Source organism: Nitrobacter sp. MLSD-S21, from assembly GCF_058809865.1.
Window position 1 is genome coordinate 199,871 of the sequence record NZ_JBXASZ010000001.1, and the last position, 54,549, is coordinate 254,419.

A 54,549-nucleotide genomic window follows, 5' to 3' on the forward strand; every position below is an offset into this window, starting at 1 on the left:
GGGGGGGGGGGGGGCCCCCCCCCCCGCGACGCTGACTTTCATGGCTGGCGGGGAAGTTGAGTCCTTCGAGGCGGCGAAGCCGTTTCTTGAAGCGATGGGCAAGAAGATCATCCATTGCGGCCGTGACGGAGCGGGACAGGCCGCCAAAATCTGCAACAACATGATCCTGGGTGTTTCAATGATCGCGGTGGGCGAGGCCTTCGTGCTTGCGGAAAAGCTCGGCCTGTCTCGCCAAGCGCTGTTCGATGTCGCCTCGACAGCGTCGGGCCAGTGCTGGTCGCTCACGAGCTACTGTCCGGTACCGGGGCTGGTTCCGACCTCGCCCGCGAATAACGACTACAAGCCGGGCTTCGCCTCGGCGATGATGCTCAAAGACCTGACGCTTGCGCAGGAGGCGGCGAAATCTACCGGTGCGGTGACGCCGCTTGGACAGCACGCGCAGGACATCTACAAGGCGTTCGATGCGGCCGGAAACGGGGGGGTCGATTTCTCCGGAATCATCCGGCATATCCGCGCCCTTGCGGAAAACATGGGTGGCCGATGACGATGTGAGGGTGACTTTCTAAAACTTCGAGAGCTCAGAGCTCGGGTCAAAAGCGGGGGAGACGTAAGCTGTGAACGAGGTCTGGAAGCAACCATCGGTCTCGCTCGAAGCCTACAGGCAAATGATCGGTCAGGAGATCGGCGCTTCGTCATGGCACCTGATCGACCAGAAGCGGATCGATCTCTATGCCGATGTGATCGAAGACCGTCAGTTTATCCACGTCGACCCCGAGCGGGCCAAGGAAACAGCGTTCGGCACGACCGTTGCGCATGGATTCCTGACCATGTCGCTGCTCAGCGTCATGTCGCATGAGGTGATTCCGCCGGTCGCCGGTGTGACCATGCGGGTGAACTATGGCTTTGACCGGCTCCGGTTCATATCGCCGGTCAAATCCGGATCGCGCGTCAGGGGCCGTTTCACGCTCACCGAGGCGACGCTTCGCAAGCCCGGCGAACTGCTGTCGCGCACGGCCGTCAGCGTCGAGATCGAGGGCGAGAAGCGGTTGGCGCTTGCCGCCGACTGGCTTGCTCTCCTGTACTTTTCCTGACGGCGCGGAACTAGGGCACATCTTTTTTCGATGCGTGACGTCCTCCAAACCCAAGCTGCGATTGTTGGCGCTGGTCCCGCCGGCCTGATGGCTGCGGAAGTTCTCGCGCGCGGGGGCGTGCGCGTGACCGTGTTCGACGCCATGCCGTCGGCGGGCCGCAAGTTTCTGATGGCGGGGCGCGGCGGCCTCAATCTGACGCACAGCGAGCCGCTGCCGCAATTCCTCGCGCGCTATGGCGCGGCCGTACCCTATCTCAAACCGGCCATCGACGCGTTCACGCCCGAGGCGCTGCGAAAATGGGCCGACGATCTCGGACAACCGACTTTCGTCGGATCAAGCGGACGTGTATTTCCGAAAGTGCTCAAAGCGTCTCCGCTGTTGCGTGCATGGCTTAAGCGGCTTGATGCTCTTGGCGTGACGCTGGAGCTGCGCCATCGCTGGATGGGCTGGGACCACGACGACCGCCTTAAGTTTTGGACGCCTGATGGCGAGCGCATGGTGGCAGCAGATGCGACGATCATGGCGCTTGGCGGCGCGAGTTGGCCGCGACTTGGCTCTGATGGCGCGTGGGTCGAACAGCTCGCGTCCAGAGGGATTGCCATGTCACTGCTGCGACCGGCCAACTGCGCGTTCACCGTGGCATGGAGCGGCATCTTCCGTGATCGCTTCGAAGGCCAACCGCTGAAGAACGTTGCGCTGTCGTTCGGTCCGCACACTGTGCGCGGCGAGGTGCTCATCACGCGTGACGGCATCGAGGGTGGAGGAATCTATGCCCTCTCGGCGATGCTGCGCGAACACATCAACGTTGCGGGGAACGCCGTTCTGCACATCAACCTCCGACCTGATGTACCGACGGATCGACTCGCCGTGCGGTTGAACGTGCCGCGCGGAAAACAGTCCATGTCTAACTGGCTGCGCAAAGCCGCTGGCCTTGCGCCGGTCGCAATCGGACTATTGCAGGAAGCGGCGATCGCTTCTGGACAGCAGTCGGGAACGATGCCGCCGCCAGCGCTTGCGGGGTTTATCCAGTCGGTTCCGATCACTCTGACGGACATCGCGCCGATCGCGCGCGCGATCTCCTCCGCTGGAGGAATTGTGTTCAGCGAGCTTGACGGCGACTACATGATCCGCAGGTTGCCGGGCGTGTTCGCCGCCGGGGAAATGCTGGACTGGGAAGCGCCGACCGGCGGCTATCTGCTCCAGGCCTCGTTCGCGACCGGTGCGGCAGCCGGGCGAGGTGTGCTGAAGTGGTTGCGGCATTAGTCTGGCTCTCAGGCTTCCTCGATCTCCTCGCGGAGCATTTCCAATTCGAGCCAGCGATCCTCAGCTAATTGCAACTCTGTCTGCGCCTTAGCCAGCGCGCCGGAAGCCTTGTCAAAGGCTGCGCGATCCTTCGCATAGAGGTCTGGATCGTCAAGGTGTTGCTGCTGCTTTGCGATCTCGGTTTGAAGTTTTGCGATGGATTTCGGCAGCGTCTCGAGCGCATGTTTCTCGTTGAAGCTGAGCCGTCGCTTGCCAGGGGCGGTGGCTGCAGGTGCGTTCTTCGCAGAACGCTCTGTTTCAGATGCCGGAGTGGATTTCGGCGCCTCGCGCTTCAGATCGGCGCCGCGCTGCGCTAGCATGTCAGTATAGCCGCCGGCGTATTCGACCCAGCGGCCATTGCCTTCGGGGACGATCACCGAGGTCACGACGCGATCCAGAAAGTCGCGGTCGTGACTGATGAGGATGACGGTGCCCTCATAGTCGCCGAGCATGTCCTCCAGCACGTCGAGCGTTTCCAGATCGAGATCGTTGGTCGGCTCGTCCAGCACCAGCAGGTTGGATGGCTTTGCCAGCGCGCGTGCCAGCATCAGGCGTCCGCGCTCCCCGCCGGACAACGCCTCAAGCGGAGTTCGCATCTGCTCCTGGGCGAACAGAAAATCCTTCATGTAGCTGACGACGTGCTTCGGCTTTCCACCAACCATGACGTGATCGCTGCGCCCCCCGGTCAGCGCCTCCATGAGCGTCGATTTCGGGTCGAGGCTTTCTCGGTGCTGGTCAAGCGTCGCCATTTCGAGATTGGCGCCGAGCCGGATCGTGCCGCCGTCTGGCGTCTCGGCTCCCGTGAGCATGTTGATCAGCGTGGTCTTGCCTGCGCCGTTGGGACCGACAATGCCGATGCGGTCGCCGCGCTGGATGCGGATTGAGAACTGATCGACGATCGTTCGCTCATAGGACTTCCCGATGCCCTTTGCCTCGATGACGAGCTTCCCGGACTTGTCGGCCTCGGCCGCGGCGAGGTTCGCGCTGCCGGCTGTGCCGCGATAATCGCGACGTTGCCGACGCAGTTCATGGAGACCAGCGAGCCGCTTGACGTTGCGCTTGCGACGGCCCGAGACCCCATAACGCAGCCAGTGTTCCTCGGCTACGATCTTGCGGTCGAGCTTGTGCTGGTCGCGCTCTTCTTCGGCCAGAACCTCGTCGCGCCATTCCTCGAAATTCGCGAAGCCTCGGTCGATCTGCCGGACCCGGCCGCGATCGAGCCATGCGGTGCTGCGCGAAAGATTGGCCAGGAAGCGCCGGTCATGGCTGATGAGAACCAGCGCGCCGCGCCGCGCGCCGAGTTCACCTTCCAGCCATTCGATGGTGGTGAGATCGAGATGGTTGGTCGGTTCATCAAGCAACAGGATGTCGGGCGAGGGCGCCAGCACGCGCGCCAGCGCAGCGCGCCGGCCTTCTCCACCGGAAAGATGCGCGGGATGCTCCGCGCCGGTGAGGCCGAGCTGTTCGACCAGATAGCGCGCTTGATAGGGATCGTCGCCGGGGCCCATCCCAGCCTCGACATAGGCGAGCGTGGTTTCAAAGCCGGAGAAATCCGGTTCCTGCGGCAAATAACGTACGGTGGCGCCGGGCTGCACGAAGCGGCTGCCGCCGTCAGACGCCATGAGGCCTGCCGCAATCTTCAAGAGTGTTGATTTGCCGGAGCCGTTACGACCGACCAAGCAAAGCCGTTCGGATTCCGATACCGTGAGTTCGACGCCGGACAGCAGCGGTGTGCCGCCAAATGTCAGCGCGATATCTTTTAGCTGAATCAGCGGCGGCGCCATCGTCTCAACCCTGCTGTGTCGCGCAGGTGCGCTGGATACGGCGGATGGCTTTGTCGAGCTCCGACAGGAATGCGGAGCGGTCGCGTGGCTGGAACGAGCGCGGGCCACCCGTCACTTCGCCGCTCGCGCGTAGGTCGGTCATCAGGTTGCGGACTGCGAGCGTCATCCCAATCGACTGCTCCGTGAATGGCTTTCCGTTCGGCGCGATCACGCTAGCGCCCGCCTTGACGCAGCGGCTCGCCAGCGGAATATCCGCGGTGATGACGATATCATTCTTGCCGGCGCGTTCTGCGATCCAGTCATCGGCAGCATCCATGCCCGGCCCGGCCGCAATTCGCTCGATCAAGGGGTCGTCAGGCACACGGATATACGTACCTGCGACCACGATGACAGGTACGCTGTGACGTACCGCGACGCGATAAATTTCGTCCTTCACCGGACACGCATCGGCGTCAACGTAGATGCGAATGGAGGTCAATGGCGGATCATCTGCTGCGCGGACATCATGGCAGCGCGTGTTACTCCATGTGAGGGAGGATTGCGAGCGGGCGAGCCAAAGCCTTCGATTGGCGCACAAGAGGGTGCATGCTGCCGTCAACGATATATCTGTGGTTGTACGAAATTGATTTTGCGACGCAATAGAGCGGGGAAGTTGTAAAATTGCGCTTGGCTTTTGATGTTTTCCTGTTTGCTCGGTCAAATCGTCCCGGCGATCCGAATGACCCTGACCTAGGAGTCTATGGGCGGTTGCGCTCGCGGTCTGCGCTGCTAAACTTCCGGAAAAATATTGTCTCGTAGGCCGCTCGAGTGGCCGCGGAAAGACGGATACATGGATGATGATATCCAGCGTTGCGTTGATACCGGATCGCGCGACAGCTTTCTGGGATTGGAAGCCGCGATGACCGCGGCGAGCGCTATCCGTTCTTCGCCGAGCGCCGATGCCGGCGTTTATGCTGCCCTCGATCTCGGCACCAACAATTGCCGGTTGCTGATCGCCTCTCCGACAGGCGGCAGTTTTCGCGTGATCGATTCGTTTTCGCGAATTGTCCGGCTAGGCGAAGGCATCTCATCGACCGGGCATATCAGCGAGGCGGCGATCGAGCGGACTATCGCCGCGCTCGCCATATGCCGCGACAAGATCCGCGTCAGGAAAGCGGGCCGCCTGCGGCTGATCGCGACAGAGGCGTGCAGGGCGGCGTCGAACGCCGAGAATTTTCGTACCCGCGTTGCTGCCGCCACGGGCATTCAGCTCGAGGTGATCGATCGGGAGACGGAAGCCGCACTTGCGGTAATCGGCTGCTCGCCGCTGGTTCATCCGAAAGCGAGCGGCGCGATCCTGTTCGACATCGGCGGCGGCTCGACGGAGCTCGTTCGCATAGAGCGCCGTCGCGAAGGCGACCTGCGCACCATGGCTTGGATGTCGCTTCCGGTTGGTGTCGTAACGCTAGCTGAGCGTTTTGGCGGGCACGACATAACGCCGCAATCTTACGCTTCCATGGTGAATGAGGTCACCGGCCATCTTGCGGTGTTTGCGGCTGCCCATGGCCGCGATCTCTACGGAATGCACCTTCTCGGCACCTCGGGCACGGTGACGACGCTTGGCGGTCTCCATCTCGGCCTGGCGCGCTACGATCGCCGCAAGGTTGACGGTATCTGGATGAACGATATCGAGGTGACCCAGGTCATCGCGCGGCTCTGCGGCATGGATTATGAAAAACGGGTGGCAAACGGCTGCATCGGGATTGAGCGTGCCGACCTGGTTCTGGCGGGCTGCGCCATCCTGGATGCCATTCGACGAGCCTTTCCTTTGCCGCGTCTGCGAGTAGCGGATCGTGGTCTGCGGGAGGGTATGCTGGTCGAAATGATGCGCGAAGATGGCGCACTCAACGGAGCTGACCACCAAAAGGATGTTTCTCCGGATTGCCGGGCGTGACCCGGTAATCTATCCCGAACAGCCCCTACCGATTTGAATTCGATGGGCCGAAATCGAGAGGGTCGTCTAGACACCCGAATTCCGGCATGATAGTTCCCGGCAGCGAAAGGCTGGGGATTATGCGTCGGCGGCTGGGGCGATTTCTTCCGATCGTCATGTTTGCGATGCTGGTGCAGATATTTGCACCCATTGCCGCATGCCTGGCATTCAGCACCGTCTCTGCCGCCCCGCTAGCGGGTGCGATATGTTCGCATGCCGCCGCGGATACGAGTTCTCCGCAACACCGTGAGACCGACCCTCAGCAGACACACGGCGTCTGCTGTACGTTGTGTGTGGTCCACGCCGCAACCCCACCTCCCGACTCGCAAGCGGCTGCTGTCAGCTTCGCACGTGACGCAACCGCCGTCGTCTGGCGCGGCTTGGGATTCGGGTTGCCGCCATTCGCGGTTGCCTCCCACGCGCAGGCGCGTGCTCCTCCGGCTATTTCCTGATTCAGCAAATCCGCACGATCGCCGTGACTGCGGCGGTGATCCGGTCTGTTTGATTAAATGCTCAGGGCGATCGCCCGCATCGGGAATATCCTATGTTTTGCTCTCGTTTCTTTTCGGGCGCTGGCGCGCTCGCATTGCATTCGGCGTTGCTCGCTGTTTGCAGCGATGCTGCCGCTCAGACTGCCGCCCAGACACTTCCGGGCATCACGGTCGAAGCCCCGCGCCGTGCCCAGGCCAGTCCGCGCAAAAAGCGGTCGGTCGCTCACCGCGACGCTCCGAGATCATCTCCCCGGCCGCAGCCGGCCGTCGTCGTAAGGCCGTCGCCAGTCTCCACAGATGCGCAACTTGCGATCCTTCATCAGGCGCCGACCGGACAGCCCCAGACAACGATCGGCCGCGATCTATTCGCCAACAGGCCCGCGTTCTCCGTGGCCGACGTGTTGCGCGACAGTCCCGGCATTTCCATCAAGCAAGGGAACGGTCCCAGGGACTTCGGCATCTCGATTCGCGGGTCGAACGCGCGCAACGGCTTCGCCATTCGCAATCTGGTGATCTTTGATGACGGCTTCCCGGTCACCCAGCCTGATGGACTGTCCCGCAGCGACCTGATCGATCCTCGCGCCTACGGGGCCATCGACGTCATTCGGGGGCCGTCGTCCGCACTCTACGGCAATTATGCGACCGGCGGTGCGCTGAACTTCAGGACCCGTCGCGGCGCCGACATCAACGGCGTCGAGTACGGCGTCGATGGCGGGAGCTACGGATACCTCAACAACTATCTGACTGCCGGCAAGAAAGTCGGAAACTTCGAAGGCTCTCTGTTCGCAAGTGACGCGCGTAGCGATGGTTTTCTGGGCAACAGTTGGTTCAACACTCAGACCGTGAATTTCCTGGGGACACTACAGGCGACGCCGGACGATCGTTTCACATTCAAGCTGATCAACAACACGCTGGATACGCGCCTCCCGATCCGGTCCTCACTCAATCAATTCTACATCAACCCCTTTCAGCGAGGCTGTGAAACGGCCGCAACGGCCGCTCCCGGCTGCGGCACGATTACGTTGTTCAATAACGGCTTCAACACAGCCAACGGGACCAGTCGCCAAACGGCCGAGCAGGCCAGGCTCGGCCGCGACGATCGCCGGACGATCGTGGGCGGACGCTGGGAGCATGATTTCGATAACCAGACCACCTGGCGCAACCAATTCGTGTTCGACGATCGCAATATCAACCAGCCGACCGGCGCCACGAGCGCGATCGGCGATTACCCATCCTATAACTTCATGAGCGACCTCGTCAGGCGGAGCGATCTCCTGGGAATGGATTCCACCAGCTACCTTGGCGCGTTTTACAACACCCTGAGTTGGTCGGGTGACACATACAATGTGGCGCCTGGAGGAACGCGCGGTCAGTTACAGTCGAACGTCACCGGAGAGCACACCAACTATGGTGTCCGTGCGCGCGAAGAACTGCGGCTCACCAACGCATGGACCGCTATTGCGGGGATCGGGTGGGAGACAACCCATTTAAACGGCGTCAATACAGCTTACACCTATACCGGGCCAACGGGTATTACGACCACGACCATCAGAAGCACGGATCGCCAATTCCAGAACACCGCGCCGGAATTCGCGCTTCAATACCGCGCGGACAAAGACTGGCTTCTCCGTGCGCGGGTCGCGACCGGCTATGGAACGCCACAGGTCGGCAACCTGTTCGTGCTGCCAAACGGTCAGAACGGCAACAATACGCAGCTCAATCCCCAAAGGAATCTCGGCTACGATCTCGGCTTTGACTGGACGCCGGACCCCACGGTCAGGGTAAGCGCGACAGGCTTCTACGAGTTTTTCCGCGACGAACTGGTCACGCAGGCAACGCCCCTCGGCTCGCCCAACTCAAGCTATACGTTCAACGCCCCGAAATCCGAGCACCGTGGCTTCGAACTCTTGGCGCAATGGCGTTTCCTGCCAAGTTGGCGTGTGACCACCGCCTATACCTATCTCGACCAGATCTACACGAGCTACACCGAGAATATCACCAATGGTGCCGTTTTCGGTTTCAATCGCGCGGGCAACAAGATTCCCGGTATTTCGCCGAACGAGCTGACGGCAAGGCTTTCCTACGACCAGCTCTCGGGCGCCCTGAAAGGCGTTGGCGCATTCGTTGAGTTTCAGTGGAGGGACGCATTCTATATGGACAATGCCAATCTCCTGAAAGCGCCCGGCTACGAACTCGTCAATCTCAATCTGCACTACGACACGCCCCTGCAATCCGAGTATCTTAACTCGCTTCATGCTTATTTCGAGGTGCGGAACGTCTTCGACAGGACATATGTAGCGTCCGCCAATAACATCGCGAACACGGTAACCGGAGCGGGCGTTCAAAACCCCGCGAGCGTTTTGGCTAACACCGGCGGCTCCATCTATGCCGGATCGCCACGCATGTTCATCGCCGGAATGAGATTTGCGTTTCGGTAGCAAAGGTGGGCTGACTATGATCAGAACAGCAATCGTCGCTGCGATCGCGATCCTCTGCCAGGGCGTGGCAAACGCGCAGATGAGCCATCACCACGTATCAGAGGCTGCCTGTGATACGACCGAACTGCGATGCGCGACCAAGGTTACGCCGGCATTCGCCCCAGACGGGACCTTGTGGCTGGCGTGGATGGCAGGTGGGCGCATACTGGTGGCGAGCTCCAAGGATCGTGGAAAAACCTTTTCAGCGCCAGTCGCGGTCGTTGATCGGCCGCTTGATCTCGATTGGGGACCTGATGCGCGTCCCAAGATGGTCGTTGACCAGCACAACCGGATCGCCATCGCCTTTTCGATTTTCAGGGACAAGAACTTCAACGGCGAGGTGCTGTACACACGCTCGGTTGATGGAGGTCACAGCTTTAGCAAGCCGGAATCCATTACATCGAACAAGGAAAGCCAACGCTTCGAGCAGCTCGCACTGGATGCCGACGGTTCGGTCTTCGTGGCCTGGCTCGACAAACGCAACCGGGCGCAAGCGCGCGCGGCCAATCAAACGTATAAGGGAGCGGCTTTGTTCTTCGCATGGTCGAAGGACGGCGGCGGGTCGTACACCGAGGCTCGCATGTTGAAGGACAGCACTTGCGAGTGCTGCCGGATATCCGTTGCGTTTGCGGGTTCTGGCCGGCCCGCCGTACTGTTTCGCAATATCTTCCCGGGCAGCGTTCGGGACCACGCGATCGTCACCCTCGGGGATCCAGCTACGCCGGGAGAGATCCATCGCGTCAGTCAAGACAACTGGAAGACCGAGGCGTGCCCGCACCAGGGGCCGAGCCTCGCCATTTCGCCGAAGGGAATCTATCACGCGGTCTGGTTCACCAGCGGCGAAGCTCGAAAGGGTTTGTTCTATGCGCGCTCGACGAACGGCGGACAGACGTTTTCCGAGCCCATGGCTCTTGGCAGGCCGGACCGGAGCGCGTCACGCCCCTACGTCTTAGCGAGCGCCTCTGGCACCGCGATTGTCTGGAAAGAGTTCGACGGCGAGAAGACAACCGTGAAGCTTATAAAGTCCGTCGATGATGGGGAAAACTGGTCGCAACCGCAGGTCGTTGCTGAGACAGTTGACGCGTCTGATCATCCTTTGCTTGTCGGGAATGGACGCGAGGTCTTCTTGTCCTGGATGACCAAGGCCGACGGCTACCACATCATGCCGATCGAGGGCGCGCCATGAAGCGTTACTTGTGGCTGTTCGTGTTTGCTCTGACACTTCTCTCGCACCCCCTCGCGGCGCACGATCAATTGCGCTCGTTCCAGCGCGGAAGCTGGCAAACCATTCTCGATGCGCATGCCGGCCGTCCAATGATGGTCAATTTCTGGGGCGTCACTTGCGGCCCTTGCAAGGTTGAGCTGCCGCTGCTCGGGAGTTTCGTCAGAAACAATCCGGGTGTCGACGTCGTAACGGTCAATGCCGATCTCGTTCCGAACCCGCGCGAAGCTGCACTCTCAATGCTGCATAAGGCCGGACTATCTTCGGTCGAGAACTGGACCTTCAGCGACGGTTTCGTCGAACGACTGCGTTATGAGATCGATCCCAGCTGGCAAGGCGACATCCCTCGAACGATGTTGATTGCGCGCGATGGCAAAGTCACGACGGTTGAGGGCATTGTCGATCTCGCCAAGATAAAGAAATGGTTCGGAAGCCAGATGATCGAAACAAGATGAGGGAGATCTGCGCTGAACTCTCAAGAAACCTGAGCGGGTGGCGGAAAGGTTGAGGGATTATGCGTCGGTGGCTGGGACGATTTCTTCCAATTGCCATGTTTGCGATGCTGGTGCAGACATTCACGCCAATCGCGTCGTCCCTGGCATTCAGCATAATCGCCGCCGATCCGCTGGCAGGTGCGATATGTTCGGTCGCTCCCGATGCGAGCTCTCAGCAAGACCGTGAGACCGACTCGCAGCAAACTCATAGCGCCTGCTGTGCATTGTATTGCGTCGTCCACGCCGCGACACCGCCCGCCGACCCCCAAGCCGTCGCCGTCAACATCGCGCGTGACGCAACCGCCGTTGTGTGGCGCGGTCTGGCCTTTGGGTTGCCGCCATTCGCGATCGACTCCCACGCGCAGGCGCGCGGTCCTCCTCACATCTCCTGAGCCAAAACAAACTGCACCAGAAGTGCTTCTGTTTTCCGTCTCGGAGAGAGAAAAGTCATGTCTATCCGTTTGTTCGTGCGCTGCTGTGCGGCGCGCGCAACGTCTGCTGTCGCGATTTCCTTTGTGGTCAATGGCGCCGCGGCGCAGGAACGGCCCGCGCCGCGAGGTGAGGGCGTCACGCTGCCGCCGATCACGGTGGTTACGAGCCAGGTTGCGAAGCGCAAACTGAAACGCACCGCAGCCAGGCCGGTGGCGCGGGCTATCGCAACGTCCAGCCAGCCCGCGCGCACCGATGCGCCGGCTGCCGCGGCGCTAGCGGAGAAGGGGACCGGTTTCGGCACCCGAACCGGCGACAGCGTCGGTAAGGGTTACGCGATGCCCTACGCCACCAGCGCCACCAAGATGAACGGGCGGGTGTTTGAGACGCCGTATTCAATCCAAACCGTTCCGAGCGACATTATCAGAGACCAGGCCGTGACGACGATCAGCGAAGCGCTGAAGAACGTCAGCGGAGTGCAGATCGACCGTCAAGGCGTTTACGACGGAATCACGCTGCGCGGCTTCGCACAGGGTTTTGATCGATGGATCTACCGGGATGGCGCGCCGTTCCGGAATTCCAGGTTCGACTTCGCGAATATCGATCGGGTCGAAGTGTTGAAGGGAACGGCGGGCGGCATCTACGGACGCATCGATCCCGGCGGCCTGATCAACATGATAACCAAAAAGCCGCTTGCGACGCCATATTACTCGATCCTGCAGGAAGTCAGCAATCTCGGCTATCGCACCGCCGCAGATGCTACCGGCCCGCTCACAAAGGACGGCTCGCTGCGCTATCGCGCCATCGCGGCGTTCGAGGATCGCGATTCGTTCCGTGATTTCGTTGACTCTCGGAACGTTCTGTTATCGCCGTCCATGAGTTGGGACGTGACGCCGACCACCGAGCTTTATGTGAACTACGAATACAGGCGCATGGAGCAGGTCTTCGACCTCGGCATTCCCGTATACAATAATGTGATCCCGGACGTTCCGCGCAGCCGCTTTTATGGACTGAAAGATCAGCCCCCTAGCGTAATCGAAACTCATCTGGTCGATGCGATCTTGACACAGAAGCTCGCCGAAGGCTGGACTGCGAAAGTACGCGGGACCTTCAACCATGACGTGACGCTGTCTTACGATTCCGAGCCGGGTGGATCGCTCGTGGCTCCCGGTTTCACCGACATTTATTATTCCAAGTTCGTCGGTGTTTCCGACAGCCATTTCGTCGAGGCGTCGATCACGGGCGACACCCAGATCACGCAAGACATCCGCAACCGCCTGTTCGCAAGCGCCGAGTCCTACCACAGCGAACAAAACTCGGGCCGCAACGGCACAACCGATCCAGCGATCGTTCGCCCGCTCAATATTCAGAACCCGGTCTACCAGAGCTGGCGGGAAGTCGCTGACCTTCCGCTGACGATCGGAGCGCCATCCTTTACGGAGTGGCGCGCTGTCAGCTTCCAGGACCAGGTGACCTTGTTCGACAGGCTGGATCTGATTGCCGGCGGCCGCTGGGACTGGAGCAATGCCGGTAGCGGATCATGTGCATTGAGCGGCGGCGCGACGGGCTGTCCGCCGTCCACGCCGATGGACGCCAAGGCGTTCGACGTCTTCAAGCCCCGCGCCGGCATTAACTTCCGGGTCACGCCGGAGGTCGCCCTGTTCACCAGCTATTCGGAATCGTTCGGTCCCATTGTCGGATTTGGGAGGCTTTTGGATGGCTCCTTGCCCGATCCGACTGAAGCCAGGCAATACGAGGCTGGCGCGAAGTTTCAAACGTCTGATGGCCGCCTCAACGCTACGGTGGCCACATACGATCTGACCAGAACCAACATCGTAACGCCCATACCGGGGAACCCGACTTTTGTTAATCAGATTGGCGAGGCACGCTCACGTGGCGTCGAGGTGGACGTCGCCGGACATCTGACGGAACGCCTTCAGGTGATGGCCAACTATGCCTACACCGATGCGCGCATCACCAAGGACACGACGCCCACCGGCGATCCGGGCAACGTCGGGCATAGACTGTACAACATCCCCCTTCACCAGGGCGGCATCTGGCTTCAGTACAGTCTGCCGTCGGGGTGGCGATTTGGCGCGGGCGCTTTCGCGGCAAACAACCGAGGGGGCAACAACGAGAACACGTTCAAGATCGGCGACTACATTCGTGTCGACACCAACGTATCCTATAGCTGGGATACCGGCTTCGGAAAGGCGACGGCGCAGTTCAACGTCACCAACCTGTTCGATGAAAGGTACTACGCAAGCGCCACGTATACGCCGGGAGTACTGCCTGCGCCGGGGCGCACCTTCATCGCCCGGTTGAGGTTCGAGCACTGAACGAGGACTCTGCGACCGGAGCGCGCGCCGGACCAGCGTGCGCGTTCGCCGCTCACAGATTGCCATGAATGGGTTCGCGATGCGCAGACGCTTCTGGGTGTTGGTCCATCGATACGTCGGCCTCTATCTTGCGTTCTTTCTCGTTATCGCCGGTACGACCGGAAGTCTTCTGGCTTTTTTAACGAGTTGAACGGCTGGCTTCAGCTCGATTTGATGCATGCCGAAGCCGATGGGCGCGACATGATCGATCCGTTCGAGTTGCGGGAGCGCGCGCTCCTGCACGCGCCGGGCGTCTTTATCGACAGTGTCGATCTGACACGAACGCCCGAGCATAGCTATGTGGCTTGGGTGCGCCACCGTGCCGAGCGAGAGCCGGATGACACGCCGTTCAGTGTTATCATTCTGGACCCCGTATTCAGGGCGGGAGCTGGCGCGCCGCATGCGGGGAAATTCCTGGCCGCCGACAGCCGAGGCGATCATGGAGTTCGTCTATGCCCTGCATTATCGATTGTTGCTGAACCAGATCGGAATCTGGCTATTCGGAATCGCGGCTCTGATATGGACGGCGGCTTGACGGAGATCAGGCAATGCTCGATCTTTTTCATTGGCAGTTCATCATGAGTGAAACAGGGTCAATGACATCGAAACTCTTCTGCGTTGCGGTCGCCTGTGCTTTGCTGGCAACCGCGAGAGCCGCCTCGGCGGAGGATTTCAAAGCAGGTGATATTGTGATTTCGCGCCCGTGGTCGCGAGCGACGCCGGCGGGAGCGCAAGTCGGCGCTGGCTATCTCGTCGTTGAAAACCGTGGGAGCTTGCCTGACCGCTTTCTCGGTGGCTCGGTGGAGGCTGCAACGGGTTTCGAGCTTCACGATATCGTGCTCGAGGGCGGCATCATGAAAATGCGTCAGCTGACGGGCATCGATCTGCCACCAGGAAGTTCCATTGAGGCAAAGCCGGGCGGACTTCACATCATGTTCGTGGGCCTCTTGCATCCGCTGGCTGCGGAAGAGAAGGTTCGAGGTGCCTTGCAGTTCGAGCACGCTGGTAGAATCGAGGTAAAATTCAAGGTAATCGGGATGGGAGCGCGGCCGCCGGGCGGCGGCGATTGAGGAAACTCATTTGGCAGGCTCGATAACTTTGATATCTCGAATTGTATAGGTCTTACCTTCGAGTTGGAATTCGACCTTGTCGCCCGGCTTCACGTGATCGCTCAATGTGCGCGGATCGACCTGGAACAGCATTTCCATCGCTGGCATTAAGCCCTCGATTTTTTGGTGGTTGATCGTCAGCGAGCCGGTCGCCGGATTGATCGCCGTCACAACTCCAACCCCTCGATAAAAGCCATTCGACGGTTCTTGAGCCTGAACCAGCAAGAGCTGTGTGTGCGGAACCCCGGCGACCGGATGGTCTCCAGGAAAGAAAGCTTCAACCCTCTCGAGATGGAGGGTCATCACCGTGGTCGCGGCTACGACTGCGCACCTGAAGATAAGTTTTCTCACGACATATTCCGTTCTCAGGCATGGGCGTCCGCGCACGCGCGTTCGCGGGCCACAGAGACTTACATGAGAAACGCCGGTTTGGGAAAGTGGCGGGTCCGCCGGTCGTCTCGCACCCTATCGCGTCCGCTTGATGTGAGGCGGTCGGGATTATACTGTCGTAAGGTTCCAAGATGGTATCGATTCAATCAGCGAGGAGATAATCATGCACCGTCGTGAATTCGTGGCTACCATGGGGACTGCGGCAGCAGTTTTATCGGCGGCGCAGGCCTTCGCCGTCCCCGCAAGTGCGGCGCCAGCCGAATCGATGCATCCCACGAAATACAAAGCTCTCGAGGAGGCGACCAATCATTGCGTCTCCAAGGGAGAGGCGTGCATGCGGCATTGCCTCGGCATGTTGAGCATGAAGGACACGAGCATGGCCGGTTGTACGAACGCGACCTATCAGATGATGGCCGCATGCGGCGCATTGCGGACGCTGGCAGCCGTCAACTCGTCCTACGTTCCCGCTCTTGCCAAGGTCATTGCGCAGGTGTGCGTGGACTGTCAGAAGGAATGCGAGAAATTTCCGGATGTGGCAGAATGCAAGGCGTGCGGCGACTCTTGCAAGACCTGCGCCGAGGAATGTCGCAAGATTTCCGCTTAACGTCTTCCAGCCTGTCGGCGCGCGGGAGGTTGTGCAAGTCCGGGCAGGATGGTTAGACATGGCGAAAGATACCACCGGCCGGCTGCACGTGACCGTCAAGACCGGCGGTAAACGAAAGCTGTCGTCCAAGCTCTGGCTGGAGCGGCAGCTCAACGATCCCTATGTGGCGCAGGCGAAGCGTGAAGGCTGGCGTTCCCGCGCGGCCTTCAAGCTGATCGAAATGGACGACAAGTATCATTTCCTGAAACCCGGGCTGGCGGTGGTCGATCTCGGCGCGGCGCCCGGCGGCTGGAGCCAGGTGGCTGCAAAGCGTGTCGGTGTCGCCGAAGGCAAAGGTAAAGTGATTGCCATCGATCTTTTGGAGATGCCGGAGATCGTCGGCGTGACGTTTGCCCGGCTCGATTTCCTTGACAACAGTGCCCCCGACAAGCTGCTCGCGATGATGGACGGGGGCGCGGATATTGTGCTTTCCGATATGGCCGCCAACACTACCGGCCATCGCAAGACGGACCAGCTCCGGATCGTAGGTCTCGTCGAGAGCGCGGCGGCATTTGCGGTCGACGTGCTGCGGCCCGGCGGGACGTTTATTGCAAAAGTCTTCCAGAGCGGGGCGGACGCCGGTCTGCTTTCGCAGCTCAAACGCGACTTTCATACGGTCCGGCATGTGAAGCCCGCTGCGAGCCGGCAGGATTCATCGGAACGCTATGTCGTGGCGACAGGCTTTCGCGGGCGGCCGCCTATGACGGCCGCTAATCGAGCTTAAAGCGGGTCAGAACCGCAAACCTGTTGTGCTTCAGCTCAGCTTCTGATCGCGGGCGGTAACTGTTTCGCGAGAGGTTTCCTCCTCAGCCTCGGATTCCCGGGTAGGATCGGAAATGACCACCATGCGCCGACCGGAAACCTGATGGCCGGAATCGGCGGGCATCCGCACGAAATAAAAAGTGGACATCGCTGAAAGCACGGAGACGACGAGAAATCCAGAGCCGAAATCGGCTGCTGTCAATTCCGTGCTGTGATGGTACAGCATCGTGGCTTCAACCGAGAACGCGCCGATGGCGACGCCCGTCGAAATCGCCAGTTGCTGACTGACGCTGGCGAGCGTGGTCGCGCGGCTCATTCGTTCCGGCTCGACGTCCGCATAGGCGAGGGCGTTGATCGCGGTAAACTGCAACGAGCGGAAGAAACCGCCGACGACCAGAATGATCATGATCAGCAGCAGCGGCGTCGTGATAGTGAACAGCGCGCAGGCGGCGAGGAAGACGGAACTGACGACCGCGTTGACAGTCATGATGTTGCGGAAGCCGAAGGCGCGGATGATGCGGGCGGCGAGTGTCTTCATGCCCATGGCGCCGACCGCCGATGAAAATGTCACGAGCCCAGAGCCGAACGGCGACAGGCCGAAGCCAACCTGCATCAGAAGCGGCAGCAGGAACGGTAGCGCGCCGACGCCGACGCGAAACAGGAACCCGCCATACATGCTGGCCCGGAACGTCGGCAGGCGCAGCAGAGTGAGATCCAGCACCGGGGAGTCGGTGCGTCTTGCGTGCATCATATAGGCCGCCATCGAGACCGACCCGACCCCGATCAACGCAGCTACAACCGTCCATGGCAGGAGGTTGAGACCGGCGACTGAAAGCCCGAAGGCGATGCCGCCGACCCCCACGCCCGCCAGCACCATTCCGTAAAGGTCGAAGCGTTCGGGATTGTCGCTGCGGATCGGGTCGATGTAGCGCTGCGCCATGAAGATACCGACCAGGCCGACCGGAATGTTGATCAGAAAAATCCAATGCCATGAGAAATAGGTGGTGATGAAGCCGCCCAGCGGCGGACCGATCACCGGCCCGATCAGGGCGGGCACCGTCACCCATGCCATCGCGTTGACGAGCGCGCTCTTGTCGATCGAACGCAGCAGCACCAGCCGGCCGACCGGCGTCATCATTGCACCGCCCAGCCCTTGCAGGGTCCGGGCGATCACAAAATCCGTCACCGATGAGGATAGCGCGCAGCCGATTGAGCCGATCATGAACACCACGATGGCCGCGCTGAAGACGGAGCGCGCACCGAACCGGTCCGCGGTCCAGCCGCTTGCCGGAATAAATACTGCCAGCGACAGAAGGTAGGACGTGATCGCGAGCTTCAGGGTCAGCGGGCTGGTGCCGATGTCGGCGGCGACCGCCGGCAGCGATGTCGCGATCACCGTCGAGTCCATGTTTTCCATGAACAGGGCGGCGGCGACGATCAGCGGAATTAACTGCTGTTTTTTCAATGACATAGCGGTTTATCTCGGGAGCCGTAACTACCGTAAACGGCACGATTTGGTAGGAATTTGCACCCGTTTCCGGGCAGAATCCGGGAAATTTCAAAGGCACGAGATAACGAACTCTAAGTGAAAGCAGCTCTTCGAGAGCATCGCGTTTTTGGATCAGTGTGTATCCCGACGCGAAAATAATGCTGTTGCGTTATGCCTTGCCTTTCATGTCCGACATCCACCACTACCAACTAAGTCACTTCCGAAAATCCTAAAAATTTTCGCGTGGATATATAGGAACAGTGCGCGTTGAGTTTCCCCCGTACGTGCATTGCGGTGATCGTTAGGTTGCGACTGTGTTGCGATTTGTAGCAGAGGGTGCAGCTTCGATATACCTGCGCACGACTGATACCCGTCCGAGGTCAGAATGTTAGATCGACGCCTTCTCTATGCAGCTCATAGAATTTCGCTTATGCACTTCGGCCCGGATGGCTCTCCGAAGGAGGTGCATGGCACCTGCTTTTTCGTGAAGTCAGACGCAGGACTATACGGTGTCACAAATAGGCATAATCTCGACCTCGCCTTCAAAGACCAGAAATATGTCGGCTACAAGTTGGAACACTTCAAGATAGCCGGTTTCGCGGATAACGACCATTATTATGAAGGCGCGCCGACTGAGCCCATTCGCTTTGTTTTCCCAATAAATCAGTTCGAGGACGTAGCCGTCTTCGACTTGACCAACAAGCAGATGCATTATCGTCGGAAACGTAAGCAGGGAGAGGACATCAACGTCACGTTGGGAGCCCCTTCTGTTTTTGCCATCGACGCTTCAATGCTTGCCCACACGGATGACTTGAAGCGTATGTCCGCTGGCGCTCCCATCTTTATGCCGAGCTACTCGCTTCTCTATGACAGAAGCAGCGAGCGTCCGGTGATGCGGGGCGGTATCGTTTCAAGCGATCCCGATAGCGATTATCTCACTGACGGTCAGGAGCCAGCACGTAGAGTTTTGTATCAGGCGCAGTCTGCCGAGGGAGCTTCCGGTGCCCCCGTCTTCGCCCTAATGGACACCGAAGGAGTGCTTTTGGGCATCAATGCCGGGCAGCTTCTCCTTCCAAGCACACTGCCCTCTGGATTTTCTTATTGCTTCAAGGCGGCTTGTATTTGGGAGTGTGTTGAAAAATTGAGGTGTCAGGATTTGTCGGACCGCGCGGTAGGCGACTGAGTTTGCCGTTCTCATTGAGTATACTCTAGCGAGACACGAGCGCGAGACGCGATCTGTGTCTCACATGGGTATCTTTACAATTATGAGACGTTGTGCAATGAAGGGTCTAGACCCTAACGAGACAAGGATATCCGCATGACCGTTTTCGGATACGCACGCGTCAGCACCGCCGATCAAGACCTAACCGTACAGCAAGACGCGTTGAAGGCTGCCGGGTGTGAGACGATACGCGCAGAGAAGGTGAGCGGCTCGACCACCAAAGGGCGCACAGAGCTTGCAGTCCTGCGCGACTTCATGAGGAATGGTGACACACTAGTCGTAACACGGATTGATCGACTAGCTCGTTCAATAGGAGACCTACAGGACATTGTACGTTCCTTAAAAGAGCAAGGCGTCGCTCTACGCGCAACAGAACAGCCGATCGACACCAGCACCGCAGCAGGAAAAGCGTTCTTGGATATGCTCGGTGTGTTTGCTGAGTTTGAGACAAACTTGCGTAGGGAGCGACAACTAGAGGGGATTGCTCAGGCGAAAGTACGAGGTGTGTACAAGGGCCGGAAGCCTACAGTTGATGTTGCTAAAGTTCGCGAGTTGCAAGCAGCAGGCATGGGACCAACTGCGATTGCAGAGAAGCTACAGATTGGGCGTGCATCTGTGTATCGCGTTCTGAATACACGAACAGCGAGGAGACATAACACAGACGCTAACTCCGGCAACCAGAAGCGGAGCGCGGCAGAAATTGAGCGAGACGCAAAACTTGGGCTGATAGATTGAGGCTGCCCGTCATGGGCCTCAGAAGCCCGCTGATGGTAGCTGAAAATTCGTTGAGAACTTTGCTCCGCATCAAGCGAAAACGCACCGGTAGGCTGCAGTGACCGCCGTGCCCTGCAACAAACCCGCTCCCTATTAGGAAGACCGCACTCCCCGGGAAGAATGCGCGCGTGTTCGAGCCTAGGATGAAAGCCGCCCATCTTTGCATCCCGGCAACGGCTCTGCAAATATTTGAGACTTCGCCGGAATTTCCTTAGCCGTCCTAGTAATGCCCATGGCTTAGCGCAGCTACCATGGGTTTAATTCCTTGGGATACTAAACCAGTTATCTAATCTCCTTTCATGACCGGCATATTTCCCTAGCAGGCCAGATAGAGGGTTTGCCATGTCAGTATCATCATCTTCATCCTCCCATCGAACCCCTGCATTGATTACATCGAACTTTGTTTTCGCGACGACATCCGTACCAACTTCCGTACGAAACTCATCCTCCATGATCTTTTCAAGTTCGCACTTTAATGCGTGATGAACGATGAAGCTGTCATGTATTGGTAGACAGACGTAACCGCTAGATAAGAAGCGCAGCATAATACGATTAGCGATTTTTGCGTCTCTGTTCTGCAAACGTAAGCCATACCCTGTATTGAAAAAGTGCGCGATCGGTTCGTGCCTTAGTCTGATGAGCTTCACAAGCTGCGACCATGACATGCCGAACTGCTGCCCATCAAAGTCCGGTGTCGCTCTCGTTCCCTTTGATGCATTCACTAGTTTATTGAATGCAATCTTTACAATGTGTCTAGGTACGTTGGGTTTGCCAATATCGTAAGGATCAACACCCGGATCGAGCTTCACACCAGCCTCTGCGTACAATAAAGCAGGGTGCATCCCCGAGTAATCGATCTCGACGATATGTTTTCCGTTGATTGTTATATGTGCACGGTATTCCTTAGGTATGGTCTGCCACCAACCTCCGTAGAAACGTCCGCCTTGGCCCCAATCGTTGTTGTTGAAAATTCTCCGTAGGCGCTTTGCAGTCAGATCAAGACGCGCTGGCTTATTTTCGTCCTTTCGATGCTTGCCGAGCATTCTTGCATTTAGGTCCCCCATTTGACTGTCCGGTATAAATAGATCGAGCCAATGCGATGCGAGTGCTGCATTGATCTGGTTGAGATCAGAACGCATTTTCCTCGTCGTACTATTGTCCCTATATTCAACGTCACCCTTGCCATCACGCAAAACGATGACTTCGCTCGCATCTGGACGATGGTTTAACTTTGCTAATGTCAACGCGCCCGGTCCAGTCAGTAAATCGATTAGCTTTTGCGTCGCGCGTATTCGAGTAACGCGACCAATTCCGGTGCGCGGATCATGAAATCCCTTGAGAACTTTCTCTGCATATTCAAGCGCGAGGAGACCACGAAGTACCGAGACGAGTGCGTCATATCTAAGGAACAGCGCATCATACCGCGTGCGTCTAGCAAAACTTCTCTTGCCAAGGGCTACTCCAACCGCAGAGATTGGGTCGGATTGCCAAGCAACGTACAAGTCAAGAATGAGAGCTCTTACTGTGTCACTGAACCGATTGGCGTTAGCTCGCGAGCGTGCCCGGCTCCGTTTCTCGAGCAAGCCAATCTCGCTCACCAGATCGGCGAGGCATACCCGCAGTTCCGGGTGATCGGACCATCGGTGCACGTCCAGCGGTCTGGATAGCACCCCGGGCCGCCTCTCAGGTCTTTCTGCGCTGCGTTGGCGTATTCGCGCGCGTATCTGTTTTTTTGCCATTCTTAGTGGAAACCTCGCGACGTCTCAGTTCGTTTTCTACAGCCCTCCGCACGAACTCTGTGCGGTCTTCTTCCGGCGCTAGGACGTCGGCTATGCGGTCAAACGTCCCATCAGCGAACCGGGCTTGCATGTCTTCGCTCCATCGTTTTTTGCGTCCCATCTCTGAAGTGCCGCTGCGAGTCTGAATTTATTTCTCATATGAGTTATTGACCAAATAAATCATACTAGTTATAGCCGATTCTCAGAGCAGGCTAATGCTGTAGCCATCCTAAGGCGCAACCGATGTTGAAACTCGTGAGGCGGCACGGCTCGCCGTACTGGTATTTACGCGGCACCGTCAGGGGCATCAGCGTGGACGAAAGCACTAAGATTGCTATCCGAGAGCGCAGGCTCGCGGAAGAGTACAAGACGACCAGAGAGAAAGACCTGCTCGAAGAGAGCATCCATGGTAAGCGCGTAACTGCGCTCTTCTCTCAGGCTGCACTTAGCTACATCGAAAACGGTGGCTGCAAGAGCTACCGATTAGCCGACATACTAGCGCACTTTGGTACAACGAAGCTGTCTAAGATAGGCGCAGAGGAAATTCATGCAGGTGCTAAGACTTTGTTCCCCGGAATGCAGCCAGCGTCTCGCCGTACGCACTACTATACACCGATGTCTGCGATCCTGTCGCACGCTGTGGCACTAGACTGGTGCAACAAGGTTACGTTCGAGTGGCCTGCCACGAACGATGGTGTAATACGCTGGCTCACTAAGGAGGAAGCGCACAGGTTCATAGATCAAGGGCGACACATAAAGCCTCTGCTCATGTTCCTGTTCTATACTGGTGCTCGTATCGGTGAGGCTATGGGTTTGCAGTTGCAGGACTTAGACCTAAAGCGCAGGCATGTGCAGTTCATTGATACGAAGAACGGTACGGACCGTGGCGTGCCTCTGCATCCGTTAGTGGTAGATGCTCTATATGAAATGCTATCAGCGCGACGGCTTAACGGCGGTGATGTATTCCGTCGAGTTGACGGCGCTGAGTATCCGAAGGACACGCGGCCTAGTGACAGGATCAAGACCGTGTTTAAGCGGGCCGGTAAGCGGGCCGGTATCGAGAAATTCAGGATACACGACACGCGCCACACATGGGCAACGTGGCACTATCAGAAGAACCGCGACCTCGGCGCGCTACAGCGGCTCGGTGGCTGGAAGACGCTTGATATGGTCATGCGGTACGCTCACACGAACGTTGACGAACTTAGCGATACCATCGACCGGCTTTAACAACACGGGAAAAATCCGGGAAATTAAAGCAGCAGTGTAAATAACCTTTGTGCCGCAATGACTTCTATCCGCTCTCCTTGTTTTCCATGAACAGGGCGGCGGCGACGATCAGCGGGATCAGGCGTTCTTTGTTCATGCAAGTGCTGAGGGCAAGCGGATGGGAGGCGGGCTGTAGCACCGATTTGGGCCGGCGCGCTATTGCGGAGCGGCCAAGCGTTCCTAAATCCTTGGTGTGTTTGGGAGGGCCAACGATGATCTATGTGCTCGCTGCCTTGCTGCCGCCGCTCGGACTGCTGTTCAACGGTCAGCCATTCTCGGCAATCCTGAACGTGGTCGTGATCGTGTTTTGCGTCATTTTCGGGTGGATTTTCCCCGTCCTTTTCCTGGTGCCGTCAGCGCACGCCGTGATTGCTGTCTACATGAAGCGGGAGGATCGCCGGCACCGTGAGGTGGTCGACGCGATCCGGGAGCATGGGCCGCCTCCGAACTATCCGCGTTGAACGGACGGGAAAAGCCCCTGCATGGCAGCCAGACGCTTTGATTCCCGGGATTGCCGTGCTATCGACCACCGCCAATCCATTCGATGGAACTTAATTCGTCGGCGACGCTAGGGCGTCGCCGACCGGCCATTCCATCCTGATGGGTTTCGCGGCGACCGCGCCGCCCAATGGAGTTGGCGATGGCGCTTGGAAACGGATTTCGGGATATCAAAGAAGCCTACACGTTCGACGACGTCCTGCTCAAACCCGGTGCGTCCGACATCCTGCCCTCCGAAGCCGATATCAGCTCCCGCGTTACCCGCGCCATTCCGCTCAACATCCCGATCATGGCCTCCGCCATGGATACCGTTACGGAGGCGCGCATGGCGATCGCGATGGCGCAGGCCGGAGGCCTGGGTGTCATCCATCGCAATTTCGATGCGGAAGGCCAGGCCGCGCAAGTGCGGCAGGTGAAGAAATTCGAGTCCGGCATGGTGGTCAATCCACTGACGATCGGTCCGGACGCGATGCTGTCCGACGCGCTGGCCCTGATGAGCGATCACGGCTTTTCAGGCATTCCGGTGACGACCGGCGGCAGCGGGGCCTCTCCGGGCAAGCTTGTCGGCATTCTCACCAACCGTGACGTCCGCTTCGCGACTGACCCGCGGCAGAAAGTTTCCGAACTGATGACGCACGAAAACCTCGTGACGGTGCGTGAGGGCGTCAGCGAGGAAGAAGCCAAGCGGATGTTGCACCAGCATCGCATCGAGAAACTACTGGTCGTCGACGAGCAGTACCGCTGCGTCGGTCTCATCACCGTCAAGGACATGGAAAAAGCGGTGGCGCATCCGCTGGCTAGCAAGGACGCGCAAGGCCGGCTGCGGGTCGCTGCGGCAACCACGGTCGGCGAAGGCGGTTTCGAACGCACCGAGCGACTGATCGATGCCGGCGTTGATCTGATCGTCGTGGACACCGCGCATGGTCACTCCAGCCGCGTGCTGGAAGCGGTCAACCGCATCAAGCGGCTGTCGAACGCTGTACAGGTCATCGCGGGCAACATCGCCACGACGGAAGGCGCGCAGGCGCTGATCGATTCCGGTGCCGACGCCATCAAGGTCGGCATCGGTCCGGGCTCGATTTGTACCACCCGTATCGTTGCCGGCGTCGGCGTGCCGCAACTCAGCGCCATCATGGATGCGGTCGAGGCGGCGAGTAAGGCCGACGTGCCGGTGATCGCCGACGGGGGCGTCAAGTATTCCGGCGATCTCGCCAAGGCGCTCGCCGCCGGTGCGGACATCGTCATGGTCGGCTCCCTGCTGGCGGGCACCGACGAAACGCCCGGCGAGGTGTACCTGTGGCAGGGTCGCTCCTATAAGGCCTATCGCGGCATGGGTTCGGTGGGAGCGATGTCGCGGGGATCAGCGGACCGCTATTTCCAGCAGGACATCAAGGATACGCTGAAGCTCGTTCCGGAAGGCATTGAGGGACAGGTGCCTTATAAGGGACCCGTCGGCAACGTCATGCACCAGCTTGCTGGCGGCCTGCGCGCGGCTATGGGGTATGTCGGCGCGCGCAACATCGCCGAATTTCATGGCAAGGCGCGTTTCGTCCGCATCACCGGCGCGGGCTTGCGCGAAAGCCACGTCCACGATGTCACGATCACGCGCGAAAGCCCGAACTATCCAGGCGGCAGCTAGCATCCTCAATCGAAAGTTTACGCGCAGCACTCGCAAAATGAAACGAACTCGCGCCTTGGTGAGGGTAAATCGCCCAAATTGAGCCGCACAGCGGCGCGAAAACGGGTTACTGTGTACTGCCGAGATTTCCTGCCCGGGGATAGCGCTTTCGTTGCGCCGTTTTCCGGAAATGACATTAACGGACCATCACAAGAGAATCTAAGAACATGGTCGATTGGACAGACGACAGAATTGGGGAGCTCTCAGATTCCGGTCTCAAAAACCTGCTGGCGAATGCAGAGCGGAAATCGGTCGATGATCTTGTCGCGCGATGCCAGGCGGAGCTCGAAAAACGAAATGCCCTGAAGCCGCGGAAGGCTGCAAAAGCGCGCACCGGTCTGAAGGATTTTGAGCACGAGATGTCGTCGCAGCTTGCTGCCATCGGCCGGCGAATGGCGGAGAAATACGATCTGTCGGAAGAAACCGCGAAGGCGAAGTCAGCCGGCGTCAAGGGCTTCCGGGCGCACAAGCTGGTTGGTGGCGATGGCTTGGCCAAGCTCGGTGGATTGCAGCGCGCGGGATTCGTCGCGGTCGATCGCTACATCTCCTATCGGCGCGGCAACGATATCGTCTCCCTCGGTGTGTTCCTGCCCAAGAATCAGGACATGTCGGAACACAAGTTCTTCGTGATCGCGCCGCAGGCGATGCTCGACGGTGGCGCGCCGGTTGATGCCATCCGCGACAACCACGGCCAGAAGCAGTCCGCCGACGGCGCGCTCATGTTCGATGATCTGGAAGCCGCCGCTGCTGCTTTCGACAAGGTTCTGGCCACGATTGCGGCCTGAGTTTATCCCGTCCTTGCCAAGTCGCGGCGCAATCCAGAGGCAACGAGATGTCTGTTCAAGCGGTGCTTTTGCCCGTTTTCGTGTTGGTCGGGCTGGCGTTCGCCTTGCTGATGGGAATGGCCGTTGCACGGACGAGGTCTTTGAGGTTGGGGGAGACCCGGTTCGAAGATATCGCGCTGCGCGAGCCGAACTGGTCCGCACGCCCCACGCAGATTGCAAACTGCTTCAGCAACCAGTTCGAAATACCAGTACTGTTTTACATCCTGATCGCGTTGGCGCTACCGCTTCGTCACGCCGATCTTGTCATCGTGGTGTTGTCGTGGGTATTCGTCATCACCCGGTTCGTGCATGCCGGCATCTTCGTGACCTCGAACAATGTGCCACAGCGGGGATTGGCGTGGTTCGTGGGCGTGGTGGTGCTGCTGGTCATGTGGATTTATTTCGCGCTCCGCATGATGCTCGTGTAGGCGTCGCCGCCAAGATCGGAAGTCGACCATGACACCCGCCGCGCGGCTCTCCGCAGCAATCGAAGTGATTGAAGCTATCGACAACCAGCGGGTACCGGCCGCGAAGGCGCTCAAGGAGTGGGGCACCGCACACCGCTTCGCGGGCTCCGGTGATCGTGCCGCAGTCTCCGGACTGGTCTACGACATGTTGCGTCGTCAGGCTTCCAGCGCCTGGATCATGGATGACGACACCCCACGCGGCCGTCTGTTCGGAATGTTGAGGCTGGAGCGCGGCATGAATACCGACGCTATCGCGTCGCTATGCGACGGCAGCCGTTTTGCGCCCGGACCGCTGACCGATGGGGAGCGGCAGGCGTTGACCTCGCGCTCGCTGCTGGACGCGCCCGCCCATGTCGCTGGCGACTATCCGGAATGGCTCGACCCTTACTTAATCGAGGCGTTCGGCGACGATCGCGCGGCGGAGACGGCCGCGATGGCGCGCCGCGCGCCGCTGGATTTGCGGGTCAACACGCTGAAAGCAAAACGCGAGAAGGTTTTGGGATCGCTGCGACATCTCGGCGTGACGGCGACGCCGTGGTCGCCGTTCGGCTTGAGAATCATGCTGGGCGCAGATGCGCGCAATCCCGGCATTCAGGCCGAGGAAGAATTCGTCAAGGGTGCCGTCGAGGTGCAGGACGAGGGTTCACAAATCGCGGCGCTGCTGTCCGGAGCCAAGCCGGGCGAGCAGGTGATTGATCTCTGCGCCGGCGCTGGTGGCAAGACGCTGACGCTGGCCGCCATGATGCAGGGCAGGGGCCGTCTTATCGCGACCGATCGCGACAAGCGGCAGCTTGCGCCGATCCATGAGCGGCTGTCCCGCGCTGGGGTGCATAACGCAGAGGTCCGGACCCCGAAAGGGGAAGCCGAACCGTTGTCCGATATCAGGGAGTCGGCCGATCTGGTGCTGATCGATGCGCCCTGCACTGGGACTGGCACCTGGCGGCGCAATCCCGACGCGAAATGGCGGATGCGGCCCGGTGCGCTCGACATACGTTTGAAGGATCAGGCCGAAGCACTTGATCGGGCAGTCGCTTTTGTCAAACCGGGCGGACGTATCGCTTACGTCACTTGTTCGGTATTGCCGCAGGAAAATGGCGAGCAAATCCTTAAGTTTATCGACCGGCATTCAGATTTTAGGGTGATACCGCCGTCGCAGACCGCGTCCGTGTTGTGGGACATGACAGACGATTTTCTCGCAGCGGTTTATTTGTCGGACGAGGGGCTTCTGATGACACCGCGGCGGACGGGAACGGACGGGTTTTTCGTTTCGGTGATGCGGCGACAGGGATAGGGAGCGCGCCACCCCCCTGGTCGCATGGGGAGAGGCGGAAGCGTGTGTGTTCTCTTCCTTTCCCCGTTGCGACCCCGCAGCCGCTCGCGTATTTGCTTGCCATGATAGGCAGTTCATCCGCGCTTCCGTCCGCCGAGCATTCCCCTCACGCGATCTCCGCGCACGACAAGATTCTCATCATCGATTTCGGTTCTCAGGTCACGCAGCTGATCGCGCGGCGTGTGCGGGAGGAGGGCGTCTATTCTGAAATCGTACCCTTCCAGAAGGCAGAAGCAGCCTTTCTTGAGATGAAGCCGAAGGCGGTGATCCTGTCCGGTGGGCCGGCCTCAGTGCTCGACAAGGAGGCGCCCGCGGCACCGATGGCGATTTTCAAGGCCGGTGTGCCCGTACTCGGCATCTGTTATGGCGAGCAGACAATGGCCCGACAGCTCGGCGGCACGGTCGAGGCCGGCCATCATCGCGAATTCGGCCGCGCTGTCATCGAGGTCACCGATGCCTGCGTGCTGTTCGACGGCGTCTGGGAGAAGGGCGGCACACACGATGTCTGGATGAGCCATGGCGACCGGGTAACAAAGCTGCCCGAGGGCTTCCGGGCCGTGGCGAAAGCGCCGGGCTCGCCGATCGCGGTGATCGCCGACGACGCGCGCAAGTTCTACGCGATGCAGTTCCATCCCGAGGTGGTGCATACCCCCGACGGGGCAAAACTGATCCGCAATTTCGTCCGCAAGGTCGCCGGGTTGAAAGGCGACTGGACCATGCGCGCGTTCCGCGAGGAGGCGATCGAAAAGATCAGGGCGCAGGTCGGCAAGGGGCGGGTGATCTGCGGCCTGTCCGGCGGTGTCGACTCCTCGGTAGCGGCGATCCTGATCCATGAGGCGATCGGCGATCAGCTCACTTGCGTGTTCGTCGACCACGGCATGCTACGCAAGGACGAGGGCAAGACGGTGGTGGATCTGTTCCGCCATCACTACAACATTCCGCTGGTCCATGTTGATGCGTCGAAGAAATTCTTGGGTGAGCTTGCTGGCGTTACCGATCCGGAAGCGAAGCGTAAAACCATCGGCCGTCTCTTCATCGACGTGTTCGAGGCGGAAGCAAAAAAGATCGCAGCCTTGGGAAAAGGATCGGCTGACTTCCTGGCCCAGGGCACACTTTATCCCGATGTGATCGAGAGCGTGTCGTTCACCGGCGGCCCTTCGGTAACGATCAAGTCGCACCACAATGTCGGCGGCCTGCCGGCCCGCATGAACATGAAACTGGTCGAGCCGCTGCGCGAGCTGTTCAAGGATGAAGTGCGCGTACTGGGGCGCGAACTGGGGTTACCGGAGATTTTCGTCGGCCGTCATCCGTTCCCGGGGCCGGGTCTCGCGATCCGTTGCCCCGGTGAGATCACCCGCGAAAAGCTCGATATCCTGCGCGAGGCCGACGCCGTCTATATCGACCAGATCCGCAAGGCCGGGCTTTATGACAAGATTTGGCAGGCGTTCGCCGTGTTGCTGCCGGTGAAGACGGTCGGAGTGATGGGCGACGGCCGGACCTATGACTATGTCGTTGGCCTGCGCGCCGTGACGTCGACCGACGGTATGACCGCGGACTTCTATCCGTTCGACATGCAATTCCTCGGTGCGACCGCGACAAGGATCATCAATGAGGTCAAGGGCGTGAATCGCGTGGTGTATGACGTGACGTCAAAGCCGCCCGGCACAATCGAGTGGGAGTGATTCACGTCTGGCAAGGATTGTCAGACCTCGTGATCCCGCTGCTTCAAGGTGAAGGATCGTGGAGCGCTGGCGACCGCGCTCAAGCCGGTTTACGGCCCTTTCTTCCCTACCGATCAATCAAGACTGCCTGTTGCCATGGGCTTGGCGCTTTGTCGGTACGGTGAATGCAGCCTGTCCAGCAGCAAGGGCGTTTGTTGCCCTCCAACAGTTCGTCACAGGCCCGTTCGATGCGACGCTGGCGCGTCTTTGGTTGTTTTGCATCATCCACCCAGCAGATGAACTCATTCCGACCGAGCGGCGTCAGGCTTTCCCATAACACAAAGACTTTTGGATCCGATCGCAACGCTGCTTGAAGGTCGTCACGTGCTTCGTGGACAGTGCCATGTGGGAAAGTGTTCGCCATGCAACCTCCAACGGTGCGGCTGGCCGCCTGGTTCATCCGCTCCAATAGAATGGCAGCTTCCGAGGTGGTTGCTGGACGATAGAATGTCCACGGTAAAGTCTTCCCCCGACCTCGGTCGATCCGCGGCATGTGGCGGGGTGCCTCGCCCCCTGTTGTTGCGTCTGCTCCGGTTTTCCTGCCGGGGCGCTGATTGTCCATCGCCGGCTCGGTCAGGAAGGCTGACCTGTCGTGGAAAAATCGCAGCCTGATATTGAGGCGGCGCGGGCAGTAATAGCCGGGCGACGAAGGTATCTGCTACAAGGTGCGGTTATTTGTCGTACTTGATATTTCAAATGTAAAGTAAGATACATTACGAATGTAAAATAGGGTACATTGAGCCGGGAGAGCGAGCCTGATCACCTCCACGCAAATGCGTGCTGCCCGCGCCTTACTCGGCACCGACCAGAAGCAACTGGTCGAGATGTCCACGGTGTCGCAGCCGATGATCGAGCGGATGGAGGCCAGCGAGGGGATCGTGCATTGGGTCGTCCACACGCTCACCAAAATCGTCGAGAACGCGAGAAGCGAGGGGACGGATGCAGAGCCCGCTTCACGCACCCAGACTCCCCACCAGGCGATAACACATTCTAACCAAAAGCAAAAATTACCGGACGGCAGCTGCCTGCCCCCGGATGATCCCTCCATTCATCAAGCGGCATAAAATAAGGGATGGCTATGACTGCGCGATCGGTTGAACCGACCTTTGTTGAAGCATTTACACCCAAGCTCGTCACGGTCCTCCGGGAAGGCTACCACTTTAGGGATTTCCGCGCAGACGTTCTCGCCGGGCTGACCGTCGCCATCGTGGCGGTGCCGCTTTCCATGGCGATCGCCATCGCCTCCGGCGTGACTCCGGACCGTGGCTTGTACACTGCGATCATCGGCGGATTCATCGTCTCGTTTCTTGGCGGCAGCCGATTTCAGATCGGCGGCCCTGCGGGCGCGTTCATCGTCCTTGTCGCCACGACCGTCGCGCTTCACGGCGTGGAAGGACTGCTCCTTGCCACCGTGATTGCGGGCGTCGTCCAGCTTGTGGTGGGACTGCTGAGGCTCGGGACCTTCATCAAATATATTCCGTTTCCGGTGACGATTGGGTTCACGGCGGGTATCTCCGTGATCATCTTCGCCAGCCAACTCACCGAATTACTCGGTCTCACTCTTGCGGGCAAAGAGCCTGGGGAGCTGATTCACAAGCTGGCAGCCATTAGCGCGGCATTGCCGACCATAAACGCGGCGGCGGTGGCCGTCTCCGTACCGACGATCGCGTTGATCGTCGCGATACGTTACTTCCGTCCCTACTGGCCTGCGATGCTGATGTCGGTCGGTGTTGCCTCGGTTGCGGTTTGGTTGCTCGGCCTGCCGGTAGAGACCATCGGCACCCGTTTCGGTGGCATTCCCCAAACGCTGCCAGCACCCATGCTCCCCGTGATCTCGCTGGAGAAGATCACTGAGGTGCTGCCCGCTGCCCTGTCATTCGCGCTGCTGGGGTCTATCGAGAGCCTGTTATCGGCGGTGGTGGCCGACTCCATGAGCGGAGAGCGACACCGTTCCAACTGCGAGCTTGTGGCGCAAGGTATAGCCAACATCGTTTCCCCGTTTTTTGGCGGCTTCTGTGTAACCGGCACGATCGCCCGCACAGCGACGAATGTGCGCTCCGGTGCGCACGGCCCGGTCGCGGGCATGCTGCATGCGGTGTTTTTGTTGCTGTTCATGCTCGTCGCCGCACCACTCGCTTCGTACATCCCGCTGGCCGCGCTCGGCGCCGTGCTGGCCGTGGTCGCGTGGAACATGGCCGAAAGGCACGCATTCGCAATGCTTCTGCGTGCCTCGCGCAGCGACGCGGTGGTATTAGTGGTTACGTTCTTGCTGGTGATCTTCAGTGGCCTCATCGAAGGCATTCTTGTCGGCTTCGGTATCGCGGCGCTCCTATTCCTGCATCGCATGGCGAAGATGGTGGAAGTCGAGAACGCGCGTTCGCTGACCGACGGGGACGAGTCGGTCAGGGTCAATGGCAATGGCCGGAAAGCGTATGATGTCGCCCTCGCCACTGATCCCGATGTGGCCGTTCACCGGATTTCCGGGGCGTTCTTTTTCGGGGCGGCGGCGAATGTCGGCGCGGCGCTCGACAGTATTGGCGACCATCCGAAAGCCTACGTCATCGATTTCTCGGACGTGCCGGTGATCGATTCCTCCGGAGCTGCAGCGATTGAGGGCTTTGTGCACAAAACGCATCGCCGGCGAGCGCCCGTCTATATTACCGGAGCGTCTCCCGCGATCCGGCGCACGCTTCTGATCCATGGCGTGAAGCCGCCTTACGTGCGATTTCGCAGCGATCTGGCTGAGGGCGTCAAGGCCGCGCATAGCAGGGTCGCGCATAGCAGGGGCACGCATAGCAAGCTCGCGCAGAGCGGGGTAGCGCGGCGCGACGCGGCGGCGGAAGAGGAAGAGGAGGAGGCGCTGACGTGAGCAGCCTCCGGTGACAGGGACGGCATGTCCGCGCAGGTGATAAAAGGACAGGACGCGGCTAGGCTGCCCTAGCTGCGGACTGGCAGGATGTTTCGATCCTAACGCAAGATGCATCATTGTCGTCCCTACGGATCATTGTTGTCCTACCGGGAGGCGCTGCATCCATCACCCCACCGACGACATTCCGCCGATGTGTCTATAGTACGCAAAACACTCAGCATGGCGGATGCGGCTCCTTGCAGGGGCACGCGTCCGCACACCCGGCCCATGCTTTATCGACCAGCAGGTTCCGCACGCGCGACGATCTAGTGCTCTGGCATCTCTGAGATGGTGCCCGCTGCCGGACTCGAACCAGCGACCTGAGGTTTACAAAACCACTGCTCTACCAACTGAGCTAAGCGGGCGAAGAGGCGCTATTTAACGCAGTCTTCCGCTGACGGCTATGGGTTCTTATCCGATGGTAGTTGGAACATAGCTGTTGCGAGGTCTGCTGTGGCGGGCGTGGCAGCGGGTTTCTGGCCCTGTGCGCCAAGTGATCTTCTACCCTGTCGGGTAAATACGCTCATCGCTGTTCGTGACGGGGGATTCGTGTGTCCTACGGCTATCGGGATGAACAATCAGCCTAGGGAAATCGACTGCCTTCGTCGGTATGTAAAGCGTACTTGACATGTTGAGTGACTTGCGTGAGTGTAAAGCTAGCTTTACATGCGGACAATGGACCAGAACACATACACCAAGCTAGCGCGGAACATGATTCCCGCCGCGTTGAGCATGGCGACCTACGCAATCACCCTGATTATTTCGCTGCGTCTGCTTGCGCGGGGCACCGATGATAGAGCGGCGAGTATCGCAATCAGCCTCGGCTCGATGATTCCGGCGCTTCTGCTATGCATGCCCATCGTCGGAATCACACGCAGATCGGATGAGATGCAACGCAGGCTGCAACTGGAAGCTTTTGCTTTTGGTTTTGCAGGTACGACCCTCGCAACGTTCAGCTACGGCTTTCTGGAAAATGCCGGCTTCCCACGGTTGTCGGCCCTCACTGTTTGGCTGGTGCTGTGCGGCCTGTGGGCGTTCTTCTGGGCCACCTGAGCTACAGATGAACAACTGCATTCAGGAGCTTCGTACGCAACGCAATTGGTCACAGGCTGATTTGGCCGCTCGACTGGACGTTTCGCGTCAGACGATCAATGCACTCGAACGTGGACGATATGATCCAAGCCTGCCGCTGGCATTCAAAATCGCCCGCCTATTCAACCTGACCATCGAAGAGATATTTAGCGTGAGCGACTAACTCGTACGATGGGAGCAGGCGCGACCTGCGTTAACAATTCGATGGCGGGATTGTTCGCATTTGAACCTCGGCGCATCCCGAGACGTTAGGCTTACCGGAAGTTTCGGTGACAGCCTTAACCCTTGCCGGCGTTGGTTCGATTAGGGTTTGCCATAACCCGGAGTCCAGTGATGCGTATCGGACTTGTGCTGGCCATTTTGATCGGGACCTCATTGACGGCTCTGGCCGACAGCGGTCCGGTGTTTGTGATTCCCGGACGTCCCGGCGTTCCCATCATCATCAATGGTGTCGATGCGTCCTATGCCGTCGTCGAGGGCGATTGGGGACTTTCTCGGAGGATACAACCGCAGCCCACGGTGTACGGCGGACGCTACGTCTATGAACCGCATGTCGGTCATTATTATCCGAGTCTTGGCCGCGCGCCCGGTTACGGCCGCCTCGAAATCGAGCCGCCATCCAATCGCAAGCCACTGCGGCGAGCCGAAAGCTTTCATCAGTCGTGGTCGGCTCGTTCAAACCCGACGCCCGCGCAATCCGACATCCCGCAGATGCCGCCTCCGGTGATCCTCGCGCCCAAGATCGGACCCTCGGGTTTGCCTCCAAACTTTCGTTGAGATCAACACGACCCAAATCGAACAAAGAAAACAGCGGGAGAAAGTAGATGCGTCAAATGATTTCCGGGATGGTCGCGGCTGCGGCCATCGTGGCCGCAAGTGTTGCGCCCGCAATGGCATGTGGAGGGTTGTTCACGAGTGGATGCTCTCCATGCCTGTCGTACAGCCCCTGCGTATCGGGTTATTATCCAGGCTATTACGGTGGTTACGGCTTCGCTGGCTACGAGAGCCTGCCGTCTCCGACACAGTACTATTATGTCAATCAAGGGCCAGTGTTCAGCGGTCCCGGCAATTTCGCACCAGTGCCGACCTATCAGGAAAGTGCCGTTGCCGGATGGAATGCCTACAGTCGTCCTTACTTCTATCCTTACGACGGCGGTCGTTATGCCCACGCCATGCATCACTACTATGATGGCGCGCCCGCGACCGGCCCGGTCGTGTACAGCTATCGCTGGAATCGTACCCGGCATCACGGCCATGTTTCGCGCCATGGCGATCGCGCCGCTCTTCCGCGCGTGATTTATGGATCGGGACAACATCATGACTACCGTCATTCAGCGCGGTATCATGAGAACTGATCGGCGCGCCTGAAAAACAAACGCGTTCCCGCAATGCCCGGCGTCTTCGTGCCGTCAGTGCATGAGGCCGAGATGGCTGGCGCCGATATAAAGCGCCAGCACCGCGGCATTCGAGACGTTAAGGCTCTTGATGTGACCAGGCATGTCGAGGCGCGCGACCGCGCTGCATGTATCCCGCGTGAGCTGCCGCAGACCTTTGCCTTCGGCGCCGAGTACCAGAGCCAATGGTTGCCGCAACTGGATGGCGGCGAGATTCTCGCCACCGTCGCTGTCGAGGCCGACGGTCATGAAGCCGCGGTCGTTCAGTCGGGTCAGCGCCCGCGCCAGATTCTGCACCAGCACCAGCGGCACAACCTCCAGCGCGCCAGAGGCGGACTTTGCCAGCACGCCGGTGGCCTCGGGACTGTGGCGCGCCGTGGTGACGATCGCTTTCACCGCAAAAGCCGCGGCCGATCGCATGATCGCGCCGACATTGTGCGGGTCTGTGATCTGGTCAAGCACCAGCACGATGCCTTCCTGCGTCAGCGTCTCGATGTCAGGCGAGGGTAGGGGATCGGCTTCGGCGAGCAATCCCTGATGCACCGCGTCGGGGCCGAGGCGCTGATCGATGGCACTCGGACGCACGATTTCAGGCGTGATCCGGGTATTGATGTTTTCATGCGTGAGCCGCAGCGCGGCGTTTTCTGTAAGCAGCAATTTTCGGATACGGCGGCGGGGATTCGCCAGCGCGGCTGTCACCGTATGCCAGCCGTAAAGCACCGCTGGGCCATCGGGGCCGGTCTCGCGAGCTCTCCGCACCGAACCATGCCTTGGTGGGCCCTTCCGGTGGGAATCCTTGACGTGGCCACTCCCCGGCCGTGAACCCCTCCGGAATCGCGGTTCTCGATCACGATCGCTCATGCGTGTTTGTCTCGGGGGGGTGGGATCTATCGAGAAAATCGTAGCAATCGGAGATTTGAGAATGGTGAACTTGGGAATGGTGGGGGAGGTAGGACTCGAACCTACGAAGCCATAAGGCGGCTGATTTACAGTCAGCTCCCTTTGCCACTCGGGACACTCCCCCGCAACGCCATCGGATGTCACCTGCTGAAGTGGCCCGACCGACCATGGATGACATTAAAGGCACCTGCCCGGATGACGAGCGCGCGGTTGCGCGCGTTTATGAGCGAAGCGCCCCGGCAAAGTCAACCGAGCGCTGGCCAAGAAGATGCACTTCCACGCATCCAATGGTGGAAATGGCCGGCCGTTGCTTAAGACTCATGACGCGGGTTCACTGCGCATATTCGAAAATTACGAATATCACGGCCAAAACAACGAACATGACCACGCCGATAATCAGACCGAGTTTACCCCTTCTGGTGCGGTCACTCCCGTGACCTCCACCGATATCGTCAGGTTTGCCATCGAATTCTCGCGAAGAACTGCGCCATTCCCAAAAATCATTCATCGTTCGCCTCCGTCGTCTCGATCGCCCGTTTCAAGCATGCTCCTTCCTGAAGCCAGTGCGGTGTTGTTGACCCTACTTATGCGCGAAGGAGAAAAACCGCTAGCGAGTTGGTGCAAGGCGGGCGCGCCTGGTCGGCGAGTGCGCCGTGTCTACGAGTTTTTGAGAGGGACCGTGGCGGCATTCCAAGTCTTGGACGCCAGTTTTGGCGCCGGCTCGATTGGCCGGTTGACCGTTCATGTTTTAAACTGGATTGGATGGGACGTCTGCGGCTGGCGGAGCCTAGACTTCATGAGCCAGAGTTATCTTCTTGGCTCGCACGAGCCGAGATTAGGCGTGTTTCCCGCCAGTAGTCTCTTCTAATTGATTCGGCTCGACTTTTTGCCGCAGAATCGACGTCGTCGTGCTGCTCATTCAAGCAATTTAACCTCGACCGTCAATCTTAATTCATTCGCCTGTTCGCGTCTAGCTGGACAGGGCATGGCTGCCCGTCCTAGGTACCTGCCACCATGACCAGCGGTTCCGTGCCGGACATTTCAGAGCAGGGGCTTAGTTCCCGCGTTCCCCTCACTCCAGCATGCCGGGAGATACGATGATCCGACTGCTTATTGCATCGGCGATGATTTGCATTGTTGCCACACCCTCATCGGCCAGACCTTCTTCTAAGAAATGGCAGGTTGCCACCACGGGATGCGACGCGATGCGCCCCTGCTATGGCAACTGGAACCCGCAGTATGACTCGGCGGAGCACGCCAGCTGGCATTCCCATCATGTTGCTGTCCGGCACTGGGTCCGTCACAAGGGGCACAGACGAATTCCCGTCGGGCTTGCGCGGGTCATGGCCGAGGGCGCGGGGAGAGCGGTCGGTTTGATCCGTTCGGCCTCGGGTGCCAAGGCGCATGTTGCCAACCGCGCCACTGGTGCTTTTCAATGTCTGGTGTCGGCTCTCGACCGGCAGGGTTATCCGATCCGTTTTATGGGAGGCTGGCGAGCGCACGGAAGTGTGCATGGCTCTCTGCATCCGGCGGGATTGGCGCTCGATATCAACCAGTACGGACGCAACGTCACGCGGCCACGCATGCCCCACAACGAAATCGCGCTGGCGAACTCCTGCGGGCTAGTTGCGGGGGCGCAATGGGCACATGCCGACAGTGGCCATTTCCAACTTGGCGGCTGGAGCGGAGGACGGCATGAGGCACGCCGTCAACATCGACGCCGTACGCACTATGCCAACGCGCGATGGTGATGTCGGTTCAACGATTGACGCTCGTGGCGTACGGCCACGCTGGCGGCGCGGATCGGTCAGCGTGAACATTAATGCTGAGAGGGCCAGCTGCGCTGATATGGCGAGGTGCCCGACCGCATCCACCTGTTGTAGCGAAAAGGCGCGGCGAGCTGTCCCGCCGCGCCCCGATGTTTATTCTCGCTGGCCCGGGCGCTGAGTCGCCCTCCACGAGGCGAAAAGCCTAGCGGGCGATCCCAGCGAGGTGACAGCGCTCTGAACAAGACACTGGATCACCTCCTTTCGTTTGTTGTTGGAAACTAGATCATAGGCACGAACGCGCGGCATGTTAAGACCCTTGCTCGTCCGTTCCGGGATATTCATTGCGCTGCAGGATGGTTGAGGGTCCCGGCGCGACGTGATAGGTGATCGGCGGGCGCGGGTGTAGCTCAATGGTAGAGCAGCAGCCTTCCAAGCTGAATACGAGGGTTCGATTCCCTTCACCCGCTCCAGTGTTTTCAATCACTTGCTGCTTCTCCTAGAATTCATTCGGACAACGATACTGGTGCTCATTCGGACAATTGTCCGCCTTTCGTTCGCGCGGCCCTGCGCTTTTTTGTGCCGCTGACGATCTGTTGTGTCGTGCGCTTTACGTAATTCGGCAGCGTCTTCACGGTCGTCTTTCTACCCTGCGCCATGATCTCGCGATCGGTCAGTTCGGCGTCGCCGCTTTCGGTGAATCCGCCATGCCGGAATGATGCGAATGACAAGTCATCGCGAAGTTTCGCGGCTCGGATCACTTCCTTGACCTTGCGCGACATGTGCGTGAAGTCCGGCATGTCTGGCTTCGGCCAGGTTGGCCATGGGCCGCGGGAGCCCCAGTCTCGCCGCAGCATCAGGCCACCAATTCGATCGCGCTTAATGGCGTCGAGCTCGAGCATCAACTCCGGATAGAGGGCCACACCAGCGCCGTCGAAGAGGGGGATCCAGCTTCTTGATTTGGTCTTTTCGTCGACGACCAGCACCATGTCGGGGTGCTCCTTTGGCCTGTAGTGGGACACGTCAAAGGTGGCGAAGATGTCTACCTCTCTCTGCAACCACTCCCAGCCTATCAGCGCGGCTGTTGAGAGAGACGACAGGCCCAATTCGATCGCCTTCTGGCGGAAAGCGACAAGGTCATCATAGGTCGCTGTGGGCGTCTCTCGGTCGGAAGATCGCAATCCCATCTTGGCAAAAGGATTCACCTGCGGCAGTCGGCCTGGATTACGCCGACCGGCGACGTTCCAAGCTCGCCGGCACGACTTCATGGCGTGGTTCACAGTGGTGCGCCGTTCGCGCTCCACGACGTTCCCATCAACGTCGGTTGCCTTGAGGACCAGCAACACCTCATAGAGGTCGTCGACCAATGCAGTGTCGATCGCGGATAGGCGTTTCTCACCAAGCCGCTTGCCATCTTTCAGGACGTAGCCGCCCACGAGTTTGAAGCCAACTTCGTGGTTGCGCTTCGATTTGGGGTCAAGCTTGGTGTAGCGGCGATCGACGCGATATTCGGCGAATACCCAATCGAGCGTGCCAGGCTGCACACCCGCCAATGGTCTGTCGGAGTCGGCGCCGCCGGTCCGCCAAGAGTCAAAGGCCGGAAGCAGGACCGTCTCAGCGCGCAACACGGCAGAATTGAAGTCGCTGCCCAGCGGTTCGCTTTGGACCGTGCAACCGGCCTTACGTGCCCAGGTTGGCACGTGGAAGAAATATCCCCAGGCACCGCCTTTAAGTGGCCTGCGCTCAACGTAGCGCGGAAGTCGCAACGCGGAGCGGGGAGGCCGTGTCACAGGAGTTTCCGAACGTCCTCGGACGTCTCAACTGTGTCCGGATCTTCACCAGGCCGCGGGGCAGAGGGCTCGTAAACGACAAAGCCGCCTGGCTGTAGCGTTGCGCGGAAATCGATTCCCTCGAGCCGAAACGCGCGTGCGAGGCGCCGAGCATCAGTTAAGTTAACCTGAGCCTTCCTCCGGGGCATATGACGTTTCTCGCGCTTGGGTGGATTTGTACCTTAGAGCAGTATATATCCCAAGTGCCATGCGGGGCACAAGTTATTTTATGGCACAGGGGAAGTGATGGCTGCACGGGTCAAAAAGCGACAGGACACCTCCACGAACCGCGAGTCGGACAAAATCATCGTGAGGCTGCCTGACGGCATGCGCGCGGCTCTAGCAGCGAAGGCGGAGAGCAATGGTCGGTCTATGACGGCTGAGGTTGTCGCTGCTCTGTCGACGCATCTCACGGGCGAGACGGAGCAAGAATCTCTGAAACAGTCATATAAAATGATCGGCGAGGCGATTAGCGATCTGAAGGCTACGGAGCGATCACTAAACCAAACGATGCGCCACTTCGAAACATTCACGAACGAAGTTCTAAAAAAATAACCCGCCGGAGTGACCGGCGGGCTGAGTTTGTCAGCGGCCCTATGCGGCACGCATGGTGCCCTTCAGCGCGGCGAATGCTCCTGTCATCAGCGCGCGGAGGAGGGACTCGGCCCTGGGCTTTGCTGCGATCGGAGCCTCTGCCGGAGGTGGCGCTCGTCGTTTAGGCAGATCGGCTCCGCCGGCAAGATCCGAGATCACTCCAAGAAAGGCATGGTTGCGCCTCAACGTTTCTCGAGAAACCCGGACGGTGAAGACGACATGATCGTCATCGGCCGCGATGGCATCGATATCCGTTTGCAATAGTGCGTCGGCTAAATCCTCGACTCGCGCGACGATCATATCAGCACCTCGTCACGGTTGACGTGGGGCGCCATGGCCGCGTGCTGGCGAACCGACAGGTTAATCAGGCGACGATGCGCGTGGCCATAGCCACGTTGGGAATCGACGTGCCTGCCGTCTCTGTTGGCGTTGTGACGATCGAACGGCTTGTACCGCTGCCGCGCGACCTCGGTGAGGTAGCTGTCATCAGCCTCGCGATCCGCGGTGCAAAATACATTGCCGATTCGTCCCGATCCGGTGAAGCATTCGAGAAATCCGAGGGATGGCTCGTCGTCCTCTGCCTCGCCTCTGTGCTCCAGCTCGTCGCCCTCAGCGTCGTCCTGATAGCTCGAACTATACTCATAGCCGGCAAGGTTCGGCTCGGTGTCGCCACCGTCCTCGAGGTCCGGATCGCTCGCTTCCGCGTCGAGCGACTCGATCAGCAACTCTACGAGCGCCTCGCGTTCCTTCCGGGACCACGCCTTGAAGAAGTCTTCCGGCGTGATGTCAGTTTTGACGAATAGGTCGTCCTTGGCCTTTGCAGACTCGGGGGCCCGCTGTCTGATGGCGGATTTTGACTCGGACGCATGGCGCGCCCGCTGTGGGGATTTGGTCATGGGTTGTTTCTCGATTTGGCTGATCAAAGCCGCGCTCGGTGACAGACCGAGCAGCCGGGGGTTGATCACCAGCCGAGAAGACTGGTCGAGACGCTTTTAAGGGTCGCCCCTCTGGACAGCACGCTCGCCCCCGGCCAATATGGTCGGGTTCGGAGCCGCGCCGCCAAGCGCGTCCGTCGAGGATGGCAAATCTGCCGATCCTCATTCAGCCGCCGCCCAACGCTGCCAGGCGTCAGGGCAATCCCTGCCAGGGAATGCGGCCTATTCTCGGTCCGGGTGATCAAACCCGAGAAGATGCTCAACCGATTTGGTTAAGAAATCAACCCCGCACGGGGCGGTTTGCGCGCCTACAAGGTTCATTGCTGCCGTGCCCTCTCCGAGATTGAATATCAAGGATTGAGGGGAAACAACGCCGCGGCGCTGCATTGCTGCCGCATACCGAGACCTGCATCGGAGAGCGCATCCCGCGCCAAGCGAAAGGCAGGCTTCCATGAACGGAGAATATGAAGCGCTCAACGTTGCTCACTACAATGCGCCAACGACAGAAATGAAGGACGGACCTGTCCCTTCTTTGATCTGGATTGAGATAGCCAAGCTTATGATCGATCGCACGTACCAGCGCGATGTCTCTCGTGCCGGTTCGATCAATATCCAACGCATCGCAGATCAGTTCGAGTGGTCGAAATTCTCTCCTGTTATCGTTGCGTCGATAGAAGGCGGTCTGTACTCGGTAATTGACGGGCAACACCGCGCAACAGCTGCGTTACTCCGAGGAGTGGAGAAGGTGCCATGTCAGGTTGTCCATATCGATCGCGCGCGACAAGCGGAGGCTTTTGCGGCGATCAATGGAAATACCACTCGTGTCACACCTCAGGTAGTTTACTATGCACGTCTCACCGGCAAGGATCCTGCGGCGCAAGAAATGTCCAGGATATTGTCTGCCGCAGGGGTCACGGTGTGCCGGCGAAGTCGAACTCTTCGGGATATGCGCCGTGGTGAGACGGGTGCTGTTGGCGCTCTGTTCAAACTCCACAAAAAGTTCGGCTCTGAAACGCTGATTGCCGCACTTCAATGCGTCACTGAGACTGGCGAGACTGGCAATCCCGGATTTGTTAGAGCCACAGTTATTGAACCACTCTGTGATGTGCTTCACCGCAATCCAAAATGGCGCGATGCTGGCGAATGCTTGCTCAGAGCGATGGACAGCTTTGATTTTATCGAAGCGTGGGACGCTGCCACAGAAGGCAGAAAGACTGTCCCGAGTGTTACCGTCCAGGTGTTGTTAGCCGAGGCTGTTACTGCCCACCTCTCCGCATCCATGAGCAGCAAAGCGAAGGCCGCCTAGGACTCGTCGAAGGAGGGTTGAATAGGATTTCAACCCTCTTTCGGGTTGTGACGCCGGCTATCGAAATAGAAAACCCCGCCGGAGCGGGGTTAAAAATGTTCTTTACCCGCTCGTAAATATCCAGCATTGCCGTTGGTTTCGCTCAGCCCCCAATGCAGCGGGTCGATTTCGTCCTGCTCTGATCTATGTGGTAGTAAGGCCGAATTCGGCAGAAAAAACCTCATGAGCCGGTGCGGCACATTTCCGGCGGAGTGGCGAATAGGACATGATAGATTTAGTGGAAAATTATCCTAGAGCCCCGGTGATTGAGGCAGTTATCGAAACCAGGTTTGATCATGACTTCTCTCCGCGAGATATGCAGCGGTTACGCGACCGGCTTGTCAAAGAATACCCAACCGCGGAAGACCTGGACGAGATCGAGTTTGTTGTAGGTGACACAGCGGCACAGAAGAAAAGTCGTGTAGGTTTTCAACTGACTGCGATCAGCGCAGTGGACAAGGTCATATTCAACTCCAAGCAGAAGGCACTCGGCACGGTTCGTGCCGCGCCCTACGATCGTTGGGAGCACCTGTTCGAGAAGGCCAAGGCAAATAACGAAGAGCTGCTTTCGATCGTCGGTCGACCGCAAGTGACGCGCTTGGGCGTGCGCTTTATAAATAGGATTGATATCCCATCAAAGGATAACGTTCTCAATGAACGTGATTACTTTTTGATTGGAATCGTGGCCCCAAAAGGGCTTACTTCAGAGCCCAATCATTACGGCAATGTGCAGGCGCGTCATGATGCGACGGGCGCCAAAGTCCAGCTTCAATTTGGCACAGCAGTTACGCCCCTCATTGATTTTGCATCCTTTCTGCTCGATATAGACGTTTCATTCGAATCTGATATCCCGCGGAAGATGGAAGACATTTGGGCTAGGCTCGATATTCTGCGAAGCGCCAAGAATGACGTCTTTCAAGCAAGTATTACCGATCAAACCAGAGCACTGTTCAAATGAACTCGATGCACCATTCATCGGAGCTTGGCCCAGATCCTCGGGAGGATCGATTTCTCTTCGCTCGGCCGCAAGTCAGTCTACGGCCTTTTGACGGAACGCAACAGCGACAAAGTCTCATTGGCACCAAGACCCAATCGAGGGTGTCGACTGTCCTGCGCGAGAAGACCTTCGAAGAAAAGATTTTCGACTCTTCCGCATCGTTGAAGATCTTGGTCGGTCAAATCTCCATGCACCTGACTGCCGAGGAGCGGCATCGCTTATTCCAAGAGATCGATAGTAAGATCAACGTCGATGATTGGCACGCCGACGATCGGTTTCCTGAGCAGGACTCATTTCGGGATTTTCTGAAGTGGATGGTGTTTTCAAAGCAATCCGAGTGGACATCTATCGGCGTTTCAGATGCCGGGCTCGTTTTGGTTGCATGGCACCGTGACGACGGTTTGCTAACAGCAACTTTTGAGGGACAATCACTGGTCCGGTGGACGTCCAGAATTAAGTCAGACCGTGGTGAGATCGGTGTGTCTGCAGGGCGCTGTACTTTGCGCCTCTTCGCCGGCATGGCCGGCTTTTTCTTGAGAGCGAAATGAAGCGTACGACGCTAGATACAAAGCAAAATTTTTTGCGACATCTCAAAAAAAAGGATTTAGTTTGGAAGGACAACGTCGCTATCGATGTGTTTCCAGATGCTTTTATCTTGAAGGCTGCCAGCGGACAGTATGAAGCCGAAAGTTGGCTCAGTGGTCAGCATTACGAATTTTTCCCTGGCGATCACAGAGAGCGGCTTTGCGCTTGCTGTCATTTTATACCCATCGAGATGAAGAAGAACGATGCACTCTGCAAATTGAACGTGGGTGCTATCAAAGATGCCGGAAAGGCTCGGCAAAAAAGTCTACGAGTGCTGCATCAACCTGAAGTCGATGAGCCGGCTTATACCGGTGTCCACGGGCTGCCGCGCGGCGGCGAACAGCCGGACGGCGAGTTGCTGGCTCTGCTTGCCGAATTAGCCAAAGCTGACTTTTATTTGATCAGGGATTTGTTTTAGCTAGCTAATGCCGAACGCGTTTTACCCCCCCCGCGGTCGGTTTGCGCGATCTCCCGAAGCCTCCCAAAGGAAGGTTCAGCCTCTCCACAGGACGCTTGGACGAAGGGGTCTCTCTGGTTCGATCCATTCGAGGCCCGCCGGTGAACATGGGTGGTTTTGCGCACAGGACAACACTAATCCGCACTCCGCAGCCGCTTCATCGTAAACTCGATCTCGCCGGCGGACAGCTCGCGCCAACTCTCGACTTCGGTAGGCTACGCCGCCTTCCGCTGCGCCCGCTGATCTTGGCGCCCCCGCTTTCCGGCCTTCAGCGCGCCATGGGCGCGTCGTATCTCGGGCGCGCCGATACGCTCGCCAGCGCAGATGCGGCGCTCCAGCGTCTCGCGCGCGGCTGCTGGCAACGTCGGCGACGCCAGCGTGACCAAGGCATTCCATGACAACCGGGTGTAGATCTCAGGCCTGGCACCGTAGAGGCGCGCCACCTTGAGCGCGTCGACCGCGAGCTTTGTCTCGACGTCGAATTGCTGGCGGACCTGCCGTCCATACTCGCGATGACTCTTGATCGCCGAACGGAGCTTCAGCAGCTCGAGTCCAAGAGTGACATTCCGCTCGACGCCAGGCACACGTATCAGCGATCGCGGCGGCTTCGGTTCGCGCTTGACCTTAGGCGGTTTTGGCAACACCGACGGCCCGAGAATTTCGGTCAGCCTCAGACAGACCATCGCTCCGATGGCGAAGCGCAGCGGACGGATACCGGATGCTTTCGCCGAGTGACGAATCTGGACCAAATCGACGCCATCCCATGCCTCGAGCCAGATCCCGCCGCGCTCGGGCCAGCCTGGATGCGCGCGCACGATGTCGCTGATGGCCTTGATGACATCCTCCCGCAACATCGAGCGATTGGCTGGATTGCCTTCGACGATGGCGCGTAGCGTCGTCACGGTGTGACCCTGGCCGTGATCCGCCAACATTCGGCGGATTGTGTTTACGGCGCTGGTTCGCATGGGTCCGGGCCGGTCGGCGGTGTTGATGATTTTGATTTCAAGTTGCCGGCAGAGCCGTTTCGCGTCCTCAATCGTCACCATTTGACACCCCGTCGTTGTACCTCCGCCGTGCGCGGCCTTGCCATCGCGCACCGCGGGTCGTCGAGCGGGGCTGTCTCCGTCGCGAGCCCGGCGGGTACCTCCGCCGTCCAGGCCCGCGACGTCGGCCCCCTTAAATTCAGCGGCAGGGACAGGCTCGCTCCCAAATCCTCTGCCGCCCTCGGGCTTCACCCCGAACGGTGCCACCTTGCGAGGGCGGCGACCGGAAAGGCTGTAGAATCACTTATCGGTCGTGTTGTGATCTCCTGAGAAGAACTGGCTTGAACCGTCAGCGGCCGGCGCTTGGGTCGGGAACGCATACCAGGACTGGCTGAGCGCCTGCGCGATCGTCTTGCCATCGAGATTGATCGAGAGTGACAGCGGCGCCAGCTTGGCTTGCGGAGCTGCGTTGCCGGCGTGCTTACCGATCCGCCGCTCATATCGAGCGCCGGCCGTCTCGTGCTTTTCGTTGGCCTGGCTTTTGAGCAAGCCCATCACCGCGCCGAGCACACCAGCAGTTTCCGCGTGCTCCCGCTCGAGCCGCCGCTGGTAGCGGTCGGCCGGGCGTTCGCCCCTCGCCAACGAACCGGACTGCTCAAGAAAACTGTAGGCCGCGCCCAAGACGCCGCCAGCTAGAGTGCCGCTGATTGCGCCCGCCGGGCCGCCGAATTTCCCGATGGCAAAACCGGTCCCAGCGCCGACGACCGCACCTTCGAGCGCCCTGGTTCCAAACTTTGCGCCGGCGTCGGGTTTGGCCCCGCCGGGCAAGATATTACGGATACCCTCAAGCATTGACTTGAAGTCTTTCAGTCCACCGTTCACAGCCGGCAAGACCGTCATACCCAGCTCGCCCATCGTAACGTTGAATTCTTGAAGCGTCGTTCGCGCCTGTTGGGCTGTCGACCCTTTGGCATAGTCGGGTAAAAACGAGCTGTAACGATTTCTGAATTCGGATGAGTTCATTTCCTTGCGCATCGCGAGGATCTGCTCATGCACGGCCGGGTTGGCGAGCAAAGCGAAGCCGCCACCACCTTGCGCACCGAAGAGAGCTCTCTCATAAGCGGCACGCTTTTCAATCGGGATGCCCTTTGCACGCTCACCCGCGATGTCCAACATCTTGAAGATGTCCGGCTTTCCGCCTGTGAACCAGGTCGGATTATGATCGCCGTCGACCAGGCCGAACGCCTTCAGCGCCTCTTCGTGTTTCCTGAAAGCCAGCTTTGACATCATGCTGGTGCCTGGCATCGCTCGCAGTGCCATCTCGCGCAGCCACGTTCCCGACTTCGTCGACGTCGCACCTGATCGAGTGAGCGCCGTTCCCAGCAACAAGGTATCCATCGGATCGATCTCGAGCCCGGATCGCAGTAGCGGGACGGCATATCCGGCGGCGCGCTCGATTGAGGACAACGACGATGGGTTTGAAGTCGACAAATATGCAAATCCGGGCGCCAGCTTCCTGATTTCGTTTGGCGTCAACGCGCCGGCCATGTGAGCCAGGCCAATGAATGATTTCATCGATTCCGCAAGCGACGACCCCTTCGCTAGCGCTTCTTTTGAGGCGGTTTCGAGCATGTCCGGCAATACATCGAGACCCTTACCGGGCGTTCCCTGGAACATCCGCGTCGATGTCAAAGCGGCCTCGCCGACATCGTGGATGTTGTATCCCGCGGCGATCATTGCCTCCTGCAAGGCACCGCGCATCCGCTTGTTGGTGGCGTCGTTTTTCTGATCCTGGCCGGAGTGATAGATCAGCTGCCAAACGTATTTTTCCATTTCGGCGGCTTGGAACACGCCATACCCGAGCACGCCGGCCCCAGCCATCGCCGCGTTACTGCCGAAACGGACATGGCCGCCGCCAGGGATGGGCGCGCTGGGCCCAGAGATGTGGGCGCTGCCACCGCCGAGCCAGCCAGGACGATGCCGAACGCCACTACCGGGACCTGCAATTCCCCCTGTGGCAAGCGCAGCCGATGCGCGCGCACTTTCGCTTGCCCTTCTAATTGTTTGACTGGCCGCCGCTGCACGTTCGGAGACGCGACCCCAGGCACTGGCCAGGCCATTGGTTTCTGCGATCGCAGCTCCCATGCCGACGGGTTTTGTGATTTCGGCGAGGTTCTTGCGCGCCTTGTCGACCGCGAGGTTGATCTCACGGATCTGGCGTAGGATCTGGGTGAGCGCCGGGCTGGCTTCGTTGACGATTTTGAAAATTGCGCCGACTTCGAAACTTGTGATCACTGAATGGCCTCCGAATTTCCGACGGCAGCTTTTTCGATTTCAATCTTGCATTTGACGACCGTCGCAGCGAACGCGTCCGCGACAAATGCAGCAATCTCGGCGCCGAAAGGCTCTGCGAGTCTGACGATCATGCGTTTGCGAACGACTATCAGATGTTGCAGCATCTGTTCCTGCGACGCGCCGACGAACAGCAACGCCATGTCCGCGGCTGATGCTACGCACCGGTCCACAAATTCCGGCGCAAGGCGATCGCCTTCGTCAAGCACCTTCGCTTTAACGGCCATAGCTTCGATCTCATCTATTGCGAGCTCAATGTTCATTCTGTGGACCTTGCCATCGTCGCCGGCCTGGGCAACCGCTGCGCGGCCTTGATCAAGAGCATCGCGCGGTCTTCTTCCGTCATTTCGGACAGCGCTTTGGCAAGTTCGTCCGTGCTCGGGGTGGACTTTTCAACCGCAGCCGAACCGCCGGCGTCCTGCTCTTTCGAGATGGCGCGAAACCCAAGGGCCCCAGCAGTCTTCGGCGGCATAGGTTCGGCGAGCAACTCGACAATCCGTTTTTCGAGTCGCTCTATTTTATCGTCTCTCTCCTGCAGCGCCTTTGCGATGGTGTCGGCGCCTTTCGTCTGAGTAACGCGACGGATCGTGGCGTCCACGGTGGATAGCGCGGCCTCGATCTTTGCGATCGGATCTGAGCTGGGAGCGTCTATTTTCCACATCGTGATCGCCGCCTCGGGGTGCGCCGGCCGATCGACGAGCGAAACTTCGGCAAGTTCAATCTCGGTGATGATCGTCGGATCGTCTTTGTCCCGCTTGAGAACGCGACCTCCGACCGAGAAGCCGGCGTATGTTTTCGTCTTCACTTTGCGGACAGCGTCGGCATCAACGATATGCGCCGTCAGGTGGGTGACCCCGTCATCGTCGACAGAAATCTCGACGGCCCTGCCGGCCGCGGAGGTTGAGCGGTGCATTTCCCTAATTGCCGGAAATCGCTTGTAGGCCGGCAAAGCCTTTTTGATCGCGCTGGCCAGGATGGTCTCGCCGGTGCTGTCAGGGCTTTCCGTGCTAGCGATGCCCGTGACGAGGATAGACCCGTCGTCGGAGTCCTCGATCTTCTGGAGCTCCGCGAAGAAGATTTTCTGCATGATCAGGGCTCCTTTAGCCGGCGGAGATCGCCACCGTGCCACCGTTGTTCCAAACGGCGCCGGCGACATGCGGGTCGACCGTCGGCACCGCCGCAACGATGGTCCAGCCGAAGGCTATTAAGGTCCTTGCCAGATCGGTGCCTGCGGGAACTGTGCAGAGCCCGTTCGCGTCGGTCGTGACCCTGTTGTCAGCGGTGAGATGAAACGTTTGGTTCGGCAGCGGACTCTTAAAAGTCAATGTGTCCGACATGATCAGTGTCCTTTCGTTGCGAATAGCTGAAGTTCAAATTTCAAGTTCGGCTAATGCATCAGTGCGGAGCCGCGCCGCGAGAGATTCCCATGCCGCGCGATCGGCGCCGGTTTCCTCAACAGTCGGAGCGGCCGCGGTGCGCAACCGCTCGGCCAGATCCCCCATTAAATTGAACGTAGGTTTCATCGCTTCGAGTGGACCCGCGCCATTAGCGATACCGATCACCACCTGCAGCGACGCCTTCAGTAAATTTTGCTTGCCTATCGCTAGGCGCACTGACTCTCGCAAGTCTTCAATCAGGGGGCCGGTGCTCTCGCTGATGATCTCGGCGATCGCCATCTCGATCGGCATCGCCAGGCTCTTCGCGACCAAATCTTCGGCGTGTGCTTCTGCGCCCAGCTGCGCGCTCGCCGATTGGGCCGCTGCCGCGTTTTCCGCTGCCAAAGCATTTGCGGCAACGAGATCCTGGCGCTTGATGGTATCGACCTGCGGCATAGCGTCTTTCCGCTCGCCGCGGGCCCAGGCGGCCATTGCGTCGGCATTCTGCCTATCGAATTCAGACAGGGCAGCTGCCGCGCTCGCCGCGTCCTGAACCCGGCTGCTGAGTCGGTGCTGCGCTTCTCGCAACTTGTTGGCGCGCTCTCCACACGATGCCTTCTGGTCGAGAAGATCTCGCAGGCGTTGGCGCGCCGGAGACCGCGCGGCAGCTTTTGATTCGAGTTTGTAGACTTTTGCCATTTTGATCTCCAATCACACAGCGGATCCGGTCGCCGGATCGCGCCAGGTCGCACCGTCAAAAAAAATCAACTTCGAAAGCGTGGTGTCGTAAAACTCGACGCCCGGCGCCGCTACATACGGCGGGTTTGCGTTTGAATTGGTCGTCGGCCGCTGCGCGGTCGTGCCGCTCGGGGCGCAGGTGATCCACCCGTTGGCCGAGAGCACCTGCGCGTCCATATCGGGGACGTCGAGCACAGCGCCCGGAGACGCGGAGTACCGGCGACCGTTTACTGTCTGTGTCTGCTGACCCACCGCGACCGGCGGCAGCATTCGAAAATTCAGAGGCATTTTGTGAGCCCTTTCATCCGATCATTCCCATTGACCTAAATTTTTCGTCCATCTGGTCGTCGAATGATGCTGTCCGACCTATGTGGTGCGCGGGGATCTGGTTCTGCTTGGGCGGACCAATTTCGCCCGCCATTTGTTTCGAGTATTCCACCGAGCCCTTGGCCCATTCCTTTGTGATTGGTTGCGGCTTGTCGTTGGCAGGTGGGATCGTGCCGTTGGCTCTCGCTTCGGCCATCTCGCGGCGAGCGATTTCCAGGAAGGCGCGGCCGCCAGACCAGTCTTGCAGGATCAAACCGGTCACCGCGCCGCTTACAGCGTTGGCGATGTCCTCGTGGCCCTGCGCGTCGATCGAATCCTTACCGCTGCGCGCGGTGCGACGTTCGAGGCTGCAGATCTGGTTGATAAGTTTGGGGTGGTCGAGAAGTTCGACGCGAGCGCCGTTGAGCAGCGGCAACAACTCCAAATACAGGTCGGACTTCGGCTTAGCGCTGGCCTCGTAAACTATGCCATGGGTTTCAAAACGCTCGCGCGGCCAGAGACCAGCATATTTGTCTCCCTGGACCTTTTTCAGACCATAGGTTTTCAAGAGCTTGGCGAATTCCGCGGTCACCTGCTCGGGGGAAAACGGCGGTTTAGCTTCGCGGACAGCATCCAGAACGGCCTTCTCACCTTCTCGATGCGCGATCGCCAGGGTCATGGAATCGGCACTGCCGCCGCTCGGATCGACGAAGGCGACGTAGCTTATCCCCTTTGTCGGAGGTATCTCACGACGGCCCTTGATGACGCAGGCCTCGACCGCTTCCCGTGATACGAAGGCTTCGATATCGGTTCGAAACTCCGCACCGTATTCAGCGCGAGCCTTAGCGGGGTCTTTTTCGAACTCGCGCGCCAGGAAACTCGCTGGCACTGAGGGATTCATTTCCGAGGTTGATGCCTTCCATACGAGGATGTCGGCATCGTCGCGTCCGTAGTATTGCTTGTAGTCCTCCCACAGCTCGCCGCGCCTGGCGTATGGCGATGACGCCTTGAGCAGCATGGCACCCGGGATTGTCGCCATGGCCGGCCGCATGGCGCCGATGATTTCGCTGTCGGGGTTCGCCGTGTCCTCGTCGGTCTGGAGGAAAGCGAGCTCGTCGATCTCGCCAGCTACAATCGTATATGATCTGACAGCCCGAAAGTTGGCGGCCAAAATTTCGATACTTATTCCATTTGAGAGGTCCACCGCCTCCTGCGCCTCGCGCTCTATGAGACCAGCGAGCAGGGGGATCGACAGCATTCCTTTCAGGTAGCGGAAGATCGCGCGCGCGGCCTTTCGATCTTGTGCCACTACCATGATCGTGCCGCGCTCGCCCCCGGTGAGGTATGGCGACCAGTCGCAGAAGCAGGCGAGGAAGGCTGCGATTAGCGCTAAAATCAAGCTTTTGCCGCCGCGCCGTCCAATCACCAGTGTAGCTTCGAGATAGCCGCCTGGCAGCGGCGCCTTGCGCCCGGTGAACTTCTGGAAGATCGCCAGCTCAGGTTCGTCGAGCGGGAGAGCGAACACCACCTTCAGAAAAACGAACCAATTCGCCCAGGTCACGCGGTTTTTGAACCAGCTCCCGAAAATGTCGGGGTCGTTGACTGCGTCCATGATTGTGATCGGCGGTTTGCTCATTTCGACGCCGTTCCGTACCGGGACGCCAGATGTTCAGCGAGCGGGTTGTGGCTTGGCTTATTCTTCACGGCTTTCGCCTTCAATCGAAGGAGAATGCGGCGGCACTCGCTGGCGAGCCGAATTGCCTCGTCAGCGTCAACGGGTCCGCCGGCCACGATGTCCTCGCGAGTTTGTTCAGCCCGAAGCGCCAGAGCGGCAGCTTGAGCGATCAGCTCGCGGTCGATCGGCGAAAGCTGGCCGCCGACCTCGGCCGACAGCTCCTCGAGCAGCGCGCGATAGCGCCGGGACGAGCGTGTTCGCGCGTCAAAGCGCGGTAAGGAGATTCCGGAGCTTGTCGTGCGGGTTGGTCGTCGGGCAGCGGTAGGCATCTTTGTCCTGGAAATGGACTGGAGCCTGGTGCTGCCTTCCCCTCGCGGCACATTGAGGGGACGGGGTGCGTACCATGTAGGGCGCACATCTGGTACGAATCAGTACATGCATCGGGCTAACATTTCAATAATCAGTCGTCAGCGGACGCGATCGAGATCGAAGCCGGCGCCAAACGCCGCCTCGCCGACGAATACGACTCGGCGCAGGAGCGTCGAGAGATCGCTAAAGCCAGCAACCCCAATTCTTCCAGTGCAGAAGAATTGCCAGGCGCGGCCGACATCGGCCTCACGCACAAAGAAATCCATGAAGCGCGCGTCATCCGAGACGCTGAATTGGCCGCGCGCCAACCCTTAAGGGCGGGAGAAACGCTGCCTAAGCTCGTCGGCCGATAGTCGGGGCAGTCCGTACGGATAGCCAGCCTTCAAACAGCCAGGCTCGCATTCTAACGCTCCGCTCTCCGCAAAGCAGAGCTCAGGACCGTTTGGCGCGACAAAGGCGAGCACGATGAATGATTCGCCGAAAATCGCGAGGTGCGAACTGTACTCCCCGTCACGGACTGATCCGTGTTCGAAGCGGCCCGCGGTGTGAAGACGCCCCTGCACGAGCGGAAGCGGATTCGGAAAGACCCTGAAGAGATCACTGGGGAGGGCTCCGGCGACTGCGTGGTAATTTGTAAACCACTGCGGATAAACGCGTCCTTCCGGTGGCACACAGTTGCCGGTGAGCTTCCAATGCATACCAAGGCCGAACTTGGCCCCGAAGAAATCAATGCAGCGATGAATATAAGGATCGTTGACGTTCACAGGCGTCGTCATTCCCCGCAAAGTCTTCATTTGTGCTTGGCTAAGAGGTAGCGGTTCGGGATCGATGTGAAACGCCGATGCGACTTCTGGGTAATTGGTAATCATCGAAGAGCTGATCGCTTTGACTTCTTCTCGCTCGCTTTTGTCGAGACTGTCCGGATAGCTTCGCCCTAGCCACGCGATGATGGTGTCGATGGCGGCACTGCCCCGGTTGCAGCCAGAGCATGAGGGGAAAACCAAATCATTTGGTCGCTGCTTGCGCCTAAACAGGATTCGCGGTGGCATGTGGTCTGGCTCTTCGCCGGGAACGACACCACCGCAATAGACACATGGAAATTCGCCGTCTCGGATGCGCTGGTGCTTGATCGCCTTCTGCCGAGCTTCACCCAACGTGATCAAATCCGTTCCAGAACGCGCGCGACCTGCACCGCGGACCACTCGCCATTGCCACGCGCAGTCGGAATGCCGGCCGCGTTGAGTCCCGCCGCAAGATCTCGTAGCGAGGATTTTCCTTCCTCGCGAAGTCGGTCAATCGTCGGGAGTAGGTCGGTCGCGCGCTGAGCTGCCTTGGCCTTCGTCGCTGCTGCGCCCTTTGCCCGTGTCTTGGCGGTCGGCTTTACGCCACGATCGCCGCCGAGCTTCGTTCCGCGCCGCTTCGCTGCTGCCAGCGCCGCCTTGGTCCTTGCCGAGATCATGCCGGCCTCAAGCTCGGCCACGGCGACCATCTGTTGCAACAGAAACCGCCCCGTTGCTCCTTCTACCGCCGGAAGATCGGCAAACCGCACATCAACGCCGGCCTCCAATAGACGGGAGAGGAAGGCTACAGAGCGCGTCAGACGATCGACCTTGCTCACTACCAGCGGGCAGCGATGAAGCCTCGCGGCGGCCAGCGCCGCGTCAAGCTGCGGCCTGTCAGATCGCTTGCCACTCTCCACCTCCGTGAATTCGGCGACGATCTTCCATTTGCCACCGTTGAGGTATGTCGCGACCGCTGCGCGCTGCGCGTCGACGCCTAAGCCCGACTTGCCCTGTTTGCCGGTGCTGACGCGGTAATAACAAATGAAACCACCCGAATGAGCCATAGGACGCCTCGTAACACTACAATCAACGCCCGTTGATAGTCGTGTAACGGAGCTACGCTGTCAACCGGCGGCTATGCGGCGCTCGACTTCGGCTTGCACTTCCGGCGGGGTCGACGGCGCGGCGAGCTCGTAAAGAGCGGACAGACTCAAATGCGAACCAAGTTCGCTTTTCTCCCCAAAGTGCTCAGCGACGCCCATAAACTTTTGTGCGGTTTTCGCCGACATCTCGAACTCAGCTTCGATCCACGGCAGGAACGAACCGTGCGGCAGCGCGGCCTTTTGCCGGATCAATGCCTGCCCGATCGTGATGACGCTGTGCGGCGGATCAGTGCGGCGTCAGCAGGCCTCAAAGTCGCCGCCCGGCTGGGTCAGACGGGCTGGATTTTTATTCTGGGAGGCGTCTGCGTCAGGACCCGCCTAGAATGCCCACGCATGAGCAAAGAGAAACATCCCCCTGTCCATCCTTTTGGACTGCCTCTTCTCGCACTGGTGGCGATTATTGTGTTGG

The 54,549-nt window shown here is 59.2% G+C and carries 60 protein-coding genes and 3 tRNA genes (1 of these 63 running past the window's edge); 37 read left to right on the forward strand and 26 right to left on the reverse strand.

Annotation, left to right across the window (positions count from 1 at the left end; all coding sequences use genetic code 11):
* The 3 genes from AC1RT6_RS00950 to AC1RT6_RS00960 all read left to right on the forward strand — a co-directional run.
* On the forward strand, nt 1-544 hold a 544-nt coding region (locus tag AC1RT6_RS00950), incomplete at its 5' end, for an NAD-binding protein (protein WP_493028914.1).
* Between the two features lie 70 nt (nt 545-614).
* Complete coding sequence (locus AC1RT6_RS00955) at nt 615-1,091, forward strand: MaoC family dehydratase (protein WP_079447157.1); 477 nt, start codon at nt 615-617, stop codon at nt 1,089-1,091.
* Between the two features lie 30 nt (nt 1,092-1,121).
* Nucleotides 1,122-2,354, forward strand: coding sequence for a BaiN/RdsA family NAD(P)/FAD-dependent oxidoreductase (locus AC1RT6_RS00960; protein WP_079447156.1), 1,233 nt, complete (start codon nt 1,122-1,124; stop codon nt 2,352-2,354).
* A gap of 8 nt (nt 2,355-2,362) precedes the next feature.
* On the opposite strand, the gene AC1RT6_RS00965 is transcribed toward AC1RT6_RS00960, so the two are convergent.
* Together AC1RT6_RS00965 and AC1RT6_RS00970 are read right to left on the reverse strand one after the other, a co-directional pair.
* The gene (locus AC1RT6_RS00965; protein WP_079447155.1) at nt 2,363-4,177 is read right to left on the reverse strand and encodes an ABC-F family ATP-binding cassette domain-containing protein; all 1,815 of its coding nucleotides are present in this window, start codon (nt 4,175-4,177) and stop codon (nt 2,363-2,365) included.
* Nucleotides 4,178-4,181: 4 nt separating this feature from the next.
* Complete coding sequence (locus AC1RT6_RS00970; protein ID WP_079447154.1) at nt 4,182-4,655, reverse strand: YaiI/YqxD family protein; 474 nt, start codon at nt 4,653-4,655, stop codon at nt 4,182-4,184.
* A gap of 351 nt (nt 4,656-5,006) precedes the next feature.
* Between AC1RT6_RS00970 and AC1RT6_RS00975 the strand changes: the two genes are divergently transcribed.
* The 9 genes from AC1RT6_RS00975 (at nt 5,007) to AC1RT6_RS01015 (ending at nt 14,710) form a co-directional block, all read left to right on the forward strand.
* Complete coding sequence (locus tag AC1RT6_RS00975) at nt 5,007-6,110, forward strand: Ppx/GppA phosphatase family protein (RefSeq protein WP_079447153.1); 1,104 nt, start codon at nt 5,007-5,009, stop codon at nt 6,108-6,110.
* Nucleotides 6,111-6,229: 119 nt separating this feature from the next.
* Nucleotides 6,230-6,601: a DUF2946 domain-containing protein gene (locus AC1RT6_RS00980; protein ID WP_079447197.1), complete on the forward strand. Its 372-nt coding sequence runs from the start codon at nt 6,230-6,232 to the stop codon at nt 6,599-6,601.
* A gap of 92 nt (nt 6,602-6,693) precedes the next feature.
* Entirely contained in the window at nt 6,694-9,078 is a 2,385-nt protein-coding gene (locus AC1RT6_RS00985) for a TonB-dependent receptor family protein (protein ID WP_087881166.1), read from the forward strand.
* A gap of 16 nt (nt 9,079-9,094) precedes the next feature.
* Nucleotides 9,095-10,303 carry a sialidase family protein gene (locus AC1RT6_RS00990; protein WP_079447152.1) on the forward strand — a complete coding sequence of 403 codons (1,209 nt, stop codon included), beginning with the start codon at nt 9,095-9,097 and terminating at the stop codon, nt 10,301-10,303.
* Nucleotides 10,300-10,794 (forward strand): TlpA family protein disulfide reductase, encoded by a 495-nt coding sequence (locus AC1RT6_RS00995; protein WP_079447151.1) that lies wholly within the window; start codon nt 10,300-10,302, stop codon nt 10,792-10,794. The genes AC1RT6_RS00990 and AC1RT6_RS00995 overlap by 4 nt, the downstream gene beginning before the upstream one ends.
* A 95-nt stretch (nt 10,795-10,889) precedes the next feature.
* Nucleotides 10,890-11,225, forward strand: coding sequence for a DUF2946 family protein (locus AC1RT6_RS01000; RefSeq protein WP_493028919.1), 336 nt, complete (start codon nt 10,890-10,892; stop codon nt 11,223-11,225).
* A gap of 57 nt (nt 11,226-11,282) precedes the next feature.
* Nucleotides 11,283-13,601, forward strand: coding sequence for a TonB-dependent siderophore receptor (locus tag AC1RT6_RS01005; RefSeq protein ID WP_472790200.1), 2,319 nt, complete (start codon nt 11,283-11,285; stop codon nt 13,599-13,601).
* 186 nt (nt 13,602-13,787) lie between these two features.
* Nucleotides 13,788-14,222: a hypothetical protein gene (locus AC1RT6_RS01010; RefSeq protein ID WP_079447148.1), complete on the forward strand. Its 435-nt coding sequence runs from the start codon at nt 13,788-13,790 to the stop codon at nt 14,220-14,222.
* On the forward strand, nt 14,189-14,710 hold the full coding sequence (locus tag AC1RT6_RS01015; protein WP_472790197.1) for a copper chaperone PCu(A)C: 522 nt from the start codon (nt 14,189-14,191) through the stop codon (nt 14,708-14,710). Before AC1RT6_RS01010 ends, AC1RT6_RS01015 begins: the two co-directional genes overlap by 34 nt.
* Nucleotides 14,711-14,716: 6 nt before the next feature.
* On the opposite strand, the gene AC1RT6_RS01020 is transcribed toward AC1RT6_RS01015, so the two are convergent.
* The gene (locus AC1RT6_RS01020) at nt 14,717-15,052 is read right to left on the reverse strand and encodes a copper-binding protein (protein ID WP_079447146.1); all 336 of its coding nucleotides are present in this window, start codon (nt 15,050-15,052) and stop codon (nt 14,717-14,719) included.
* A 250-nt stretch (nt 15,053-15,302) separates the two neighbouring features.
* On the opposite strand from AC1RT6_RS01020, the gene AC1RT6_RS01025 reads away from it, so the two are divergent.
* Nucleotides 15,303-15,743, forward strand: a complete 441-nt coding sequence (locus tag AC1RT6_RS01025; RefSeq protein WP_079447145.1) for a four-helix bundle copper-binding protein — start codon at nt 15,303-15,305, stop codon at nt 15,741-15,743.
* A gap of 58 nt (nt 15,744-15,801) precedes the next feature.
* The gene (locus AC1RT6_RS01030) at nt 15,802-16,506 is read left to right on the forward strand and encodes an RlmE family RNA methyltransferase (RefSeq protein ID WP_079447144.1); all 705 of its coding nucleotides are present in this window, start codon (nt 15,802-15,804) and stop codon (nt 16,504-16,506) included.
* Nucleotides 16,507-16,536: 30 nt separating this feature from the next.
* Here the strand turns inward: AC1RT6_RS01030 and AC1RT6_RS01035 are convergent, their stop codons facing one another.
* Entirely contained in the window at nt 16,537-18,015 is a 1,479-nt protein-coding gene (locus AC1RT6_RS01035) for an MFS transporter (RefSeq protein ID WP_472790193.1), read from the reverse strand.
* A gap of 448 nt (nt 18,016-18,463) precedes the next feature.
* On the opposite strand from AC1RT6_RS01035, the gene AC1RT6_RS01040 reads away from it, so the two are divergent.
* Complete coding sequence (locus AC1RT6_RS01040; RefSeq protein WP_472790191.1) at nt 18,464-19,216, forward strand: S1 family serine peptidase; 753 nt, start codon at nt 18,464-18,466, stop codon at nt 19,214-19,216.
* A gap of 135 nt (nt 19,217-19,351) precedes the next feature.
* Complete coding sequence (locus AC1RT6_RS01045) at nt 19,352-19,990, forward strand: recombinase family protein (RefSeq protein ID WP_472790189.1); 639 nt, start codon at nt 19,352-19,354, stop codon at nt 19,988-19,990.
* Between the two features lie 296 nt (nt 19,991-20,286).
* Here the strand turns inward: AC1RT6_RS01045 and AC1RT6_RS01050 are convergent, their stop codons facing one another.
* Complete coding sequence (locus tag AC1RT6_RS01050; protein ID WP_472790187.1) at nt 20,287-21,627, reverse strand: hypothetical protein; 1,341 nt, start codon at nt 21,625-21,627, stop codon at nt 20,287-20,289.
* Nucleotides 21,628-22,050: 423 nt separating this feature from the next.
* Between AC1RT6_RS01050 and AC1RT6_RS01055 the strand changes: the two genes are divergently transcribed.
* The 7 genes from AC1RT6_RS01055 to guaA all read left to right on the forward strand — a co-directional run bounded on the left by AC1RT6_RS01055 (nt 22,051) and on the right by guaA (nt 29,555).
* Nucleotides 22,051-23,037: a tyrosine-type recombinase/integrase gene (locus AC1RT6_RS01055; RefSeq protein ID WP_472790185.1), complete on the forward strand. Its 987-nt coding sequence runs from the start codon at nt 22,051-22,053 to the stop codon at nt 23,035-23,037.
* A gap of 251 nt (nt 23,038-23,288) precedes the next feature.
* Nucleotides 23,289-23,537, forward strand: coding sequence for a hypothetical protein (locus AC1RT6_RS01060; RefSeq protein ID WP_079447142.1), 249 nt, complete (start codon nt 23,289-23,291; stop codon nt 23,535-23,537).
* Between the two features lie 179 nt (nt 23,538-23,716).
* The gene (guaB, locus tag AC1RT6_RS01065) at nt 23,717-25,213 is read left to right on the forward strand and encodes an IMP dehydrogenase (protein WP_079447195.1); all 1,497 of its coding nucleotides are present in this window, start codon (nt 23,717-23,719) and stop codon (nt 25,211-25,213) included.
* Between the two features lie 206 nt (nt 25,214-25,419).
* A complete protein-coding gene (locus AC1RT6_RS01070; RefSeq protein WP_079447141.1) occupies nt 25,420-26,037 on the forward strand; it encodes a hypothetical protein in 618 nt (205 codons plus the stop codon).
* A 47-nt stretch (nt 26,038-26,084) separates the two neighbouring features.
* Nucleotides 26,085-26,504 (forward strand): MAPEG family protein, encoded by a 420-nt coding sequence (locus tag AC1RT6_RS01075; protein WP_079447140.1) that lies wholly within the window; start codon nt 26,085-26,087, stop codon nt 26,502-26,504.
* Nucleotides 26,505-26,532: 28 nt separating this feature from the next.
* Entirely contained in the window at nt 26,533-27,834 is a 1,302-nt protein-coding gene (locus tag AC1RT6_RS01080; protein ID WP_493028927.1) for an RsmB/NOP family class I SAM-dependent RNA methyltransferase, read from the forward strand.
* 101 nt (nt 27,835-27,935) lie between these two features.
* A complete protein-coding gene (gene guaA, locus AC1RT6_RS01085; protein WP_079447138.1) occupies nt 27,936-29,555 on the forward strand; it encodes a glutamine-hydrolyzing GMP synthase in 1,620 nt (539 codons plus the stop codon).
* Between the two features lie 106 nt (nt 29,556-29,661).
* Here the strand turns inward: guaA and AC1RT6_RS01090 are convergent, their stop codons facing one another.
* Nucleotides 29,662-29,958, reverse strand: a complete 297-nt coding sequence (locus AC1RT6_RS01090; protein ID WP_079447194.1) for a YdeI/OmpD-associated family protein — start codon at nt 29,956-29,958, stop codon at nt 29,662-29,664.
* Between the two features lie 409 nt (nt 29,959-30,367).
* Between AC1RT6_RS01090 and AC1RT6_RS01095 the strand changes: the two genes are divergently transcribed.
* Nucleotides 30,368-30,658, forward strand: a complete 291-nt coding sequence (locus tag AC1RT6_RS01095) for a helix-turn-helix domain-containing protein (protein ID WP_374708917.1) — start codon at nt 30,368-30,370, stop codon at nt 30,656-30,658.
* Nucleotides 30,659-30,672: 14 nt separating this feature from the next.
* Entirely contained in the window at nt 30,673-32,463 is a 1,791-nt protein-coding gene (locus AC1RT6_RS01100) for a SulP family inorganic anion transporter (RefSeq protein ID WP_079447192.1), read from the forward strand.
* Between the two features lie 328 nt (nt 32,464-32,791).
* Here the strand turns inward: AC1RT6_RS01100 and AC1RT6_RS01105 are convergent.
* Nucleotides 32,792-32,867, reverse strand: a tRNA-Thr gene (locus AC1RT6_RS01105).
* A gap of 346 nt (nt 32,868-33,213) precedes the next feature.
* Between AC1RT6_RS01105 and AC1RT6_RS01110 the strand changes: the two genes are divergently transcribed.
* From AC1RT6_RS01110 to AC1RT6_RS01125, 4 genes are all read left to right on the forward strand, one after another.
* Nucleotides 33,214-33,555 (forward strand): hypothetical protein, encoded by a 342-nt coding sequence (locus AC1RT6_RS01110; RefSeq protein WP_079447191.1) that lies wholly within the window; start codon nt 33,214-33,216, stop codon nt 33,553-33,555.
* 7 nt (nt 33,556-33,562) lie between these two features.
* The gene (locus tag AC1RT6_RS01115) at nt 33,563-33,757 is read left to right on the forward strand and encodes a helix-turn-helix transcriptional regulator (RefSeq protein ID WP_079447137.1); all 195 of its coding nucleotides are present in this window, start codon (nt 33,563-33,565) and stop codon (nt 33,755-33,757) included.
* Between the two features lie 170 nt (nt 33,758-33,927).
* Nucleotides 33,928-34,371 (forward strand): hypothetical protein, encoded by a 444-nt coding sequence (locus tag AC1RT6_RS01120; RefSeq protein WP_079447136.1) that lies wholly within the window; start codon nt 33,928-33,930, stop codon nt 34,369-34,371.
* A 47-nt stretch (nt 34,372-34,418) separates the two neighbouring features.
* Nucleotides 34,419-34,949: a hypothetical protein gene (locus tag AC1RT6_RS01125; RefSeq protein WP_079447135.1), complete on the forward strand. Its 531-nt coding sequence runs from the start codon at nt 34,419-34,421 to the stop codon at nt 34,947-34,949.
* A gap of 54 nt (nt 34,950-35,003) precedes the next feature.
* On the opposite strand, the gene rlmB is transcribed toward AC1RT6_RS01125, so the two are convergent.
* The 3 genes from rlmB to AC1RT6_RS01140 all read right to left on the reverse strand — a co-directional run bounded on the left by rlmB (nt 35,004) and on the right by AC1RT6_RS01140 (nt 36,396).
* On the reverse strand, nt 35,004-35,849 hold the full coding sequence (gene rlmB, locus AC1RT6_RS01130; protein ID WP_079447134.1) for a 23S rRNA (guanosine(2251)-2'-O)-methyltransferase RlmB: 846 nt from the start codon (nt 35,847-35,849) through the stop codon (nt 35,004-35,006).
* A gap of 77 nt (nt 35,850-35,926) precedes the next feature.
* Nucleotides 35,927-36,012 (reverse strand) — tRNA-Tyr (locus AC1RT6_RS01135).
* Nucleotides 36,013-36,219: 207 nt separating this feature from the next.
* On the reverse strand, nt 36,220-36,396 hold the full coding sequence (locus AC1RT6_RS01140) for a hypothetical protein (protein ID WP_158081533.1): 177 nt from the start codon (nt 36,394-36,396) through the stop codon (nt 36,220-36,222).
* A gap of 589 nt (nt 36,397-36,985) precedes the next feature.
* Here AC1RT6_RS01140 and AC1RT6_RS01145 point away from each other — a divergent pair.
* Both AC1RT6_RS01145 and AC1RT6_RS01150 read left to right on the forward strand, forming a co-directional pair.
* The gene (locus AC1RT6_RS01145; RefSeq protein ID WP_079447132.1) at nt 36,986-37,639 is read left to right on the forward strand and encodes a hypothetical protein; all 654 of its coding nucleotides are present in this window, start codon (nt 36,986-36,988) and stop codon (nt 37,637-37,639) included.
* Nucleotides 37,640-38,053: 414 nt separating this feature from the next.
* A tRNA-Gly gene (locus AC1RT6_RS01150) sits at nt 38,054-38,127 on the forward strand.
* Nucleotides 38,128-38,184: 57 nt separating this feature from the next.
* Here AC1RT6_RS01150 and AC1RT6_RS01155 read toward each other — a convergent pair.
* Nucleotides 38,185-39,444: a site-specific integrase gene (locus AC1RT6_RS01155; RefSeq protein WP_472790175.1), complete on the reverse strand. Its 1,260-nt coding sequence runs from the start codon at nt 39,442-39,444 to the stop codon at nt 38,185-38,187.
* Nucleotides 39,445-39,729: 285 nt separating this feature from the next.
* On the opposite strand from AC1RT6_RS01155, the gene AC1RT6_RS01160 reads away from it, so the two are divergent.
* Nucleotides 39,730-40,038 carry an Arc family DNA-binding protein gene (locus AC1RT6_RS01160; RefSeq protein WP_472790173.1) on the forward strand — a complete coding sequence of 103 codons (309 nt, stop codon included), beginning with the start codon at nt 39,730-39,732 and terminating at the stop codon, nt 40,036-40,038.
* Nucleotides 40,039-40,077: 39 nt separating this feature from the next.
* Here AC1RT6_RS01160 and AC1RT6_RS01165 read toward each other — a convergent pair whose 3' ends face one another.
* Both AC1RT6_RS01165 and AC1RT6_RS01170 read right to left on the reverse strand, forming a co-directional pair.
* On the reverse strand, nt 40,078-40,377 hold the full coding sequence (locus AC1RT6_RS01165) for a hypothetical protein (protein WP_472790171.1): 300 nt from the start codon (nt 40,375-40,377) through the stop codon (nt 40,078-40,080).
* Nucleotides 40,374-40,973: a hypothetical protein gene (locus AC1RT6_RS01170; RefSeq protein ID WP_493028933.1), complete on the reverse strand. Its 600-nt coding sequence runs from the start codon at nt 40,971-40,973 to the stop codon at nt 40,374-40,376. Before AC1RT6_RS01170 ends, AC1RT6_RS01165 begins: the two co-directional genes overlap by 4 nt.
* A 490-nt stretch (nt 40,974-41,463) precedes the next feature.
* Between AC1RT6_RS01170 and AC1RT6_RS01175 the strand changes: the two genes are divergently transcribed.
* The 4 genes from AC1RT6_RS01175 to AC1RT6_RS01190 all read left to right on the forward strand — a co-directional run bounded on the left by AC1RT6_RS01175 (nt 41,464) and on the right by AC1RT6_RS01190 (nt 44,357).
* The gene (locus AC1RT6_RS01175; protein WP_472790167.1) at nt 41,464-42,318 is read left to right on the forward strand and encodes a DUF6551 family protein; all 855 of its coding nucleotides are present in this window, start codon (nt 41,464-41,466) and stop codon (nt 42,316-42,318) included.
* A 265-nt stretch (nt 42,319-42,583) separates the two neighbouring features.
* On the forward strand, nt 42,584-43,315 hold the full coding sequence (locus AC1RT6_RS01180; protein ID WP_472790165.1) for a TIGR04255 family protein: 732 nt from the start codon (nt 42,584-42,586) through the stop codon (nt 43,313-43,315).
* A 140-nt stretch (nt 43,316-43,455) separates the two neighbouring features.
* Nucleotides 43,456-43,902: a hypothetical protein gene (locus AC1RT6_RS01185; protein WP_472790163.1), complete on the forward strand. Its 447-nt coding sequence runs from the start codon at nt 43,456-43,458 to the stop codon at nt 43,900-43,902.
* Nucleotides 43,899-44,357 (forward strand): hypothetical protein, encoded by a 459-nt coding sequence (locus AC1RT6_RS01190; protein ID WP_472790161.1) that lies wholly within the window; start codon nt 43,899-43,901, stop codon nt 44,355-44,357. Before AC1RT6_RS01185 ends, AC1RT6_RS01190 begins: the two co-directional genes overlap by 4 nt.
* Before the next feature lie 254 nt (nt 44,358-44,611).
* Here the strand turns inward: AC1RT6_RS01190 and AC1RT6_RS01195 are convergent, their stop codons facing one another.
* The 13 genes from AC1RT6_RS01195 to AC1RT6_RS01255 form a co-directional block, all read right to left on the reverse strand.
* The gene (locus tag AC1RT6_RS01195; protein ID WP_493028935.1) at nt 44,612-45,442 is read right to left on the reverse strand and encodes a hypothetical protein; all 831 of its coding nucleotides are present in this window, start codon (nt 45,440-45,442) and stop codon (nt 44,612-44,614) included.
* A gap of 237 nt (nt 45,443-45,679) precedes the next feature.
* Nucleotides 45,680-47,674, reverse strand: a complete 1,995-nt coding sequence (locus tag AC1RT6_RS01200; protein WP_472790155.1) for a hypothetical protein — start codon at nt 47,672-47,674, stop codon at nt 45,680-45,682.
* A complete protein-coding gene (locus tag AC1RT6_RS01205; protein ID WP_493028937.1) occupies nt 47,671-47,958 on the reverse strand; it encodes a hypothetical protein in 288 nt (95 codons plus the stop codon). Before AC1RT6_RS01205 ends, AC1RT6_RS01200 begins: the two co-directional genes overlap by 4 nt.
* Nucleotides 47,959-47,990: 32 nt before the next feature.
* Nucleotides 47,991-48,818 carry an HK97 family phage prohead protease gene (locus tag AC1RT6_RS01210; RefSeq protein ID WP_472790153.1) on the reverse strand — a complete coding sequence of 276 codons (828 nt, stop codon included), beginning with the start codon at nt 48,816-48,818 and terminating at the stop codon, nt 47,991-47,993.
* 13 nt (nt 48,819-48,831) lie between these two features.
* Complete coding sequence (locus AC1RT6_RS01215) at nt 48,832-49,068, reverse strand: hypothetical protein (RefSeq protein WP_472790151.1); 237 nt, start codon at nt 49,066-49,068, stop codon at nt 48,832-48,834.
* 33 nt (nt 49,069-49,101) lie between these two features.
* The gene (locus tag AC1RT6_RS01220; protein WP_493028939.1) at nt 49,102-49,806 is read right to left on the reverse strand and encodes a hypothetical protein; all 705 of its coding nucleotides are present in this window, start codon (nt 49,804-49,806) and stop codon (nt 49,102-49,104) included.
* 12 nt (nt 49,807-49,818) lie between these two features.
* On the reverse strand, nt 49,819-50,133 hold the full coding sequence (locus AC1RT6_RS01225; protein WP_472790147.1) for a hypothetical protein: 315 nt from the start codon (nt 50,131-50,133) through the stop codon (nt 49,819-49,821).
* 13 nt (nt 50,134-50,146) lie between these two features.
* A complete protein-coding gene (locus tag AC1RT6_RS01230) occupies nt 50,147-51,787 on the reverse strand; it encodes a terminase large subunit domain-containing protein (protein WP_493028940.1) in 1,641 nt (546 codons plus the stop codon).
* Nucleotides 51,784-52,155, reverse strand: coding sequence for a hypothetical protein (locus AC1RT6_RS01235; protein ID WP_472790144.1), 372 nt, complete (start codon nt 52,153-52,155; stop codon nt 51,784-51,786). Before AC1RT6_RS01235 ends, AC1RT6_RS01230 begins: the two co-directional genes overlap by 4 nt.
* 138 nt (nt 52,156-52,293) lie before the next feature.
* Complete coding sequence (locus AC1RT6_RS01240) at nt 52,294-52,461, reverse strand: hypothetical protein (protein ID WP_472790143.1); 168 nt, start codon at nt 52,459-52,461, stop codon at nt 52,294-52,296.
* 45 nt (nt 52,462-52,506) lie between these two features.
* Nucleotides 52,507-53,349 carry a hypothetical protein gene (locus tag AC1RT6_RS01245; protein WP_472790141.1) on the reverse strand — a complete coding sequence of 281 codons (843 nt, stop codon included), beginning with the start codon at nt 53,347-53,349 and terminating at the stop codon, nt 52,507-52,509.
* Between the two features lie 5 nt (nt 53,350-53,354).
* Nucleotides 53,355-54,041: a recombinase family protein gene (locus AC1RT6_RS01250; protein ID WP_472790139.1), complete on the reverse strand. Its 687-nt coding sequence runs from the start codon at nt 54,039-54,041 to the stop codon at nt 53,355-53,357.
* Nucleotides 54,042-54,101: 60 nt separating this feature from the next.
* Nucleotides 54,102-54,332: a DUF3102 domain-containing protein gene (locus tag AC1RT6_RS01255; protein WP_472790137.1), complete on the reverse strand. Its 231-nt coding sequence runs from the start codon at nt 54,330-54,332 to the stop codon at nt 54,102-54,104.
* Nucleotides 54,333-54,473: 141 nt separating this feature from the next.
* On the opposite strand from AC1RT6_RS01255, the gene AC1RT6_RS01260 reads away from it, so the two are divergent.
* Nucleotides 54,474-54,549 carry the 5' portion of a hypothetical protein gene (locus AC1RT6_RS01260; RefSeq protein ID WP_472790135.1) on the forward strand. The gene runs 152 nt beyond the window's last position, so 76 of the gene's 228 nt are visible here — the first part of the coding sequence; it begins with the start codon at nt 54,474-54,476; the stop codon falls past the right edge of the window.

Bases quoted from the DNA above. Each gene is read 5' to 3' on its own strand.
- AC1RT6_RS01175 (WP_472790167.1), top strand. From the start codon at position 41,464: ATGAACGGAGAATATGAAGCGCTCAACGTTGCTCACTACAATGCGCCA.
- AC1RT6_RS01000 (WP_493028919.1), top strand. From the start codon at position 10,890: ATGTTTGCGATGCTGGTGCAGACATTCACGCCAATCGCGTCGTCCCTG.
- AC1RT6_RS01045 (WP_472790189.1), top strand. From the start codon at position 19,352: ATGACCGTTTTCGGATACGCACGCGTCAGCACCGCCGATCAAGACCTA.
- AC1RT6_RS01055 (WP_472790185.1), top strand. From the start codon at position 22,051: ATGTTGAAACTCGTGAGGCGGCACGGCTCGCCGTACTGGTATTTACGC.
- AC1RT6_RS01250 (WP_472790139.1), bottom strand. From the start codon at position 54,041: ATGGCTCATTCGGGTGGTTTCATTTGTTATTACCGCGTCAGCACCGGC.
- AC1RT6_RS01195 (WP_493028935.1), bottom strand. From the start codon at position 45,442: ATGGTGACGATTGAGGACGCGAAACGGCTCTGCCGGCAACTTGAAATC.
- AC1RT6_RS01190 (WP_472790161.1), top strand. From the start codon at position 43,899: ATGAAGCGTACGACGCTAGATACAAAGCAAAATTTTTTGCGACATCTC.
- AC1RT6_RS00985 (WP_087881166.1), top strand. From the start codon at position 6,694: ATGTTTTGCTCTCGTTTCTTTTCGGGCGCTGGCGCGCTCGCATTGCAT.
- AC1RT6_RS01125 (WP_079447135.1), top strand. From the start codon at position 34,419: ATGCGTCAAATGATTTCCGGGATGGTCGCGGCTGCGGCCATCGTGGCC.
- AC1RT6_RS01220 (WP_493028939.1), bottom strand. From the start codon at position 49,806: ATGGCAAAAGTCTACAAACTCGAATCAAAAGCTGCCGCGCGGTCTCCG.
- AC1RT6_RS01015 (WP_472790197.1), top strand. From the start codon at position 14,189: ATGCTCGATCTTTTTCATTGGCAGTTCATCATGAGTGAAACAGGGTCA.
- rlmB (WP_079447134.1), bottom strand. From the start codon at position 35,849: ATGAGCGATCGTGATCGAGAACCGCGATTCCGGAGGGGTTCACGGCCG.
- AC1RT6_RS00960 (WP_079447156.1), top strand. From the start codon at position 1,122: ATGCGTGACGTCCTCCAAACCCAAGCTGCGATTGTTGGCGCTGGTCCC.
- AC1RT6_RS00975 (WP_079447153.1), top strand. From the start codon at position 5,007: ATGGATGATGATATCCAGCGTTGCGTTGATACCGGATCGCGCGACAGC.
- guaB (WP_079447195.1), top strand. From the start codon at position 23,717: ATGGCGCTTGGAAACGGATTTCGGGATATCAAAGAAGCCTACACGTTC.
- AC1RT6_RS01145 (WP_079447132.1), top strand. From the start codon at position 36,986: ATGATCCGACTGCTTATTGCATCGGCGATGATTTGCATTGTTGCCACA.
- AC1RT6_RS01020 (WP_079447146.1), bottom strand. From the start codon at position 15,052: ATGACCCTCCATCTCGAGAGGGTTGAAGCTTTCTTTCCTGGAGACCAT.
- AC1RT6_RS01005 (WP_472790200.1), top strand. From the start codon at position 11,283: ATGTCTATCCGTTTGTTCGTGCGCTGCTGTGCGGCGCGCGCAACGTCT.
- AC1RT6_RS01165 (WP_472790171.1), bottom strand. From the start codon at position 40,377: ATGATCGTCGCGCGAGTCGAGGATTTAGCCGACGCACTATTGCAAACG.
- AC1RT6_RS01160 (WP_472790173.1), top strand. From the start codon at position 39,730: ATGGCTGCACGGGTCAAAAAGCGACAGGACACCTCCACGAACCGCGAG.
- AC1RT6_RS01230 (WP_493028940.1), bottom strand. From the start codon at position 51,787: ATGAGCAAACCGCCGATCACAATCATGGACGCAGTCAACGACCCCGAC.
- AC1RT6_RS01095 (WP_374708917.1), top strand. From the start codon at position 30,368: ATGCGTGCTGCCCGCGCCTTACTCGGCACCGACCAGAAGCAACTGGTC.
- AC1RT6_RS00965 (WP_079447155.1), bottom strand. From the start codon at position 4,177: ATGGCGCCGCCGCTGATTCAGCTAAAAGATATCGCGCTGACATTTGGC.
- AC1RT6_RS01120 (WP_079447136.1), top strand. From the start codon at position 33,928: ATGCGTATCGGACTTGTGCTGGCCATTTTGATCGGGACCTCATTGACG.
- AC1RT6_RS01035 (WP_472790193.1), bottom strand. From the start codon at position 18,015: ATGTCATTGAAAAAACAGCAGTTAATTCCGCTGATCGTCGCCGCCGCC.
- AC1RT6_RS01110 (WP_079447191.1), top strand. From the start codon at position 33,214: ATGATTCCCGCCGCGTTGAGCATGGCGACCTACGCAATCACCCTGATT.
- AC1RT6_RS01100 (WP_079447192.1), top strand. From the start codon at position 30,673: ATGACTGCGCGATCGGTTGAACCGACCTTTGTTGAAGCATTTACACCC.
- AC1RT6_RS01180 (WP_472790165.1), top strand. From the start codon at position 42,584: ATGATAGATTTAGTGGAAAATTATCCTAGAGCCCCGGTGATTGAGGCA.
- AC1RT6_RS01235 (WP_472790144.1), bottom strand. From the start codon at position 52,155: ATGCCTACCGCTGCCCGACGACCAACCCGCACGACAAGCTCCGGAATC.
- AC1RT6_RS01140 (WP_158081533.1), bottom strand. From the start codon at position 36,396: ATGAATGATTTTTGGGAATGGCGCAGTTCTTCGCGAGAATTCGATGGC.
- AC1RT6_RS01030 (WP_079447144.1), top strand. From the start codon at position 15,802: ATGGCGAAAGATACCACCGGCCGGCTGCACGTGACCGTCAAGACCGGC.
- AC1RT6_RS01090 (WP_079447194.1), bottom strand. From the start codon at position 29,958: ATGGCGAACACTTTCCCACATGGCACTGTCCACGAAGCACGTGACGAC.
- AC1RT6_RS01075 (WP_079447140.1), top strand. From the start codon at position 26,085: ATGTCTGTTCAAGCGGTGCTTTTGCCCGTTTTCGTGTTGGTCGGGCTG.
- AC1RT6_RS00990 (WP_079447152.1), top strand. From the start codon at position 9,095: ATGATCAGAACAGCAATCGTCGCTGCGATCGCGATCCTCTGCCAGGGC.
- guaA (WP_079447138.1), top strand. From the start codon at position 27,936: ATGATAGGCAGTTCATCCGCGCTTCCGTCCGCCGAGCATTCCCCTCAC.
- AC1RT6_RS01225 (WP_472790147.1), bottom strand. From the start codon at position 50,133: ATGCCTCTGAATTTTCGAATGCTGCCGCCGGTCGCGGTGGGTCAGCAG.
- AC1RT6_RS01060 (WP_079447142.1), top strand. From the start codon at position 23,289: ATGATCTATGTGCTCGCTGCCTTGCTGCCGCCGCTCGGACTGCTGTTC.
- AC1RT6_RS01070 (WP_079447141.1), top strand. From the start codon at position 25,420: ATGGTCGATTGGACAGACGACAGAATTGGGGAGCTCTCAGATTCCGGT.
- AC1RT6_RS00995 (WP_079447151.1), top strand. From the start codon at position 10,300: ATGAAGCGTTACTTGTGGCTGTTCGTGTTTGCTCTGACACTTCTCTCG.
- AC1RT6_RS01205 (WP_493028937.1), bottom strand. From the start codon at position 47,958: ATGGCCGTTAAAGCGAAGGTGCTTGACGAAGGCGATCGCCTTGCGCCG.
- AC1RT6_RS01080 (WP_493028927.1), top strand. From the start codon at position 26,533: ATGACACCCGCCGCGCGGCTCTCCGCAGCAATCGAAGTGATTGAAGCT.
- AC1RT6_RS01040 (WP_472790191.1), top strand. From the start codon at position 18,464: ATGCACTTCGGCCCGGATGGCTCTCCGAAGGAGGTGCATGGCACCTGC.
- AC1RT6_RS01210 (WP_472790153.1), bottom strand. From the start codon at position 48,818: ATGCAGAAAATCTTCTTCGCGGAGCTCCAGAAGATCGAGGACTCCGAC.
- AC1RT6_RS00980 (WP_079447197.1), top strand. From the start codon at position 6,230: ATGCGTCGGCGGCTGGGGCGATTTCTTCCGATCGTCATGTTTGCGATG.
- AC1RT6_RS01215 (WP_472790151.1), bottom strand. From the start codon at position 49,068: ATGTCGGACACATTGACTTTTAAGAGTCCGCTGCCGAACCAAACGTTT.
- AC1RT6_RS01240 (WP_472790143.1), bottom strand. From the start codon at position 52,461: ATGGATTTCTTTGTGCGTGAGGCCGATGTCGGCCGCGCCTGGCAATTC.
- AC1RT6_RS01170 (WP_493028933.1), bottom strand. From the start codon at position 40,973: ATGACCAAATCCCCACAGCGGGCGCGCCATGCGTCCGAGTCAAAATCC.
- AC1RT6_RS01115 (WP_079447137.1), top strand. From the start codon at position 33,563: ATGAACAACTGCATTCAGGAGCTTCGTACGCAACGCAATTGGTCACAG.
- AC1RT6_RS01025 (WP_079447145.1), top strand. From the start codon at position 15,303: ATGCACCGTCGTGAATTCGTGGCTACCATGGGGACTGCGGCAGCAGTT.